Below are 49,659 nucleotides of genomic sequence, written 5' to 3'. Positions count from 1 at the left end.
TGAAGTCGCCAAACTCCACCTCGACCATACACCTCGATGGCCACCTGAGATTACACCGAACGAGCCGGTGAAATTACACCACGTGCTCGGACATTACCCCGCGGGGTGCGCTTCCCGGGATCGACTCCCCCCCCCCCCGCCGGCCATGACGAGGGCGGGCGATCCTGGGCGCGCATCGCATCCCTGATCGCCACCGCAAAGATCAATGGCGTCGAACCCTTCGCCTACATCAGGGCAACCTTGGAAGCGGTGACAGCTGGTCACCCGCAGGCAAAGATCGACGACCTGCTGCCCTGGAACTTCAAGCCGTCAAGCTGAACGCGCGTGGGGCACAGCCGCCGCTTACATTGAAGAGGCGCATTAGCTGTCACTTGTTCGTTGTCATCTGTAATTGTTTGCGTTTCGGGTTCCAAGCCACACCTCAATCCGAGTACAGCGATGCTTGCATGTCTCGGAACGCTCCCCTGATCGCCGGTAGCCCGCCAAGCTTGCCCTTGCCTTCAGTAACGCTGCCGTAGCGTGCCGTTAGAAACGTCCCGAGTTTCTTGGTCGCCAGTTCGCTTTCGCCGCGCGCTTCATAGGCCCCTAGGATCGCTAGAAGCAGGTCTTTCATATCGCCATTCGCGTCAGTCATGCCCATTGAGCGGACATTGTCGGCGCGCTCATGCCGCGTTTTCGGAGGGTTGGTGAACAGTACATAGCTGAGAACATCGAAGAGGTCGCTGGCTGGCGCATCTACAAGTCTTCGGATGTCGTCCAACCTTTCACGGTCGTACCCACGGTCTGAAAGCTGTTCGAGGAACCGCTCACGGTTGTCAGGATCGCTCCACAGGGCGCGTAGCTGGTCTTCATCAGTGACGATCCCTGATAGGTCGCCGAAGAGCCGTTCAAGGAACTCGGCTGCTGAAATCGGCCTTCCTTCAGGGCTCCAGTAGGTCGTTGAGGCGATGTACTTGATCTTTCGTACACTTCCGTCGGACAGCTTCACGACTATCTTTTCGCGAGGCGGCTCTTCGGTGCCGCCGCCCGGTTCTCCCGGCTCGCCAGGTCCTGGTTCTGGTCCGGCCGGGGGTGTGCGAGGTCCTTTCGGCGGTTCCGGTTCAAGCGGCTCGCCATCCCATTCGGGGTCGTTGAAGTTCTCGTGCGCCTTCACGAAATCCCAGATCGTAAAGAAGTCCTTCCCCTCGTAAGTCCGCGTTCCGCGCCCGATAATCTGCTTGAACTCGATCATGGAGCGGATCGGGCGCATCAGCACGATATGACGAACATTGCGGGCATCTACACCCGTCGAGAGCTTCTGAGAGGTTGTCAGGATCGTTGGGACTGTCTTGTCATTATCTTGGAAGTCGCGAAGGTGCTTCTCGCCTATAGCACCATCATCAGCGGTGACGCGGTGGCAGTAGTTTGGGTTGGCGCTGTCCTTCACCTGATTGATTAGGTCGCGCACCAGCGCCGCATGATCCTGTGTGGCACAGAAGACCAACGTCTTCTGGCGCTGATCGATCTGGCTCATGAATTCTTTCACGCGGCTGAGCTCGCGCTCGGGAATGATGATCCGAGTGTTGAAGTCACCTTCTGAAAAGGCTTCCCCCTCTTCAACAGCGCCCGCGATCAGGTCGTCGCTGCCGTCATAGACGTATTCGTCGATGGTGCTGGCCATCTGGCGCACCTTGAACGGCGTGAGGAAGCCGTCTTCGATCCCGTCGCGCAGAGCATAAGTGTAGACCGGTTCGCCGAAATAAGCGTAGGTGTCGGCGTTGTGTTTGCGCTTGGGCGTGGCGGTCAGGCCAAGCTGCGCGGCAGGCTCGAAATACTCCAGCAGTCGCCGCCATTCACTTTCGTCCTTCGCCCCGCCCCTGTGGCATTCGTCGATCACGATGAAGTCGAAGAAGTCAGGCGGGTACTGCGTGTAAACGGGTTCGCCGTCGCCCGTCATGAAGGTCTGGAAAATCGTGAAGAACAGGCTGGCATTCTTCGGCGGCTTGCCATGGTTCTTGCGGATCGTGTCGGGGTCGATACGCGTCACCGCATCATTCGGAAAGGCGGAAAAGGCGTTGTAAGCCTGATCGGCAAGGATGTTGCGGTCGGCGAGGAACAGGATGCGCGGGCGGCGGATGGGCTCGCCTGTCAGGTTCCACTTGGCCTGGAACAGCTTCCACGCAATCTGGAAGGCGATGGATGTCTTGCCCGTGCCCGTGGCGAGCGTCAGCAGGATGCGGCGGTCGCCCTTGGCCACGGCTTCAAGCGCTGCCGTGATTGCCTTGTGCTGGTAGTAGCGCAGCTCCCACTTGCCGCCATCCGTCTCGAAGTCCACGGCTCCGAAACGCTCGCGCCAAACGTTCTGGTCGGCGAAGGTGCGATCCCATAGCTCATCGGGTGTCGGGAAGGGCAAATCCATGTCGCCCTCGGCCCCGTTGGCCATGTCGATCTGATACCAGTTTAAGCCGTTGGAGGCGTAGGCATAGCGGGAGCCAAGACGGGTCGCGTAGTCCTTGGCCTGGCCGACGCCATTGCGATGGCTAACGCCTGCGCGCTTGGCTTCCAGAACGGCGAGCTTCTGGCCTTTGTGGATAAGGACGTAATCGGCAGACAGACCCTTGCCGCGCGTGCCGCCCGACTGGATGCGCCCAGGACAGATGACCTCACGGCGAACCTTGGAACCGTTCTGCCCCCAGCCCGCCGCCGCAAGGACGGGGTCTATGCGCTCGGCGCGGGTATCGGCTTCGGTTTCGTCGTGAATGCTCATATTCTAAACTCGTTACATCATGTTAATTCGCCCGCGAAGGCTTTCTGCAAAAGGGATTGGCGGAGGTCTTCAAGGTCTTGGAGCGCTGCTTCGTAATTTCCTTGCAGCCTTTGCGTCTCTTCGGAGATTGCATGAGCCCTCCGCACAATTTCCGATCTCGTCGCGTCATCTGGGAAAGGAATTGAGATGCGATTCAACTGCTTTTGGTTCAATTTTGGCTGAGCCATCCCACTGACGTATGGCTCCAATGAGATCGAATTCAGGTATAGGCGAACAAATTCTTGGGCGGCGGGGTCGTCAAATCTCAAGACGTGTGCATGGTTATTGACCCACGACTTGCCACTGATAGAAAAAGCAATTGGGTAGGTTCGTGCCAGTAGGTTGGCACCATCTTCTGAGACTAACAGTAGGTCTTCATCGAAAAGGTAGTCGGCAACGTGGTCAACAACGCCCGAAGCACCATAGTATGGAATATCGCCCGCTACGCGTTCTGATTTCGTGATCGGCACGCGCACGCGGTCCAAGTTTTCGGATATCTGGTCAAGCGTCTTCTCTGGCCAATTCCCGTCACCAAAGACATTTCCCAAGTAGCTCTCAAACAACTCCCGCGCGTTTTGGAGGTTGGCTTCGGCGTGGGCGCGAGCGCGGGCCAGAGCCTCGAAGGCCTCGTCCAGAACCGCAACAATCCGCTTTTGTTCTTCGAGCGGCGGGAGGGGGATGCTCAGTTGCTTCAGGTGAGTGGTGGTCACCACTTGCTGCCCGGAAGTGCCGCCGATCCCGGCGTCGATCATGCTCTTTCCAACAGACGACTGAAGAAAGTTCTTTAAGAAATATGGGTTCAACCGCTCTGGGTCGGGTCGAATAAGTCCCAAAGCTCGCGTGAATATGAAGCGAGCGCCATCTCTCACCTCGAACACATTACACTTGTTGATTGATCCTTGACCGACGATGGCGAGCAACACGTCGCCAGAAATCAGCTCAGCTCTTTGATGATTGCAGAAAACGGCCTCGCTTACCGTATCGGCTGCATCATAGTGGATAGTGTTATCGTAAAGGTCCTTTGTCTTGAGTACGCGAAACTCTTGCACCCCAGCTTTGTCATATTTTGGGTTCGGCCCCTGCGTGATCTTGTGGCAAACATCGATCAGCTTTTCGATTTTCCAACCCGTCTTCACAGCATCCCCCGAATGTCTTCAAGGATTTGCGCCGTCTCGGCATCCCGCGCCAGCATGTCGGCAATGATCTCTTCGGGGCTGCGCAGCGCCTCGGCCTCGGGTGCGTTGGGGTTTTTGACCGACAGATCGTAGGTATCCTCGTCCAGATCGGCTCGGTTCACGATCCAGCTTTTCGGCCCGTTCGGGCGGGTACGTTGCAACTCAACGAACTCCGCCAGATCGTCATCGTTCAGCGGGTTGGTCTTGCCCATGCTGCGGCCCGGATCGAGCTGGTAGTACCAGATGTCCCGCGTCGGCGCGCCTTTCTCGAAGAACAGCACCACGGTCTTCACGCCCGCGCCCTGAAACGTGCCTTGCGGGCAATCGAGGATGGTGTGCAGCTCCGCCGCCTCCAACAGTTCCTTGCGCAGTGCGACAGAGGCGTTGTCGGTGTTGCTGAGGAAGGTGTTCTTGATCACCACGGCGGCGCGCCCGCCTGCCTTCAGCTTGCGGATGAAGTGTTGCAGGAACAGATAGGCCGTCTCGCCCGTGCGGATCGGGAAGTTCTGCTGCACCTCGCGCCGCTCGCCGCCGCCGAAGGGGGGATTGGCGAGGATGATGTCGTGGCGGTCCTTCTCCTGAATATCCATCACGTTTTCATTGAGCGTGTTGGAGTGGATCAGGTTCGGAGCCTCGATGCCGTGCAAGACCATGTTCATGATCCCGATGACGTAGGCGAGGCCCTTCTTCTCCTGCCCATAGAAGGTCTTGGTTTGCAGGGTTTCGTATTCGGACGCCGAGAGCTTGTCGGTGCGCATGTAGTCGTAGGCTTCGCAAAGGAAGCCCGCAGAGCCGACCGCCCCGTCATAGATCGTCTCGCCGATCTTGGGGGCAGTGACCTTGATCATCGCGCGGATGAGCGGGCGCGGCGTGTAGTATTCGCCGCCGTTGCGGCCCGCGTTGCCCATGCGGCGGATGCGGGTTTCGTAAAGCTGGGATAGTTCGTGCCGCTCGGCCTGGGTGTTGAAGGACAGGCCGTCCACGGCTTCGAGCACGTCACGCAGGATGTAGCCGGAGCGGAATTTGTTGCGCAGTTCGGTGAAGACCTCGCCGATCTTGTACTGAATCGTCTGCGGGCTCGTCGCGGATTGGCGGAAGGATGCGAGATACGGGAAGAGCTCCTGGTCAACGAACTTGATCAGGTCGTCGCCGATGCGGGCCGCGTTGTGGTCAAATTCGCCGCCTTTTTTCGGCGCGGCCCATTTGTCCCAGCGATATTCGCCGTCAATGATCGGGGTGTAGTCTTCGCCATCGAGCTCGGCGCGATCACTGCGCTCGGTTTCGAGGTCATGCAGGTACTTCAAGAACAAAACCCATGAGGTCTGTTCCACATAGTCCAGTTCGTTGGCGATGCCTTCTTCCGCGCGAAGGTCCCGTTCGATCTTGTTGAATGCGCTTTCGTACAATCTGCTCTCTGCCCCCGACGCCCCCGACGAGTTGTAGCCCCCGACGAGTTGTAGTTTTGGGTGAACTTAGCAGGCACATCTTGTGCGTGCATCCACAAAGCGGACGAGAACGCACTTATCCACCGAGGCAGATCACGCGAAAGGGGCGGCTGGCGACGTTCACCGACGTCTTGGTGGTCGGGTTCAGGGGCGGCCACTAGCCTCATGATCGGGTTCAGCGCTGATGCGCTGGCGGCATCCAATCCGCGCAGGGTTGGTCTGGAATGCAAGGGGCGCGAAGGCTCCTGCTCAATGCACCTGAAGAGGGCGACAGCACCACCGGCACCATCTATGTCCTGCGCAGCAAGTCCGACTATCCTATGGTGGCCGAGAACCGGGAGTTGGTTCACAAGATCGGCGTGACCACCTTGGGTGTCGATAAGTGGATCGCCGGAGCCCAGCTTCAGCCGACCCTCCTCATGGCTGCGGTCGAGGTCGTGGCGACCTATGAGCTTTACAACATCAACCAGACCCGGCTTGAGAACCTAATCCACCGGATTTTCGGCATTGCGCAGCTCGACATCGAAATTCCAGATCGGTTCGGCCGATGCGTGAAGCCTCGCGAATGGTTTCTGGTGCTGCAATTCGTGATTGATGAGGCGGTCCGGAGAATCAAGGACGGGACGATTTCAGGCTATGCTTACGATCCTCACCAGGCTCTGTTGGCGCCACGTCAGCAGGGAACGTTGACGAAGTAAGCGATCGTCGCTTTCCAGCCTGTACCAGCCAGAACCAGCGAGTTCCGGATCGAATTGGGGGAAGATTCGGGGGATCTATATTCGCCGAAGTGGAAATACTAAAATTTTTTCAAATACATAAGGTTTATATGTGGCGGAGAGGGTGGGATTCGAACCCACGGAACCCGCGAGGGCTCAACGGTTTTCGAGACCGCCCCGTTCGACCACTCCGGCACCTCTCCGCGCTTGGTGTGGTGAGGCGGGGCTTTAGAGGGGTGGGGCTTGAAGTGCAAGGGGGTTTCGTCGAAAAATGCGCTTCCCCGTCCCGGGTGAAAGGTATCGGCATGTTCAGAACCCTCTGCCTGGCAATGGCAGTTTTGTGTGCCTCGGTCGCGATGTCGCAGCAAAAGCCAGTCCCGCCCGAGGCCGCGGCCGAAGCGGCCGGACGACAGGAACTGGTCGATCGGATCTGGGAGGTGATGGAGCTGGATCAACTGATGCCGATCCTGCAACACGAGGCCCTCGCCGAAGCCGATGCGCTGGAAGACGGCATGCCGGGCGGTGTCGGCGATGATGGCTGGACCGAGGCCGTGTCCCAGATCCATCAGCCCGCGAGGCTGCGAGCGCTGTTCGAGGCCGGGTTGCGGCAGAAACTGGCCGGGCCGGTTGATCCGCGGCTTGACGCGGCGCTGGAGTTCTATCGATCGGCGCTGGGTCGCCGGCTGATCGGGCTCGAGATGTCGACCCGTCAGGCCATGCTGGAGCCCGAGATCGAGGCGTCTGCGCGCCAAGCGTTTTCGGCGGCTGCCAGCCGCGGGGACCCGCGCGTGGACCAGATCGCAAGGCTGATCGAGCAGGCCGATCTGGTGGGTCCGAACGTCGCCGGCGGAATGAACGCCGCCGTGGCCTTTTCGCAGGGCTTCGCGGATGGCGGCGGTTTCGACATGCCGATGACCCGGGATCAGATTCTGGCGGATGCATGGTCGCAAGAGGCCGAACTCGGCGCCCGGACGCGTGTTTGGATCGAATCCTATCTGCTGCTGGCTTACGCGCCGCTCAGCGATGCCGAGTTGGAAACCTGCATCCGCTTCGCGTCCTCTCCGGCGGGAAAGGCGTTGTCGGCGGCACTGTTCGCCGGCTTTGAAGCGATGTTCATGCAGACCTCTCGGGATATGGGGCTGGCGGCTGCGGCGCAGATGCAGGGACAGCGCCTGTGACCGAGCCCCTTCGAGTTGTCGGGCCGCTGGCCGATCCGGCAATGCTGTCCGCTCTGGGGCTGGTGTCCGAGGGCGCGGGACTGCCGTTGGACGGCATGTTGGTCGGCGGGCGCCGCGCCGGGATCGAGGACCGGGACTGGCCGGCCCTTCGGCCTGGCGCCGGGCACATCGCCACCCTGCAGATCATGCCGTCCCGGGCGCTGTGGCGCTATGCGGAGGTGATGGGCCTGAGGGCCGAGGATCATCCGGGCGGGCCGGTGATGGGCCTTCAAGACGAGGCGTGCGGCCAGGCGGCCTGGTCGCGCGCGGACTGGTTGCCGGAACTGGCCGCCGAGATCGCGCGCCAGGTACTGGCTGCGCCCTGCGACAGGTCACCGGAAAGCGTCGTCGCGCGGCTGCCGATGATCGGGGTCTGGGCGGACAGCCGCCTGCGCGCGGCAGCCGGCACGCGTTCGGGCGGTCATCTGGTTGCCGCACGCGCGCCCGGCGACGTGCGGCGACTTGAGCGCCGCGAACCCTATGCGGGGTTCTTTGCGGTCGAGTTGTGGGATCTGGCGCACCGCACGCATGAGGGCGGCTTCACTCCCGTCGTGACCCGCGAGGGCTTCGTGATGGGTGATGCGGTTGTCGTCTTGCCCTGGGATCCGGCGCGGGATCGCCTGCTTGTGATCGAGCAGTTCCGGTTCGCCCCTGCCTTGCGCCACGACCCGCAACCCTGGCTGCTGGAGCCGATAGCGGGCCGGGTGGACGCCGGCGAAAGCGTGCAGCAGGCCGCAAGGCGCGAGGCCATGGAAGAGGCCGGATTACGCCTTGGCAGGCTGTTTCCAGCCGTTCATCATTATCCCAGTCCCGGCGCGGTGACCGAGTTTCTCTATCTTTATGTGGGTATTGCGGATCTGCCGGACGACAGCGCCGGGGTGCATGGGCTTGACGGCGAGACCGAGGATATCCGCGGCCATCTGATCGATCGCGCCGATCTGGCGCGAATGGTGCATGACGGACAGGTCACCAACGGTCCGCTTGCGATGTTGTCGTTGTGGCTCGACCGGAAAAAAGACGATCTGCTGGCAGAACTGGCCGGATCGTGAGGGCGTCGGCAAGGCGGCTCGGGGTTGCCCATGCCGGCTCGCCATGTGTAGGTATTCGTAACGCCGAAACCATCCCGAGAGAGAGGGTCGATCGCCATGCGAATTTGCTCTGACCTGGCCGATGCGATCGGCAAGACGCCGCTGATCCGCCTCAAACGGGCCAGCGAGGAAACCGGCTGCGAGATCCTGGGCAAGGCCGAGTTCCTCAATCCCGGCCAGTCGGTCAAGGACCGGGCGGCGCTGTATATCATCCGCGATGCGGTGGCGCGCGGCGCATTGAAGCCCGGCGGCACCATCGTCGAGGGAACGGCGGGAAATACCGGGATCGGGCTGGCGCTGGTCGGGGCCTCGATGGGGTTTCGCAGCGTGATCGTCATCCCCGAGACCCAGAGCCAGGAAAAGAAGGACATGCTGCGGTTGGCGGGCGCGGTCCTGGTCGAGGTGCCGGCAGCGCCCTACAGGAACCCGAACAACTATGTCCGCTACTCCGGGCGTCTGGCCGAGGCTTTGGCAAGGACCGAGCCGAATGGGGCGATCTGGGCCAACCAGTTCGACAACACGGCCAACCGGCAGGCGCATCTGGAAACGACCGGTCCCGAAATCTGGGACCAGACCGGCGGCAAGGTGGACGGCTTTGTCTGCGCGGTCGGTTCGGGCGGGACGCTGGCCGGGGTCGGGATGGCGTTGCAGCCGCGCGGCGTCAGGGTCGGCCTGTCCGATCCCGAAGGCGCGGCGCTTTATTCGTTCTACACGACCGGCGCGTTCGACAGCCCCGGCAGTTCGATCACCGAAGGGATCGGGCAGGGGCGCATCACTGCCAATCTCGAGGGTTTCACGCCCGATTTCGCCTGCCGCGTTCCCGATAGCGAGGCCCTGCCGATCGTGTTCGACCTGCTGGAACACGAAGGGCTTTGCCTTGGCGGCTCATCGGGGATCAATGTGGGCGGCGCGATCCGCATGGCCCGCGAGATGGGGCCCGGCCACACGATCGTGACGATCCTGTGCGATTACGGAAACCGCTACCAGACGAAACTGTTCAACCCGGAGTTCCTGCGTGCGAAGGGCCTGCCGGTGCCGGGCTGGATGACGCGCGAGGCGCCGGACCTGCCGGAAGTCTTCGAGGACTAAGGGAACCACATGTTACGTGCATTTGCTGCCGTCCTGCTGACGGCAATGCTTCTTGTTGCCTCGCCTCTGGCGGCCCAGGATAGCAAAGTCGATCTGGATTATCAGGCTTGGGAGCAGGTGGCGAGCCAGGCCGAGGAACTGATATCGGGCGAGGACGCGACAGACTCGCAACTGACGACGACGCGCGCTGCCCTTGTCGAGTGGCGAGAAAAGCTCCAGTCCGCCCAGAACGTCAATGCCAACAGGATCGCGACGATCAAGGAACAGCTTGACGCGCTGGGTCCGGCACCCGCCGAAGGCGAAAGCGAAGACGCGGATATCGCAACGCGAAGGGCCGAACTGCAAAAGCAGCTATCGACCCTTCAGGCGCCGCGTCTGACAGCGGTCGAGGCGTTCAGCCGCGCCGATGCCCTCATCAAGCAGATCGACGACGTGACGGCCAAGCGCCAGGCCGTCGAACTGGCCAAGCTTTCGCCTTCTCCGCTTTTGCCGGGCAGCTGGGCCGAAGCTGCAACTGATGGGCTGCGGCTGGTGCAGGGCGTCGGGGCCGAAGTCGGCCAGCTGGTCGACAGCGAGGTCTGGCCGCAGGTGAAGCCCCGCCTGCCGCAGGTCGCAGCCTATCTTGTTGCCGCCATCATCCTGCTGAGCCTCGGTCGCCGCTGGGTGCAGTCATTGCCGTCGCGGCTGTCCGCGCGCGCGTCCGAGCATTCGCGCGCCGTCGTGGCGTTCATCGTGTCGCTTGGCCAGATCGCGCTGCCGATGATCGGTCTCTATCTGGCGATCCGCGCGGCCAAGGCCACCGGGCTTGCCGGCGACTGGACGCTGCCGTTCCTCGACTCGCTGCCTGTGGCGGGCGTGGTGCTGTTCGGGGGCACATGGCTTGCGCTGCAGTTGTTCCCGCGCCAGGCGATCGCCTACCACTCGCTGGACATGGCCGATGCCCCCCGCAACAAGGCACGGCGCATGGCCACCGCGCTTGCGGCGATCTTTGCGCTGCATCATATCCTGGCGCGCGCCGCGCTGCCGCTGTCGGGGCTGTACGAGCGGCCCGGCGACCCGGTGACGCGCGTGCCGATGGAAATGGGCGAGGGCGCGATCTCGGTCGCAAGTTTCATCCTGCTGCTTCTGGCCGGCGTGGCGCTGTTCCGCCTTGGCAAGGCACTGGAAACGCTGCGGCAAGGCGGCGAGGGACGCAATCTCGTCAATCGCCACATGGTGCTGTCCGTGGCCGGGCTGGTGACGCGGCTGGCGACCGTGCTGGCCGTGCTGGCGGGCGCGATGGGGTTCGTCAACCTTGCCAATTCGGTGATCTGGCCCTGGACCCTGACGCTGGCCCTGATCGGAGTTCTGGTGCTGCTGCAGGACTTCATCGCGGATGTGTTCAACATGATCATGCGCGGCCAGGAGGGCGCCCGCGAGGGGCTTGCGCCGCTGCTGATCGGGTTCTCGCTGATCCTGTTGTCGATTCCGCTGTTCATGGTGATCTGGGGCGCGCGCGGCACTGATCTTGTCGAATACTGGACGACATTCCAGCAGGGCGCCAGCTTCGGCGGCGTCTCCATCTCGCCGGGCGGCGTGCTGAGATTCCTGTTCGTTTTCGTCATCGGCTACCTGATCACGCGCGGGGTTCAGGGTGCATTCCGCAGTTCGATCCTGCCCAAGACCAAGCTTGACCAAGGCGGTCGCAACGCGATCGTGTCGGGCCTTGGCTATCTGGGGATCGTGGTGGCGGTGCTGCTGGCGATCACCTCGGCGGGGATCGACCTCACCTCGCTGGCGGTGGTCGCGGGTGCGCTGTCCGTCGGCATCGGTTTCGGCCTTCAGAACATCGTGTCGAACTTCGTTTCGGGGATCATCCTGCTGATCGAGAGGCCGGTCAGCGTCGGCGACTGGATCAGCGCGGGCGGCCAGCAGGGCATCGTCACGCGCATCTCGGTCCGCTCGACCCAGGTCGAGACCTTCGACAAGACCGAGGTGATCGTTCCCAACAGCGACCTGATCAGCCAACCGGTGACAAACTGGACGCGCCACAACCAGATGGGCCGTATCATCATCCCGGTCGGAGTCGCCTATGGCACCGACACGCGCAAGGTCGAGCGGATCCTGCTCGAGATCATCGAGAATCAGTCGGTCGTCACGATCGACCCGGCGCCCGTCGTGTTGTTCCGCGCCTTTGGCGCCGACAGCCTCGAATTCGAGGTCCGGGCGGTGCTTTCGGATGTAAACGCGGGCCTCGGCGTGACCTCCGAGGTGTGTCACCAGATCGCGGAACGCTTTCAGAAGGAAAAGATCGAGATCCCCTTCGCGCAGCGCGACATCTGGCTTCGCAACCCCGAGACGCTGCGAGCCGGTCGGGACCAGCACTCCGAGGCCGAGCCCGCCCCCGAACCTGCCGCGATCGAAGGGAAACCCGTCTCGGGGCCGCGCAAGGATCCGCGCATCGCCGTTGACGACGGCGATGGCGGCAACGGCGGCGATCGTTGAGCCCGAGAGCCGCGGACAGGCGCCGCCAGGTCGGGGCGCGTGGCTGTCTCTTGCGGTTCGCGCCGCTGCTCAGGCCGCCAGCGAGGGCGGAGATGCCTGTTGGTCGTCATCTCCGCTGCCGTCATCGGGCAGCCCCTCGCGCGACAGCAGCACGGCGACCGGGCGCAGCCACGGAATATGCGCGCACACGATCATCAGGGCGACCATGATCGGAACCGCCAGGAACATCCCCGGTATGCCCCAGACCGCGCCCCAGAACGCCAGGCTGAGAATGATGCCGAAGCTGGACAGCCGCAGCGTCTGGCCCAGCAGCATCGGGTCCAGCACGTTGCCGATGACGAATTGCGTGATCGTGCAGCCGATGGCGACAATCGCCGTCAGCGGCAGGTCGCCGCTGAGCACAAAGGCCAGAAGCGCGGTGATGACCGTTGCGATGATCGAGCCGACCGAGGGAATGAAGTTCAGAACAAAGGTCAGGATCGCCACCGCCGCCGCCAGTTCCAGCCCGGTGGCCTTGAAGATCAGCCAGACGATGAACGCGGTCACGCCGCTGACAGCCGTCTTGACGACGAGGTAACGGTTTACCCTGTGCATGATCGAGGCAATGATGCGGCGCACGCGCTGCGCCTGCACGGCGTCCCCGACAAGCCGTTCGATCTTGGTCGGAAACCAGACCTGCTCGGCGAACATGAAGCCGACGAACAGGATCACCAGCACGCTGCCCGACAGCAGGCCCGAAGCCTGGCCGGCAAGCGAACGGATCCAGCCGGTGATGTTGAAATTCGAGATCGCGATCAGAATGCGCTCCTGCACCTCTGGTCCCAGCCGTTCGGTCAGGCTGGGCAGCGCCGCCTGGGCCTGTTCGGCATAGGCGATCGCGATGACGACAACCTCGTTGATCTGGGTGACGATGGTTGTCGAGACCCACAGAAGCGCCAGCGTGATGCCGATCAGCGCCAGCGTCGTTCCCAGCCACTTGGGCACTTTCAGACGGTACGAGATGGCAAAGATCGCGTCCGTCGTCAGCGAGAACAGGATGATGGCGATTGCCAGCGAGATCAGGATGAAGCGCGCCTGCACCAGCATGAACAGGATCAGGCTGAAGGCGATGATGCCCAGAAAACCTGTCTGAAGCCTTTCACGCAGTACCGCTTCGCCCGATTGCTGATCCAATCCATCCTCGCATATTCCGCCCGAGATCACACCCGACATGGCCGTTCGCCGCCGCGCGTCAGGCCATATTAGCCGTCCGCGCCGCCGCTGTCCTCAATTTCGGCATCGGCCTGCTCGGCAATCCGCGCGACCGAGACCACGACTTCGCCACTGGCGGTATTGAACACCCGCACGCCACCCGCCCCGCGAGAGCGAAAGCTGATGCCCTCGACCGGCACCCGGATCGACTGCCCGGTCGAGGTCGCCAGCATGATCTGGTCGTCCATCTCGACCGGGAAGCTGGCGACCAGCGGGCCGGCGCGCATCGCCCGGTCCATCGCCATGACGCCCTGGCCGCCCCGCCCGCGCACCGGGTAATCGTGGCTGGAGCTGATCTTGCCGGCACCCTTGGCGGTGATGGTCAGGATCAGATCCTCGGCCGCCGACATCTGGACATAGCGTTCCTGCGTGATGCTGCCTTCGGCCACTGCCTCTTCGTCGTCGTCGGCTTCGACACCATCATCCAGCGCGCCCGCGATCGCGCGCCGCATCTTCAGATAGGCGGCACGCTCGGCCGGATCGGCCTCGAAATGCCGGATCACCGACATGCTGACCACGCTGTCCCCGGTGCCCAACCGGATGCCGCGAACGCCGGTCGAATCGCGGCCCTTGAACACCCGGACCGCTGTCGCGGGGAAACGGATCGCGCGGCCCTGCGCGGTCACCAGCATCACATCGTCCTCGCTTGTCGCCATGCGGACCCCGATCAGGCTGACGCTTTCGGGCAGCTTCATGGCGATCTTGCCGTTTGACTTGACATTGGTGAAGTCCGACAGTGCGTTGCGGCGCACATCGCCCTGATCGGTCGCGAAAATGACCTGATAGTCCTGCCATTCCGCCTCGGGCGCGTCCATTGGCAGCAGGGCTGCGATGGAGACGCCGGGCTCGATCGGAAGGATGTTGACGATTGCCTTGCCGCGCGCCGTCCGTCCGCCAAGCGGCAGCCGCCAGGTCTTGAGGCGATAGACCATGCCGTCGGTCGTGAAGAACAACAGCTCGGTATGGGTGTTGGCCACGAAAAGCGTGGTCACCACGTCGTCTTCCTTGGTGGCCATGCCGGACAGTCCCTTGCCGCCACGGCGCTGCGAGCGGAACTCGGCCAGCGCGGTACGCTTGATATAGCCGCCGGAGGTGATCGTGACGACCATGTCCTCGCGCTCGATCAGGTCCTCGTCCATCATGTCGCCGGACCATTCGGCGATCTCGGTGCGGCGCGGCACCGCAAACAGGTCGCGCACCTCGCGCAACTCGTCCGAGATGATGCCCATGATGCGTTCGCGGGATGCGAGGATCGCCAGGAATTCGCGGATCGCCTCTGCCAGGGATTTCAGCTCGTCGGTGACCTCCTTGACGCCGATCTGCGTCAGGCGTTGCAGGCGCAGGTCCAGGATGGCGCGGGCCTGGGTCTCGGACAGGTTGTAGGTGCCGTCCTCGTTGACCGGATGGCGGGGGTCGTCGATCAGCTTCAGGTACTCGACGATGTCGTGAGCCGGCCAGCGCCGTTCCATCAGGCGTTCGCGGGCCTCGGCGGCATCGGCGCTGCTGCGGATCGTCGCCACGACCTCGTCGACATTGCTGACCGCGACGGCAAGGCCGCACAGCACATGGCTGCGCTCGCGCGCCTTGCGAAGTTCATGCGCCGTGCGCCGCGCGACCACTTCCTCGCGGAAGCTCAGGAAATGGGTCAGGAAGTCGCGCAGCCGCAGCTGCTCGGGCTTGCCGCCGTTCAGCGCCAGCATGTTGCAGCCGAAGGTGGTCTGCATCTGGGTAAAGCGGAACAGCTGGTTCAGCACCACCTCGGGCGTGGCGTCGCGTTTCAGCTCGACCACCACCCGCACGCCCTGCCGGTCGGATTCGTCCTGGACGCTGGCGATGCCCTCGATGCGCTTTTCCTTGGCCAGGTCGGCGATCCGCTCGATCATGCTGGATTTGTTCACCTGATACGGGATCTCGTCGATGACGATCGCGTAGCGGTCCTTGCGCGGTTCCTCGATATGGGTCCTGGCACGGATGATGACGCTGCCACGCCCCTCGAGATAGGCCTTGCGCGCGCCCGAGCGGCCAAGGATCAGCGCCCCGGTCGGAAAATCCGGCCCCGGGATGATCTCGAGCAGCCGTTCGGTCGGCAGGTCGGGGTCCTCGATCAGTTCCAGCGTGGCGTCGATCACCTCGCGCAGATTGTGCGGCGGGATGTTGGTGGCCATGCCGACGGCGATGCCGCCCGCGCCGTTGACCAGCATGTTGGGGAAACGCGCCGGCAGCACCGTCGGTTCGCGGTCCTTGCCATCGTAGTTGTCCTGGAAATCGACGGTCTCCTTGTCGATATCCATCAGCAGATAGTTCGCCGGCTTGTCCATGCGGACTTCGGTATAGCGCATGGCCGCAGGCGGATCGCCGTCCATGGACCCGAAATTGCCCTGTCCGTCCAGCAACGGCAGGGACATGGAAAAATCCTGGGCCATCCGGACCAGCGCATCGTAGATCGCGGCGTCGCCATGCGGGTGGTACTTGCCCATCACGTCGCCGACCGGCCGCGCCGATTTGCGATAGGGCTTGTCGGCGGTGTTGCCGGTCTCGTTCATCGCGTAGAGGATGCGGCGATGCACCGGCTTCAGGCCGTCGCGCAGATCCGGAATCGCGCGGCTGACGATGACCGACATCGCATAGTCCAGATAGGACGTCCGCATCTCTGAGCTGATGTCGATCACCGGCCCTTCATGCGCCATCACGACGCGTTCGGTCCCACCGGTCTCATCGCCCGATTCAGGTGTTTCCGGCAGATCGTCTTCAGGGGTGTCGGCCACGGGAATTCCTCAACATCTTGTTGGGTTTCGGTATAGCGGACACGGCAGGTGGGGGCAATCTTGCCTGCCCCTTTTTGGCGATCCGATCGGCCTAGCGACCGCGCCGGGCGGCCAGCCCCCAGATCACGATCAGAACCACCGAACACAGCGCGTTCCACGCCGCCATCGACAGCCCCAGAAAGCGCCACGTCACCTCGTCGCAGCGGACCACCGGCGCGGCCTGCAACCGTGCCATCAGATCCTGCGTCGACATGCGGGCGATGTCGCCGACCCCGCCGGTGCAATGCGACGGCCCCGCCCACCAGCCGAACTCGACGCCGCCGTGATAGACCGCAAGCCCGGCCGCCACCGCCGTGGCCGCCATTCCCAGCACCGCCAGCAGCCGCACAGTGCCGGTCAGCCAGACCAGGCCGGCGATGATCACCGCCGCCAGATGCGGCCAGCGTTGCAGGATGCACAGCTCGCAGGGGGCATAGCCCGCAGCCTGAAAGCCGAGCGCGGCGATCAGCAGCGCGGCCGATCCGGCGCCCGCCAGCAGCGAAAGACGCACGCCGTTCATAGATACCTCAGCGCGATGAAGCCGCCAAGCAGGCAGGCCATGAAAATCGTGAAGACCAGCCCCAGCCGTTCCTCGATGAAGGTCCGGATCGGCGGACCAAAGCGCCACAGCAATCCGGCCACGATGAAGAACCGTCCCGCGCGTCCCAGGATCGAGGTCAGCAGGAACGCCGGCAGCGGCAATCCCACCGCGCCCGAGAAGATCGTGATGACCTTGAAGGGAAATGGCGTCAGTGCCGCGAACAGCACCGCCCAGCCGCCATACTGGGTGAAACGCGCGGCCAGCTGGTCATAGGCGGTTTCCTTGCCATAGGCGGTCAGAACCCACTGCCCGACCGTGTCCATCAGCGCCGCCCCGATCCAGTAGCCCAGCAAGGCCCCCAGGACCGATCCGAGCGTGGCCACCAGCGCGATCACCCACGCCTTCGCACGATCGGCCAGCACCATCGGGATCATCAGCACATCGGGGGGAATCGGAAAGACCGAGCTTTCGATGAAGCTGACCCCGAACAGGGCCGGTCTGGCATGGCGATGGGCGGCCAGCCCCATGGTCCAGTCGTACAGCCTGCGTAGCATCACGGTCCCTTTTTCCTTGCGCCCGATGTGGATGTACCGTGGTCCGGGCGCGGTCAAGCGTCTTGCGCGGCTTTCGCGCCGCTGTGATCCCTGCGCCCAGCCCAGCCGAGACGGGAACCGGCGCGATGCATGGGAAGTTAGGCAACAGGTCAACGGCGTGGGCGCGGCGACCTCCAGCGGGAAAGGCATCCACAGCATGAGGTGGCGAGGCAGACGCGGCAGCGGCAATATCGAGGATCGGCGCGGAATGGGCGCCGCCGGGGCAGGGGGCATCGGTGTGGTCGGCATGCTGGCGGTCCTGGCCGTGGGTTATTTCTTTGGTGTGGACATCAGCCCCATCGTGCGGGAACTGGATCAGGGTCAGCCGCGATCCGTCGCGCCGCTGTCCGAACGGGACCGGCAATACGGCGCGTTCGTGTCCGTCGTGCTGGCCGATGCCGAGGAGGTCTGGCGCATGGTCCTGCCGCAGCAGGCCGGGCGAGACTATGCCGTCCCGACCCTTGTGCTTTACAGCGGCGTCGTGCAGTCGGCCTGTGGCGGTGCCTCGTCCGCGATGGGGCCGTTCTACTGTCCGAACGACCGGAAGATCTATCTGGACACCGATTTCTTCGACATGATGGCGCAGAACATGCGCGCCGGCGGCGATTTCGCCTATGCTTATGTGATCGCGCACGAGGTGGGTCACCACGTGCAGAATCTGGTCGGGACCCTGGGTCAGGTCCATGCCGCGCGCGGGGCCGCCAGCGAGGCCGACGCGAATGACTTGTCGGTGCGGACGGAATTGCAGGCCGATTGCTATGCCGGCATCTGGGCGCGGCAGGCCGACAAGCTCTTCGGTTCGCTGGAAGAGGGCGATCTGCAAGAGGCGATGGGCGCGGCCCATGCTGTCGGCGACGACGTGATCCAGCGGTCCGGGGGCCGCACGCCGATGCCCGACAGTTTCACCCATGGCAGCGCGGCGCAGCGGCAGGAATGGCTGATGCGCGGCTTTCGGTCCGGCGACATGGGACAATGCGACACATTCCGCTAGGTCGGCAGAAAGCCCATCCTGTTCAGGCGGACACAGGAGGATGACATGCTTATCACAACGCTGCTTCTGCTGACGGCCTTGACAGGTCTTGTGGTTGCCCGGTCCCGGGATGCTGCGCCCCAGACCCGGGCGGTCCGCGTGGCCACCGGCCGCCGCTGAGCCTGGCTAGCGCGGCAGTCGCACGCCGCGGCCGTTCTCGACGCGCGCCCAGTCGGGCCACCAGCCAAGTTTTTCCAGCGCGATCAGGGCAATCGCCGCCGCGATGATGGCCAGCACCAGCCTGACCATCTTCGCGCTTGGCGGGTGACGCGCCCATTTCGACGCCCGAAGCAGCCAGATCAGGTTGTTCATCGCCCGTGTGCCCTGCTAATGCCTTGGTGGACAGTGACACCGCGACGCGCCGAAACTCAAGAGCACCCCTTGCCGCACCACCAGGACAGCCGAAATCTTCCCTATACTGCGCGCCAGATGTTCGGCCTCGTGGCCGATGTCGAGCGCTACCCCGAGTTCCTGCCCTGGAACAGCGCGGCGCGCATCCGGTCGCGCCGGACCCGTCAGGATGGCGCGGAGGAAATCGCCGCCGACCTGGTCATCAGCTTCAAGGTCTTCCGTGAGAAATTCGGCAGCCGCGTGGTGCTGTGGCCCGAGGATCCCGAAACCGGCACGCTGCGGATCGACACCGAATATCTGGAAGGTCCGTTCAAGTACATGCGAAGCGGCTGGGCGTTCACCGACCGACCCGAGGGCGGCTGCCATGTCGAGTTCTTCGTCGATTTCGAGTTCCGCAATGCCATACTGCAACGGCTGATCGGCGTCGTCTTCCACGAAGCGATGTCCCGCATCGTCCGCGCCTTCGAACAGCGCGCCCGCCAGCTTTACGGCTAGTCCGCGCGCCGACGAGGCAGGCCCCAACCGAATTCCATGCCGGAGTCCATCATGACCGACCTGCAACATCCCGAAGCCGCCGACCTCACCGCCGCCAAGATCGTCTATGGGCTGTATGCCGTGGGCTATGCGGTGGCGATCACTGCCCTTGTGGGGGTGGTCTATGCCTATTTGTCGCGTGGCACGAACGCGATCCTGGACAGCCACCTGACCTTCCAGATCCGAACCTTCTGGATCAGCCTGCTGATCGCGCTGCTGGCGCTGGTCACGATGGTCATCGGGATCGGCTTCCTGATCTGGGCTTTCCTGGCCGTCTGGGGTCTGCTCAGGGTGATCTCGGGGTTCCTGCTGGCCCATGAGGGCAAGCCCGTCAGCGGCACGAAATATTGGGGCATGATGGCGTTCTAGGCTCCGCAAGGCCCCCGCGCGCCCCGTCAGGTCGCAGGCAGGGCGCGGCGGCGGCGCAAGAGGCGGCCCGCGGCCGCTCTTGCGATTCGCTCAGCCGATGGCGGCTTTCAGCGCGTCGGCGCGGTCGGTCTTTTCCCAGCTGAACGCCGTCGCGCCGGCCAGCGGATAGGGCGCACGGCCGAAATGGCCGTAGCAGGCCGTCGGGCGGTAGATCGGGTGCAGCAGGTCCAGGTCGCGGATGATCGCGAAGGGGCGCAGGTCGAAGACGTCGCGCACGGCGGCCACGATGCGATCATGCGGCACGGTCTCGGTGCCGAAGGTATTCAGGCTGATCGAGGTGGGCTGTGCCTCGCCGATGGCATAGCTGACCTGGATCTCGCAGCGGCTGGCGAGCCCGGCCGCAACGATGTTCTTGGCGACCCAGCGGCCCGCATAGGCGGCCGAGCGGTCCACCTTGGACGGGTCCTTGCCCGAAAAGGCGCCGCCGCCATGCCGCGCCATGCCGCCATAGCTGTCGACGATGATCTTGCGCCCGGTCAGGCCGCAATCGCCGACCGGCCCGCCGATGACGAACTTTCCGGTCGGATTGATGAAGTATTTCGTCCTGTCCGACAGCCATTCCGCCGGCAGGACCGGCTTGATGATTTCCTCGATCACCGCCTCGCGCAGATCGTCCAGCGAGATGTCGGGGTTGTGCTGCGTGGACAGCACGACGGCCTCGATGCCGGTGGGCCGGCCATCCGCCTCGTAGCGCAGCGTCACCTGCGACTTGGCGTCCGGGCGCAGCCAGTCCAGCGTGCCGTCGCGGCGGACCTTCGACTGACGCTCGACCAGCCGGTGGGCGTAGGTGATGGGCGCGGGCATCAGCACATCGGTTTCATCCGACGCGTAGCCGAACATCAGACCCTGATCGCCGGCCCCCTGATCCTCGAGGTTTTCCCGGTCAACACCCTGATTGATCTCGGGGGATTGCTTTCCGATGATGTTGATGACCGAACAGGTCGCGCCGTCGAAGCCGACCTCTGACGAGGTATATCCGATATCGTTGATGACCCCTCGCACGATGGATTCCAGATCCACCCAGGCGCTGGTCGTGATCTCGCCCGAGATGATCGCGACGCCGGTCTTGACCATGGTCTCGCAGGCGACACGGGCGCGCGGGTCCTGCGCCAGGATGGCGTCGAGGATGGCGTCGGAAATCTGGTCGGCGATCTTGTCGGGATGACCTTCGGACACGGATTCCGAAGTGAACAGCGAATATTCGGTCATGGGGCTCAGTACCGGTAATGATCGGATTTGAAGGGGCCTTCCGGCGTCACGCCGATATAGTCGGCCTGCTCGGGGGAAAGCTGCGTCAGCCTGACGCCGATCTTGTCCAGATGCAGACGTGCCACCTTTTCATCCAGCGCCTTGGGCAGGATGTAGACGCCGGGCGGGTAGTCGTCGTTCCTGATCCACAACTCGATCTGGGCCAGAACCTGATTGGTGAAGCTGGCCGACATCACGAAGGACGGGTGTCCGGTCGCGTTGCCCAGATTCAGCAGGCGCCCCTGACTCAGCAGGATGATCCGGTTGCCCGAAGGCATCTCGATCATGTCCACCTGATCCTTGACGTTGGTCCATTTGTGGTTCCGGAGGGCGGCGACCTGAATCTCGTTGTCGAAATGACCGATATTGCCGACGATCGCCATGTCCTTCATGGCCCGCATATGCTCCAGCCGGATGACGTCCTTGTTCCCGGTGGTGGTGATGAAGATGTCGGCGCTGTCGGCCACGTCCTCCAGCGTCACCACCTCGAATCCGTCCATCGCGGCTTGCAAGGCGCAGATCGGATCGACCTCTGTGACCTTCACGCGGGCGCCGGCGCCTTGCAGAGAGGCGGCCGAGCCCTTGCCCACGTCGCCATAGCCGCAAACCACCGCGACCTTGCCGGCCATCATCACGTCGGTGGCCCGGCGGATGCCGTCGACCAGCGATTCCTTGCAACCATATTTGTTGTCGAATTTCGACTTGGTGACGCTGTCGTTGACGTTGATTGCAGGGAAGGGCAGCAGGCCCTTGCGATGCAGGTCGTAAAGCCGATGGACGCCGGTCGTGGTTTCCTCGCTCACGCCGCGGATCGCGTCGCGCTGGCGCGTGAACCAGCCGGGGCTTTCGGCCAGCCGCTGCCTGATCTGCGCGAACAGAGCCTCTTCCTCTTCGCTGGCGGGCGTGTCGATCAGCCCGGTCTCGCCGGCCTCGACCCGCGCGCCAAGCAGGACATACAGCGTCGCATCCCCGCCGTCGTCGAGGATCATGTTGGCCGTGCCCTCGGGGAACCGGAAGATCTGGTCGGTATAGGACCAGTATTCTGCCAGCGTTTCACCCTTGATCGCGAAGACCGGCACGCCCGTTTCCGCGATGGCTGCCGCCGCATGGTCCTGGGTCGAGAAGATGTTGCAGGACGCCCATCGCACATCCGCACCAAGCGCGGTCAGCGTTTCGATCAGCACGGCGGTCTGCACGGTCATGTGCAGGCTGCCCGCGATGCGCGCACCGGCCAGAGGCTTGGCCTCGCCATATTCGGAACGCAGCGCCATCAGGCCCGGCATTTCGGTTTCGGCGATATCCAGCTCCTTGCGGCCGTAAGGGGCAAGGGTGATGTCCCTGATAACGTAATCACTCACGGCGTCCGCTCTTTCTTCGATCTCGGTTCGGGGCGACTGATAGCGGATGTCGGTCGCGACGAAAAGTCCATTCGGGGCGTCGGGCGACAGCGGCCCCGCCATGCGATGGGCCACGCCGCGAGCGGATCGGCTGCGGCGGAACCCCAGATCCGCCGCAGCCCGGAAAGAGACAATGCGCTGCCCCTTTCCAGCCGTTCGGGCGCAAGACGCCGTTCAGCGCATCCGCCTGTAAGACCCCCGCGCGGTGCGGCGGACGAAATCGTTCAGCGCCAGTCTTGCGGCCTCCATTGGCTCCATGTCGGGCCACCATTCCGACATCCTGCGATCGACGAGCATCCGTGCCAGCCCGTAAGCAAAAGTGCGGCTGGACAGCACCATCAGGGGGATGTTCTCCTCGGGCGACAGGTTGCCCGTGTCCCGCGCGCGTTCCAGCATGCGTGTCATCAATTCGGCCAGCGAGTTCAGGTAGCGACGCAGCTGCGGGGTGTTCAGCGTGTCGATCAGCCGGTCATCCGACATCATGCGGAACTGCGTCCTGTAGGTGACGGCCCATTGGACATAGGCTTCGCCCAGAGCGATGAACTGCGCGACGGCATCATCCGGATCGACCTTCACCACGGCCTTGATGCAATCATCCATAAGCCGGACCAGCGCCTGTTCGGCAGCTGCGACGATCAGCGAATGGCTGTCCGGGAAGATCGCCGTGATCTGGTCCAGCCGCTTGTCCATGACCTGAGCGATGTCTTCGAGTTGCGGAATCCGGGACTGGCTCTCTTCAAGCATCTCCAGAGCCGTCGTGATGGCCCTGCCGTGAAGTCCGGTGCCGTCCCCGATGGTCTGATGCTTGCTCATATCTTGCCGCCCTTTGCTGTTCCGGGATCACGGCAGTGAAAAAAATCGGTGCAGTGCGGAACGGTATGGGCGAGCGGTGGCCCGCCTCAGACCGGGGCTGGCGCCGCTGACCGCGCCGTCAACGCCCTCCTGGACCGGCTGCGGCACACCGACCTGGCGATATCCGCAAAGATCCATGCTCTCAGGCGCATCCATCGGCAAGCATCCCGTTGTCATGTTTCCGCATGACGTTAGCACAGCACGCTGCGGCCGCGAACCACGCTAAAAGGTCAAGTTTTCACGAAATGCCGCAAAAGGCTCGATCTTTGTCGGATCGCGCCCGTTCAGCCGTCGCCGCGCGCGTGACGCTTGCGCTCATGCGGGTCCAGATGACGTTTCCGCAGCCGGATATTCTTGGGCGTGACCTCGACCAGTTCGTCATCGTTGATATAGGCGATGGCTTGTTCCAGCGACATGCGGACCGGCGGCGTCAGGCGAACGGCCTCGTCGGTGCCCGAGGCCCGGACGTTGGTCAGCTTCTTGCCCTTCAGCGGGTTCACCTCCAGGTCGTTGTCGCGCGAGTGTTCGCCGATGATCATGCCCTGATAAAGCTGTTCCTGCGCGCCGATGAACATCTTGCCGCGGTCTTCCAGGTTCCACAGCGCATAGGCGACGCTGACGCCATCCTCCATCGAGATCAGCACACCCTGGCGACGCCCCTGGATGGCACCCTTGTAGGGCGCCCAGCCATGAAAGATCCGGTTCAGGACGCCGTTGCCGCGGGTATCGGTCATGAATTCGCCATGATAGCCGATCAGCCCGCGCGAGGGAACATGGGCGACGATCCGCGTCTTGCCGACGCCTGCCGGGCGCATGTCCATCATCTCGCCCTTGCGGTCACCGGTCAGCTTCTCGATCACCGCGCCGGTATAGTCGTCATCGACATCGATGATGACTTCCTCGATCGGCTCCAGCCGTTCACCGCCCTCTTCCTGAAAGATCACGCGCGGCCGGCTGATCGACAGTTCGAACCCCTCGCGGCGCATGTTCTCGATCAGCACGCCCATCTGCAGTTCGCCGCGGCCCGAGACCACGAAGGCCTCGCCGCCCGGCGTGTCCGCGACCTTGATGGCGACATTCGTTTCGGCCTCGCGCATCAGGCGCTCGCGGATGACGCGGGACTGGACCTTCTTGCCGTCCTGGCCGGCCAACGGGCTGTCGTTGATGCCGAAGGTCACGCTGATGGTCGGCGGATCGATCGGCTGCGAGGGCAGGGCCGTGGTCACATCGGGCGCGCACAGCGTATCGGCGACGGTGGCCTTGGCCATGCCGGCGATGGTCACGATGTCGCCGGCCTCGGCCAGGTCTATCGTCGTCTGGGTCAGGCCGCGGAAGGCAAGGATCTTGCTGATCCGGAACTGCTCGATCCGGTCGCCATCGCGCGACAGCGCCTTCAGCGTATCGCCGGCCTTCGCGGTGCCGGCCTCGACGCGCCCGGTCAGCAACCGGCCCAGGAACGGGTCGGCGCCAAGCGTGGTCGCCAGCATCTGGAACGGCTCGCCATTGCGGGTGATCTGCCTCGGCGGCTGGACATGTTTCAGAATCAGGTCGAACAGCGCCGACATGTCCTTGCGCGGGCCGTCCAGCTCGGCATCGGCCCATCCGCCGATGCCCGAGGCATAGACATGCGGAAAATCAAGCTGGTCGTCCGAGGCGCCCAGATTGGCAAACAGGTCGAACACATCGTTCAGCGCATCGTCCGGTTCGGCCGCGGGCTTGTCGACCTTGTTCAGCACCACGATCGGGCGCAGGCCCAGGGCCAGCGCCTTGGAGGTGACGAACTTGGTCTGCGGCATCGGGCCCTCGGCCGCATCGACCAGCAGGCAGACGCCGTCCACCATCGAAAGGATGCGTTCCACCTCGCCGCCGAAATCGGCGTGGCCGGGGGTGTCGACGATGTTGATCCGCGTCCCCTTCCATTCGACCGAGGTGGCCTTGGCCAGGATGGTGATGCCGCGCTCGCGTTCGATGTCGTTGCTGTCCATGGCCCGTTCTGCGACGGACTGGTTCTCGCGGAAGGACCCCGACTGCTTCAGCAGTTGATCGACCAGCGTTGTCTTGCCGTGGTCGACATGGGCGATGATGGCGATGTTGCGGATATCCATGGAAGCCTTCCGTTCAAGTCGCGGCTGCCCTATCGAAACATGGCCGGAAAGGCCAGATGCAATCGCGTCGGGCGCGTCAGGCGAAAACCGACCACCCCATATGCGCGGCCAGCCGCTCGGCGGCGACCGTTCCGGCCTTGGAGTTGCCATAGGCGTTCAGGCCCGGCGACCAGATCGCCACCGATGCCCGCCCCGGCGCGATCAGCAGGATGCCTCCGCCGACTCCGGACTTTCCCGGCAGCCCGACCCGGAACGCGAAGTCGCCCGAGCCGTCATAGTGCCCGCACAGCATCATCAGCGCGTTCAGCCGTCGCGCCTTGACCGCCGAGACGACCGAGGGCGCCCCGGGCAACCCTGCGATCGCCCGGCCCGCCAGGGCCAGCTGCACGCAGGTCATCTCGATTGCGCATTGGTGGAAATAGGTTCCCAATGTCATCTGCGGCGGGTTGTTGAGATTGCCGTAAGACTTGAGGTAATTCGCCAGCGCCACATTGCGGAACCCGGATTCGGCCTCGGACGCGGCCACGGACTTGTCGATATGAATATCGTCATCCTCGGCCGCCGCCCGCAGGAAGCCGACGATCTCGGACAGCGCGTCTCGGGGCGTCCGGCCGGTCAGCAACTCGTCGGTGGTGACGATCGCGCCGGCATTGATGAAGGGATTGCGCGGCCGGCCCTGCTCGCGCTCGAGCAGCAGGATCGAATCGAAGCGCGCGCCGGAAGGTTCTCGCCCGACGCGCGCCCAGATCTGGTCCCCGATCCTGCCCAGCACGCATGCCAGCGAGAAGACCTTGGAAATCGACTGGATCGAAAAACGCCGTTCGGCGTCGCCCGCGGTTGCAATCGCGCCGTCGGCGGTCACCACGGCGATCCCGAATTGCTGCGGGTCCACCTCGGCCAGTTCCGGGATGTAGGTTGCGACCATGCCCCAATCGGCCTCGTCGCGGATCTCTGCGTTCAGGCGGGACAGAAAGCGTTCCAGTTCGGCGGCCATGCGCGCTCCTCGACGTTCCGGGGGAGTATGTCGAGGATCGGCCAGACCGGAACGCGGCGCAAGTCACGCCGTGTCCCGAAGAGGACGCAAGCTGCGATCAGCGCAAGCCCAGAAAGGACAGGATGAACAGCACGACGACGATCAGCCCCACGATATAGATGATGGAATTCATTCTTCAGTCTCCTTGTTGCTGCCGCCCGACCCGAAGGACCGACCGCTCTGGGGAAATAACCAATTGCTCGCGGTCCGGTTCCCTGTGCCGTCACGTCGCGAATTCAGCCGCGCGGCAACCATGCCAGCCCGTCCTCCGTGTGCCGCATGGGATTGTACTCGGCGCTGACCCAGCCGCGATAGCCGGCCTCGTCCAGCGCGGTGAAGAGGGCCGGGTAATCGATCGATCCGCCCTGAGGCTCGTGCCGGCCGGGATAGCCCGCGATCTGCACATGCCGGACCAGCGGCGCGACCTTGCGCCAGGTCGAGATCGCGTCGCCGGTGATCGCCTGGGCATGGTAGGCGTCGAATTGCAGCCCCAGATTGGCGGCGCCCACGCTGGCAATGATATCGGCGGCCTGGTCGAAATCCGACAGGTAGTATCCGGGCACGTCGCCGCGATTGATCGGCTCGATGGTCAGGCTGGCATGGGGCGCACGTTCGGCGGCCCAGCCGAGATTGTCGATGAAGACCCGTCGCGCGTCGCTTCCCTCGGCCAGGCCGGCCATGACATGGATATGCCGCGCCCGCAGCGCCTCGGCAAAGCGCAGCGCGCGGTCGAAGTCGTGGCGGAACCTGTCCTCGCGCCCGGGTTCGGCGGCAAAGCCGCGCGGCCCGCCGGCCCAGTTCGGTGGCGGGGTGTTGATCAGCACCATCTGCACGCCCGCCGACATCGCCGCGCGCGACAGGTCGCGGGCGGCGATGTCATAGGGAAACAGGATCTCGACGCCCTCGAAGCCGGCATCGGCGGCCGCCGCAAAGCGATCCAGGATCGGCAGTTCGGTGAACAGCATTGTCAGGTTGGCGGCAAAGCGCGGCATCCGGGGATCAGACCTCGAGCGGGAAGAACTGGCCTGCCGACCGGACGCCCGCGCGCCCCCCGGGACCCTCCTCGGCCGCCGCCGCCAGCCGGTAGAAGGTCTTGCGGTCGATCAGCGCCTCCAGCCCGGCGCGCACATGCACATAGGGCCGGGGCTCGTCGCGGTTTCCCCGGATGATGATCGGGTGGTCGGCGTCGGCCGTGACATGATCGCCCACATTGGTCGAGAAGGTGATGCGGTCGGCGTCGATCTGCGCGTCGGTGGCCAGGAACGGCGCGTCCTCGACCCGGATCCCCACCTTCTCGACGGGGGTGACCAGGAAGAACCGGTCGCCTTCGCGCTTCAGCACGGTCGAGAACAGCCGCACCATCGCGGGCCGCCCGATCGGCGTGCCCTCGTAGAACCACGTGCCGTCGGCGCGGATCTCCATGTCCAGATCGCCGCAGAAGGGTGGGTCCCACAGGTGAACGGGCGGAAGCCCGCCCTTTTTCGCCGCCTTGCTGGCGGCCTCGGCGATGCCTTCCGCACTCACGCTTTTGTCACTCTGATCCGCCATTCGATATGGTCGCCCCGTCATCAGTTCCCTATGCTCTGGTCTAAAGCAGCGGAAGGGCATTGTCATGGGTTCGGATGATATTCTGGTGCAGGAGGTCCAGGAACTGGCGCGTCGGCTGGGCGACGCCCGTCTCAGCATCGAGCGACGTTTCGTGGGCCAGCACGCGGTCGTGGAACAGGTGCTGGCCGCGATCCTGTCGGGCGGGCATGCGCTGCTGGTCGGCCAGCCCGGTCTGGGCAAGACCCTGCTGGTCGAAGTGCTGGCCACCGTGATGGGGCTGGGCAGCCAGCGCATCCAGTTCACGCCCGATCTGATGCCCGCGGACATCCTCGGCTCCGAGGTTCTGGACGTGCTGCCCGACGGCACTCGCGCCTTTCGGTTCATCGAGGGTCCGGTCTTCACGCAGCTTCTGATGGCGGACGAGATCAACCGGGCCAGTCCGCGGACGCAATCGGCGCTGTTGCAGGCGATGCAGGAACGCGAGGTCACGATCAGCGGCAAGCACCGGCCGCTGGGGCGGCCCTTCCATGTGCTGGCCACGCAGAACCCGATCGAGCAGGAGGGCACCTATCCGCTGCCCGAGGCGCAGTTGGACCGGTTCCTGCTGCAGATTGATGTCGGCTATCCCGACCGCGATACCGAACGCGACATCCTGCTGGCCACCACCGGTATCGAGGAAGGCGCCGTCCACGCCGCCTTCGATCCCCAAAGGCTGATCGCGGCGCAACGTCTGATCCGGCAGATGCCGGTGGGCGAGCGCGTGGTCGAGGAGATCCTCGACCTGGTGCGCGCCTTCCGTCCCGGCGCCGACGAGGCGGCGGGATTCGTGGCCGACACGCTGGTCTGGGGGCCGGGCCCGCGCGCCGCGCAGGCGCTGATGCTGGTGACGCGCGCCCGGGCCGTGCTGAATGGCCGCTTCGCGCCGACGCTTGAGGATGTCGAGGCGATGGCGGCGCCGGTTCTGCGCCATCGCATGGCGTTGTCTTTCGCCGCGCGCGCTCGCGGCGAGACCGTGGATGGCGTGATCGACCGGCTGGTCGCGGACCGCCTTGACGGTCGGCAGGCGGCATGAGGCGATCTTGACGTCCAGCCCCGCCGACAGCCCCGTCGAACTTCGCGCACGCTCCGAGGCGGCCAGCGCCCATCTGCCCGGCCTGGTCCTGTCGGCCGAGCGTCTGGCGGCGTTGGTCGCGCCGGGTGCTCACGGCCTGCGCCGGGCCGGGCCGGGCGAGGATTTCTGGCAATACCGCCCCGCAAGCCATGGCGACACCGCGCGCAGCATCGACTGGCGCCGTTCGGCCCGGTCCGACGCGCAGTTCGTCCGCGATCGCGAGGCGCAGACCGCGCAGGCGGCCGGGCTGTGGGTGTCCGCCGGACAGGGCATGGATTACAGCGGCGCGCCGGACCGCCCGACGAAGGGTGCGCGCGCGCGACTGCTGGCGCTGGCGCTTGGCATGGTGCTGCTGCGCGGCGGTGAGAAGGTTGGCCTGCTGGGCCAGCCGGCCCGCGCAGGCCGGGCCCAGGCCGATCGGCTTGCCCAGGGGCTGATCGCCGCGCCCCGGGCGCAGGATGACAGCGACGCGCCCTCGGCCGCGACGCTGCGCCCCAACATGCGGCTGGTGATCCTGTCGGATTTCCTGTCCGATCCGGGCTGGGTGCAGGCGCTGCTGGCCCGGGCGGGCACGCTTGGCGTCAGGGGCGTGCTGATGCAGGTGCTGGACCCCGACGAGGAGAATTTTCCCTTTGCCGGCGCGGTCGTGTTCCGGTCACTGACCGGCCGTCTTCGCCATGACAGCCGCGATGCGGCCGGGCTGCGCGAGGCCTATCTGACGCGCCTGGCCGAACGCCGCGACTGGCTGCGCGCGCAGGCCTCGGGTGCCGGCTGGCATTTCGGACATCACGCCACCGACCACGCCCCGGCCGTAGCGCTGAGCTGGCTCTATCAGGTTCTGGAGGGCTGATGCTGGTCCTGGGCCCGCTTGGATTTGCCGCGCCCTGGGTGCTGTCCGCGCTGATCGCGCTGCCGGTGCTGTGGCTGATCCTGCGGGCGATGCCGCCCGCGCCGCGTCTGGTGGCCTTTCCCGGCGTGGCGCTGCTGCGGGGTCTGATCGACAGGACGCCGGTCGCGCGGCGCACGCCTTGGTGGTTGCTGCTGCTGAGGATGATGGCGGTGGCGGCGCTGATCCTTGCCTTTTCCGGGCCTGTCTGGAAACCGGTTCTCCAGCCGCCGGACAGCGGCCCGCTGCTGGTGGTGATGGATGCGGGATGGGCCGCCGCGCCCGACTGGGCCGCCCGCCAGACCCGCGCCGAGCGCGTGCTGTCCGGCGCCGCCGCGCAGGGCCGCCCGACGGCGCTGTTGCTGGGCGATGGGTTGACCGATCCCGGCCCGTTGCGCTTTGCGTCCGCCGATACGCTGCTGGCGGGGTTGCGCGCGGCGCAGCCGGTATCGTGGCAGACCACGCTGCCCGACGATCCGCAAGCCGCGCTGGCGGATGCGCCCGACGGCGCGCTGTCCACGCTGTGGATCGCGGACGGGCTGGACCACCCGAACCGCGCCGGCTGGCTGGCCGCGCTGTCGGATCGGGGTCCGGTCACCGTTGTTCCGCCCGCCCGTGCCTTGCGCGCGCTTAGCCTGCATGGCGGCGACACGCCCTCGCTGACGCTTGTCGCGACCGACGACGCCGCACCGGCGATCCTGGCCATCGGGCCTGATCCGCAGGGAGTCGAACGCGATCTGGCCCGTCTGGTGCCGGGGCAGGGCAGCCTCGACAACGGCATCGCGACCCGCCCGGTCGCGATCGACCTTCCGCCGGAACTTCGCAACCGCGTCACCCGCTTCCAGATCGAGGGCGAGACCCATGCCGGGGCCGTGGTGTTGGCCGATGACCGGGTCAAGCGGCGCAAGGTCGGGCTTGTGGGCGATCCCGACCGGCAGGCCGAGGGGCAGCAGCTTCTGTCGCCGCTTTACTATCTGCGCCGCGCGCTGGCGCCGACGACCGATCTGGTCGAGGGCGGTCTGGGCGATGTTCTGAATGCCGCGCCCGATGTCATCATCGTCGCCGATCAGGTCGAGATGGCCGAGATCGGCGAACTGGCCGAATGGGTCGACGAAGGCGGTCTGCTGATCCGCTTTGCCGGGCCGCGCATGGCCGCCTATGACCGGCTGATCGACGAGCCGCTGCTGCCGGTGATGCTGCGCCAGGGCGGGCGCGACATCGGCGGCGCTCTGAGCTGGGGCGACCCGCGCGGCCTTGCGCCGTTTGCCGGCGACGGCATCTTCGCCGGGCTGACCGCGTCCGCGGATGTTCTGGTGCGCGCGCAGCTGATGGCCCAGCCCGCGCCGGACCTGTCGGACAGGACCATCGCCGCGCTGTCGGACAAGACCCCTCTGGTGACCCGCGAACGTCTGGGGCAGGGGCAGGTGGTGCTGTTCCATGTCACCGCCAACGCCGAATGGTCCAACCTGCCGATCTCGGGACTGTTCGTGGAGATGCTGGACCGGCTGATCGCCACCGCGCGTGCCTCGCCATCGGACGAGGCTTCCGATGACCGCGACCAGCCGTTCTGGACGCCCCGGATCGTGCTTGACGGGTTCGGCCGCGCCAGCCCGGCCGAGGATGTCGCGCCGGTTCCCGCCAGCGATCTGGCGCTCGGTCCCGGCCCGGACCGTCCGGCCGGCATCTATGCGGCCGGCGACCGGCGGGTGGCGCTGAACGCCGGGGGCGCACTGACCCCGGCCGCATGGCCCGGTGCGATCGTCGAAAGCCGCGCGCTGGCGTCGGGGCGCGACCTCCAGGGCCTGCTGCTGGCCGCCGCCGCGCTGATCCTTGCGCTGGACGCGCTCGGCTCGGCGGCGCTGGCGCGGGGTGGGCGGCTGGCGGCGATGCTGATGATCGCCCTGGCGGGGCTGCCCTCGCCCCGCGTCGCCGCGCAGGAGCTGGACCCCGAACTGATCCGGGCCGCGGACGAGGTCGCGCTGGCCTATGTCGTGACCGGCGACGACGAGGTGGACCAGACCTCTTACGAGGGGCTGCGCGGCCTGTCGCTGGCCCTGCGGCAGCGTACCTCGGTCGAGCCTGGCGCGCCGGTCGCCATCGACCTGGACAGCGCGGATCTGTCGGTCCTGACCTTTCTCTACTGGCCTGTCACCGCCGACCAGCCCTCGCCCTCGCCGCAGGCCTATATGCGGCTGAACCATTTCCTGCGGTCGGGCGGGATGATCCTGTTCGATACCCGTGACGGCGACGTCGCCGGGGTGGGCGGGCCCGACATGTCGGATGCGTTGCGACGCCTTGCCGCGCCGCTGGAAGTGCCGCCGCTTGCGCCCGTGCCCGATGACCATGTGATGACGCGCAGCTTCTATCTGCTTGGCGACCTTCCGGGGCGCTGGCGCGGCAACCCGGTCTGGGTCGAGGCCCCGCCCGCAGGCGCCGAGGCTGCCGAGGGCGTGCCGTTCCGCCAGCTGAACGACGGCGTCAGCCCGGTGGTCATCGGCGCGAACAGCTGGGCCGAGGCCTGGGCCATCGATGACAATGGCTACCCCAGCTTTCCCATCGGCCGGGGATGGGAGGGAGAGCGCCAGCGCGAACTGGCGTTCCGCTTTGGCATCAACCTGATGATGTATGTCCTGACCGGCAACTACAAATCCGACCAGGTCCACGTGCCCGCCCTGCTGGACCGGCTGCGCGTGGAAGAGGAGCTGGGACCATGATCGGCCCGGCGACCGCGCTGCGGTTCGACCCGCTGATGCCCTGGTGGGTGATCGGCGCGTTGGCCGGTCTTGCGCTGCTGGTCGCGGGCTTCGCGTTCTGGCGGGGTCTGCGGGGATGGGCATGGCGCGGGCTGGCCGGGCTGGCCGCCGCGCTGGCACTGGCAGGACCCGCGCTTGAGGTCGGCAGCCGCGCGGGGCTGAGCGACATCGTGATCCTGCTGGACGACCGTTCGGCCAGCCAGACCCTGCCGGAACGCAGCGCGCAGACCGATGCCGCCATCGACGTGCTGTCCCGGCAGATCGCCGCGCTGCCCGATACCGAACTGCGCCGGGTGACCGTGGGCGACGACGAGGACGGCACCTTGCTGGCCACCGCCCTGACCCGCGCGATCGCGGCCGAACCCGGCAGCCGGCTGGCCGGGGTCATCACCGTGACCGACGGCCAGATCCACGACCCGGCGATGCTGCCCGCCGGTCTCTCCGCGCCGTTCCACGCCTTGCTGACAGGCCGCCCGCAGGATTGGGACCGGCGGCTGGTGATCGAGGAGGCGCCAGCCTTCGGCCTGATCGACCAGGAGGTGAGGATCAGGCTGCGGATCGAGGATCAGGGGGCGGTGCCTCGGGCGGTGCAGGGACGATCGGCCAATCTGCGGATCAGCATCGACGGCGAAGAGGAACAGTACTTCGCCGTTCCGGTCGGTCAGCCCCTGGAATTGCCGCTGACGCTGGGTCATGCCGGGCAGAATATCGTCCAGCTGGGGTTCGATGCGCCCGATGCCGGGGCGCAGGCGCCCGAACTGACCGATCGCAACAATGCGGCCGCGATCAGCATCAACGGTGTGCGCGACCGGCTTCGCGTGCTTCTGGTTTCGGGCGAGCCGCATGCCGGCGAACGGACCTGGCGCAACCTGCTGAAATCCGATGCGGCGGTGGACCTGATCCACTTCACCATCCTGCGCCCGCCCGACAAGTCCGATGGCGTGCCGGTCGATGAATTGTCGCTGATCGCCTTTCCGACGCGCGAACTGTTCCTGCAGCGCATCGAGGATTTCGATCTGATCATCTTTGACCGCTATCGTGTGCGCGGCATCCTGCCGCCCGACTATTTCCAGAACATCGTCCGCTACGTGCAGAACGGCGGCGCGATCCTGGTTGCCGCCGGCCCCGAGATGGGCAGCGTGGAAAGCCTGAACCTGTCGCCCCTGGGCCAGCTTCTGCCCGCCCGGCCGACCGGTCGCGTGATCGACCAGCCCTTCACCCCGCAACTGACCGAAGACGGCCGTCGGCACCCGGTGACCGCCGGCCTGCCTGATGCGCCTTCGGCCGATGGCGAGGACGGCTGGGGGCGCTGGCTGCGCATGTCCGAGGTCGAGGCCGATCCCGACGCGCAGATCGCCATGACCGGTGCCGAGGACAAGCCGCTGCTGGTGCTGAAACGCGCGGGCGAGGGGCGGGTGGCGCTGCTGACCTCGGACCAGGTGTGGCTGTGGGGGCGCGGCTTCGAGGGCGGCGGCCCGCAGCTGGAACTGCTGCGCCGGATCGCCCACTGGTCGATGAAGGAACCCGAGCTTGAGGAAGAGGCCTTGCTGGCCGATGTCTCGGACGGGCTGGATGTGCGCTTTACCCGGCGCAGCATGCAGGACAGCGCCGGTCCGTTGTCGATCACCCGGCCCGACGGCGAGACCGAGGACCTGCCGCTGAACGAGGTCGGGCCGGGCCGCTTTGCGGCCGACTGGACCGCGCCCGAGCCCGGGCTCTACCGCTTGCGGGATGGCGAGCTTCGCCGGGTGCTGGCGCTGGGTCCCGCCGCCCCGCGCGAGTTCGAGCAGACCGTCGCCAGCGCCGAAACCCTGTCGCCGCTGGCCGAGGCGACGGGCGGGGCCATCCTGCGCCTGTCCGACGGGGTGCCCGATCTGCGGACCGTCGCGCCGGGACGGAACGCCCACGGCCGCGGCGTCGCGCGCGACTGGATCGCCATCACCCCGCGCGAGGCCGCCACCGTCACCGGATTGCAGCGCCGTCCGGTCCTTCCGGGCTGGGCCTGGCTGCTGATCATCGCTGGTTTCATGCTGGTCGGCTGGCTGGCCGAGGGACGCGCCGGCGCGCGGCGTCCGGATGGCGGCTCCGCGCCGATCGGGGCCTGAGCGTGGCGCGCCGCACGCAGGCAAGCTTGCCAAGCGGGGGCCGCGTTGCTAACCCGACAAAAATCGCCGGAAGGAATCCACATGGCTGACGCACAGCGCAACCCCGCCCCCCATACCGAGGCAGATCTGTCGTTGATCAAGCGGATCATCCCGCATCGCTACCCGTTCCTGTTCATCGACAAGGTCCGCGACATCGTGGCGTTCGAGCGCGCCGTCGGGATCAAGAACGTGACCTGCAACGAACCCCATTTCGAAGGCCATTTCCCGACCCAGCCGATCATGCCCGGCGTCACCATCGTCGAGGCCATGGCGCAGACCTCGGCGGTGGTGGTCGGCATCAGCCTGAATGTGATCGACAAGCCGCTGCTGACCTATTTCATGGGCATCGACAACTGCAAGTTCCGCCGCATGGTGGTGCCGGGCGACGTGCTGGAACTGCACTGTACGGTCACCCGCGCGGGCGGCAAGATCTGGAAGTTCCACGGCCAGGCGAAGGTCGATGGCCAGTTGGCCGCCGAGGCCGATTTCACGGCGATGATGGATCTCAAGGGCGATGGCTGATCCGGTCATCCACCCCACGGCCGTTGTCGAGCCCGGGGCGGAGCTGGGCGCGGGGGTCGAGATCGGGCCGTTCTGCGTGGTCGGATCAGGGGCCCGGCTGGACGCGGGCGTGGTGCTGAAATCGCATGTCGTCGTGGCGGGCGACACCACGATTGGCGCCGAGACCACGATCTTTCCCTTCGCCTGCATCGGCGAGGTCCCGCAGGACCTCAAGTTCCGCGGCGAGCAGGTGCGCCTGGAAATCGGCGCCCGCAACCGGATCCGCGAATATGTGACCATGAATCCCGGCACCGAAGGCGGCGGCGGCGTGACCCGGATCGGCGATGACGGGCTGTTCATGGCGGGCAGCCATGTCGCCCATGACTGCCGGATCGGCAACAATGTCATCCTCGTCAACAACGCCTCGGTGGCCGGGCATTGCGTGCTTGAGGACGAGGTGATCGTGGGCGGGCTGTCGGGTGTCCACCAATGGGTGCGGATCGGCCGTGGCGCGATGATCGGGGCGGTGACCATGGTGACCGCGGACGTGATCCCCTACGGCCTTGTGCAGGGGCCGCGCGGGCACCTGGACGGGCTGAACCTGGTCGGGCTGAAACGCCGCGGCGCCAGCCGGGCCGATATCATCGCGCTGCGCGATCTGCTGGGCGCGCTGGGGCAGGGCTCGTTCCGCGATACGGCCCGTGCCCGCGCGGGCACCGAGAGGACGGGCATGGAACGCGATGTCCTGGATTTCATCCTCGGGCCTTCCGACCGGTCCTTTCTTGCGCCGAAACCGGCATGACCCGGACCGCCGTGATCGCGGGGCAGGGTGCGCTGGCCCCGGCCGTCGTCGCCGCGCTGGACGATCCGCTGGTCTATGCGCTGGAGGGTTTCGATCCGGATCTGCCCGCAACGCGCTTTCGGCTGGAACGGCTGGTCCCGTTTCTGGACGGGCTGATCGAGGCCGGCGTGAGCCGGGTGGTCTTCGCCGGGGCGATCCGGCGTCCAAGCCTTGACCCCGAAGCCTTCGATCCGCGCACCGCGCAACTTGTGCCGCGGATCCTGACCGCGATGCAGACGGGTGACGACGCGGCGCTGCGCGTCGTTCTGGACATCTTCGAGGAACATGACCTGGCGATCTGCGGTGTGGACCAGATCCTGCCGGAACTCGTCCCTGCCGAAGGCCTGCTGGTCGGAACACCGTCGGACGCCGACCGTCGAGACGCCGCCCGCGCGGCCGAGATCCTGACCGGCCTGGGGCCATTCGACATCGGCCAGGGCGCGGTTGTCGTGCAGGGGCTGTGCCTCGCCATCGAAACCCTTCCGGGCACGGCGTCGATGCTGGAATTCGCGGCCGCCCATGCCGGGCTGCGGCCCGATCCGCGCGGCGCACGCGGCGTCTTCTACAAGGCGCCGAAGCCTGGCCAGGACCGGCGCGTCGATCTGCCCGCGATCGGACCGGATTCGGTCCTGCAGGCTGCGGCGGCGGGACTTGCCGGGATCGCGTGGCAGGCCGGCGGGGTGCTGGTGCTGGATCGGGCCGAAACCGTGCGCCGGGCCGAAGCGGCCGGGCTGTTTCTGTGGGCGCGGGCCTGAAAGGGTCGTCGTCCGGCCAAGAAATGCTGGCCTCTTGCTCGTGGCTCCCCTACCCATGAAGCAACGCAGCAACCGGAAGGCGGGGGATGAAGTTCTTCCTGATCGCGGGCGAAGTCTCGGGCGACCAGCTGGGCGCGTCGCTGATGGCGGGGCTTAAATCGCTGGTGCCTGACGCCGAGTTCGTCGGCGTCGGTGGCCCGCTGATGCAGGCCCGGGGGCTGGACAGCCTGTTCCCGATGGATGAACTCAGCCTGATGGGTATCTGGGAGGTGCTGCCCAGATACCGCCACCTGAAGCGCCGCATCGCCCAGACGGCCGCGGCCGTGGCCGATGCCGCGCCCGATGCCTTGATCACCATCGACAGCCCGGATTTCTGCCTGCGTGTCGCGCGTGCCGCGCGCGCGCTCGCTCCCGACCTGCGGACGATCCATTACGTCGCGCCGTCGGTCTGGGCGTGGCGGCCGGGGCGAGCGCTGAAGATGGCGCAGGTGATCGACCACGTGATGGCGATCCTGCCGTTCGAGCCGCCCTACATGCAGGCGGCCGGGATGAGTTGCGATTTCGTCGGCCACCCGGTCGCAACGGCCGAGGTGGGCGGCCCGGACGACGCCGGATTGTTCCGCGCCGCGCATGGCATCGCCGCAGACGCCCCGGTGGTGCTGTGCCTGCCCGGTTCGCGCAAGTCCGAGGTCAGCCGCCTGGCGCGCCGTTTTGACGAGGCGCTGATGCGGCTGCGCGACCGGGTGCCCGAGATCCGCGTGGTGCTGCCCACCGTGCCGGGCGTGGCGCCTATGGTGCGCGACATGGCACGTCGCTGGCCCTGCGCGCCGATCGTCGTCGAGGAACCCGACGAAAAGCGTGCGGCCTTCGCGGCGGCCGATCTGGCGCTTGCGGCATCCGGGACGGTCAGTCTGGAGCTGGCGGCGAACCGCGTCCCGATGGTGATCGGCTACGACATGGCGCCGCTCAGCCGGCTGCTGGTCGGCTTGCTGCTGAGGACCGATACCGTGACGCTGGTCAACCTGGTCAGCGACACCCGCGCGGTGCCGGAATTCCTGGGCAGCGCCTGCCAGCCGGGCGCGATGGCCGAGGCGTTGCAGCAGGCGCTGGAGGACATGGAAAAGCGCAAGGCCCAGCTGGACGCGATGGACCTGACCATGGACCTGCTGGGCAAGGGCGGCGAGGCGCCCGGATTGCGCGCCGCGCGCTCCGTCCTGAAGGCGCTTAAAGCACCGCGGTCACGATGATCTCGACCTTGTAGTCCGGTGTGGCCAGCCTGGCCTCGCCGGTGGCGCGAGCCGGGGCGCTGCCCTGAGGCACCCAGGTATCCCAGACGCTGTTCATCGCCGCGAAATCCGCCGCCATGTCGGCCACCCAGATCTGCGCCGAGACGATCCTCGTCTTGTCGGTGCCGGCCTTTTTCAGCAACGTGTCGATCTGCGCCAGGATTGCGCGCGTCTGGTCCGCCGCGGGCTTGCCCGGTGCGCCGACCTGGCCGGCCAGCCAGACCATGCCATTCGCCACCACGGCCTGGCTCATGCGTTGTCCGCTTTCGATTCGCTTGATCTCGGTCATGCTCTCATACTCCGTTCAGAAGACGCCAGAAAAAGACTGCGGTCATGCCGAAGCCGACCGCCGCGATCAACAGCCGCAGCGCATGGCGCGGGATGCGCCGCGCCACCGGTGCGCCGGCATAGCCGCCGATGATGGTGCCGGCCGACATGATTGCGGCCGGTCCCCAGACGATCTTGCCACCGATGGCGAAAACCGCAAAGGCGATCATCGCCAGCGCGAAGGACAGCCAGCTCTTGAGCCCGTTCATCTGGTGCAGGTCGGTCATTCCCCACATGGCGAACACGGCCAGCATGATGATCCCCAGCCCGCCGTTGAAATAGCCGCCATAGATCGACATCGGCAACAGCGTGCCCAGCCCGAACGGCGTGACCACCGACCGCCAGCGCGATGCGGCGCGTCGGATCGGCTCGGACCAGTAGAAGACGACGGTCGCGGCCAGCAGCAGGAACGGCACCAGCACCGAGAAGGCTGCATTCGAACTGACCAGCAGCAGGAGGCAGCCCACCGCGCCTCCGGCCATCGTCCACAATGTCAGTTTCAGCATCGGCGCGGCGTCCATCGCGGCGATGTCGCGGCGAAATCCAAGCGTCGCGGCCAGGTAGCCCGGCAGGGCCGCGACCGTCGAGGTCGCGTTCGCGGCGACCGGAGGCACGCCGGTGAAGACCAGCGCCGGAAACGTGATGAAGGTGCCGCCGCCCGCGACGGCGTTCAGCACTCCGCCCAGCACCCCGGCGATGAACAGCAGGGCAAGTTCGAGCATCAAGGCATTCCGCTGGGGGACAGGATTGGAGCGGGTGAAGGGAATCGAACCCTCGTCGTAAGCTTGGGAAGCTTCTGCTCTGCCATTGAGCTACACCCGCGTGATTTTCCGCGTATCCGATGCCGGGTGAGGGGTCAAGCCTGCGGTTGACCCCAACGGGCAACATCGTGCGCGCCGGCCTCGCCACGGGAAGAACCAGCCCCGCTCCGGCATGGGCAGCCGCGCGGCGCGGCCGCTTGATGAGGGTCGGGTCGCGGCCGCTTTCGCATCACATGCGTGTGAGGGCTTGCACTGCGCTGCGCCCTGGCTGCGTAGTTGTCGGCACAAGCACAGGAGAGCATCATGGATCGCAGGGCCTTTCTCGCATCCGCGGCATCCACTGCAAGCCTGGCGCTGCTGCCTGGCGTCGCGCGGGCCGGGCCGACCGGACCGATCCGCTTTGACCAGGGCTGGCGGCCGCTGAATTTTCCCCGCCTGACACCAACGCGATACGGGCTGGGTGGCCGGACGCTGACGATCGAGGGCGATGCCAGCTCGTCGCTGATCTACCGGCCCGCGCCGCCACAGGCGCGTGGCGCGGGGTCGGCAAGCTGGTCCTGGGCGGTCAGCAGCAGCGTGCCGGCCACGGATCTGTCCCGGAAAGGGGGCGATGACCGCAACATCTCGGTCTATTTCGTCTTCATGGACGCTGCCGCGGCATCACGCCTGTCGCCAGACACCTCGCCTCGGGCGCTGTTGTCGAACCGGTCGGGGCGCGTGCTGATCTATGTCTGGGGCGGCGGTCATCGGCCTGGCACTCTGCTGGCCAGCCCCTATCTTCGCGGTCGTGGCGTGACCGTCGTGCTGCGCCCGGCGGGCACCGGACGGGCCGATGCGCGGGTCGATCTTGCCGCCGATCATGCCCGCGCCTTCGGCGGCCCGCCAGGCACGCTGGTCGGGCTGGCGGTCTCGGCCGACAGCGACGATACTGGCAGCCGGTTGCGGGCCAGGCTTTCGGACCTGACGCTGGAATAGCTGCGGCGCGGACCCCGCGCGCGCGCGGGTGGCGATCCGGACCGGTCGGTCCCGAGCACCGCCGGGCGGGTCAGCCGAAGGCACGCCAGCCCTGATGCCAGCGCAGCACCGTCGTCACCAGGCAGGCGGCGGAAAAGATCAAGGCCAGCATGGGGAAGGCGGTCGGGACCAGACACATGGCCAAGAACAGCACGATCGTCTCGAACCCCTCGGTCAGGCCGCCCAGATAGTGGATGCCCTTTGCGGGGAACGCGGTCGGTGGACTGCCGCGTTTCGCGGCAATGGCCGCGAACGCCAGGAAAGACGATCCGGTCCCGACAAAGGATGCGATCAGCACCGCCGCCGGCAGCGCGTTGACGCCGGGATCATGCATCGCGAACCCCAGGGGAACCAGCGCGTAGAACACGAAATCCAGCGCAATGTCCAGGAACGCGCCCCGATCCGTCGGTCCATTGATGCGCGCCACCGCCCCGTCCAGCCCGTCCATGATGCGGTTCGCCGCGATCAGCAGCAATGCCGGCAGCCACCAGCCCGCCGCCAGCGCCGGCACGGCCAGCACGCCGATCACGAAGCCGGCCATGGTGATCGCATCCGCGCCGATGCCCCGATCCGCCAGCAGTCGCGCGGGCGGCCGCATCGCGGCGCGCTGGACGGGTTGCAAAAGAGCGTCGATCATCCGCGCCTCCACCGATGGATCCGTTCCACAAGCGCCAGCAGGCGCGGATTCACGTGCTGGCGCCGCCAGGTGCCGGCGACGGACTTGTTCGCTTCGGCCCAGGTCGGGTAGATATGGATCGTGCCGAGGATCTTGTTCAACCCCAGGCCATGTTTCATCGCCAGAACGAATTCCGCCATCAGCTCTCCGGCGCGGTCGCCCACGATGGTCACGCCCAGGATGCGGTCGCGGCCCGGAGGCGTCAGCACCTTGACAAAGCCGCGCGCGGCGCCGTCGGTGATGGCCCGGTCCAGCTCGGCCAGATCGTATCGGGTGATCTCGTGGGCGACACCCTGTTCGAGCGCCTCGGCCTCGGACAGCCCGACGCGGGCCAGTTCGGGATCGGTGAAGATGGCCCAGGGGATCACCCGGTAATCGGCCTTGACGCGCCAGGCCCAACCGAACAGCGCGTTCACCGACGCGAACCATGCCTGATGCGCGGCGACATGGGTGAACTGATAGGGCCCGGCGACGTCGCCGGCGGCCAGAATATGCGGAAACTTCGTTTGCAGAAAGGCGTTGGTCGAGATCGCGCGCTGGGTCGGGACACCCAATGTCTCCAGCCCGAGGCCGGTCAGGCGGGGGCTTCGTCCGACGGCCACGATGATCTGGTCGAAGGCAATGCGGCGTGTCCGGTCGCCGGTCTCGATCTCGATCCATTTGTCGCCATCCAGGCCGAAACGCACCGCCTTGTGCCCGGTCAGCACCTCGACACCGTCGGCCCGCAGCGACGCCCGCACCAGCGCCGCCGCCTCGGGGTCCTCGCGCATCAGGATCTGCGGCGCCATCTCGATCTGGGTCACCTGCGATCCCAGCCGCGCGAAGGCCTGCGCCATCTCGCAGCCGATCGGACCGCCGCCCAGCACGACCAGCCGCCCGGGCGCCTTGTCGAGACCGCCCAGACGGTGCCACAGAATGTCCGATGTCAGCGGGTCGACCAGATCCAGCCCCGGCAGCGGCGGCATCAGGGGCTGCGCGCCTGTGGCGATGATGATGGCGCGCGTCGTCAGCCGTTGCGTGACCCCTTGGGCGGCGGTGATCTCGACCGTCCAGGGATCGACCAGCCTTGCATGGCCCTTCAGGACCTCGACACCCAGCGAGCGGTAGCGTTCGACGCTGTCATGGGGGGCGATCTCGGCGATGATGCGATGCACGCGCGCCATCACCCGGTCAAAGGGGATCGCGGGCGTCGCGTCGATCAGGCCGAAATCCGCGGCGTGACGCATCTGATGAGCCAGCGTCGCCGTGCGGATCAGTGCCTTCGAGGGCACGCAGCCGTGATTGAGGCAGTCGCCGCCCATCTCTCCCGCCTCGACCAGCGTGACGCGCGCCCTGGTCGCCGCCGCGATATAGGCCGACACCAGCCCGGCAGAGCCCGCGCCGATCACGATCAGGTTGCGGTCGAACCGCCGCGGGCGGGTCCATCCGGACAGGACCTTGCGGCGGCGCACGAACCGCAGCGCCGCCCGGGCGATCCACGGAAAGGCGGCCAGCGCCGCAAACGAGGCCAGGATGGCGGGCGAGACGATGTCCGAGAGTCTGTCGAGCCGCGCGAGCTGGGTTCCCGCGTTCACATAGACGGCCGTGCCGGCCAGCATGCCGATCTGGCTGACCCAGTAGAAGGTCCAGGCCGGCATGGGCGTCAGCCCCATCAGCAGGTTGACGGCAAAGAACGGCACCACCGGGATCAGCCGCAGCGAGAACAGATAGAAGGCCCCGTCGCGCGCCAGCCCGGCCTCGATGGTCCTTGCGCGCGCGCCCATTCGCGCCCGCACCCAGTCCCGCAACAGATAGCGCGCCGCCAGGAAGGCCAGCGTGGCGCCGATCGCCGAGGCGAAGGACACGATGACCAGTCCCTGCCAGAAACCGAAAAGCGCCCCGGCCGCCAGCGTCAGCCAGACCGCGATCGGCAGCGACAGCGCGACGATCGCGACATAGATCAGCAGGAACAGCCCGGCGACCAGCAGCGGCCGCGCCGCCTGAAAATCCGCAAGGCCGGCCAGAGCGTTGCGCAGACTGTCCGGCGTGACCTCGTGTTCCCGGATCAGCAGGAACAGGGTCGCGGAAAGCGCCAGAAAGACGCTCAGCAGCAAGGTCTTCTTCAAGTCGTGATCCTTTGCGGTGGCCGACATGGCCCGGATTCGCGGCGACCCTTCATGGGCACGGGCCGCGCGGCGCCCGGCCCTGTCCGGCGCGACGCGACAGACGCCGCGGGCACGGCCCGACACAGGCCTGCCCCCAGCCACCATGTCGGGGTCGGAGATGCTCGCCAGCCGGAACGGACCGTCGGCCGCGGGCCGCTGTCGCTCAACCGGGCCATGCGACGGCGATCTGCCGGGCGAGGGCCGACAGATCCGGCGCGATCAGATCGGGTTGCGGGATGCCCGAGGCTGGCAGGGCCGCGTTCATGCCATGCGTGACCAGCGCGCCCCGGCCGCCCATCGCCTGCAATCCGATCGTGTCCCAGACATGGCAGGCCACGAGGCACAAATCCCGCGGTGCCACGGCAAGCGCATCCGCGACCAGAATGTAGGTCTGCGGGGCTGGCTTGAAGCAACCCGATCGCTGCACGCTGAAGGCATGCTCGAAGAACCGGGCCAGGCCCGATCGCTCCAGCGCCGAAGGCCCGGCCGAGGGCGGCGAATTCGTCAGCGTGACCATGCGAAAGCCCTGGTCCTGCAGGTAGGCCAGCGCGTCGGCGGCGTCGGGATGGGCGGGCATCGTGCCAAGCGCCTCGCGCAGGCGCGCCACATCGGTTTCGGTGATCGTCACGCCCCGGATCGTGCCGATCATGTGCAGGACGGCGCCGGCCAGGCTGGCGAAGTCGCTGCGCAGCCCGGCCAGCGTGATCGTCTGGGAATACAGGATCAATTGTGCGAACCAGTCGCGCATCACCGCCACGTCACCGAACCGTTCGTGGAAAAACGGGCACAGATGGTCCAGATCCAGCAGCGTTTCGTTCACGTCGAAGACGAGGATCGGTCGGTTGGTCATGGCGGCCCCTTCAAGGCAGTCGGTCAGGACGAAGCATGCCCGCAAATCCGCATCCCTGCCAAGCCGTTCCCACCGCGCCGCGCTGCCAGCCGCGATGCGCGCCCGGCCCGCTCGCCGCAAGCCCTATGGCGGGCGGGCCGGGCGTGGTCGGCGTCCCGTGCATCAGGTGACACTTGCTTCCGTCGCGGACCGGGTCCGGGTTCCGTCCAGCCCCAGCACCCGGTCCAGCGACCATGCCCCAGGCCCCCGTGCGGCCAGCGCCAGAAGGGCGGCCGCCCACAGCCCGTGCGTGACCCAGGCCCCCGGATAGACGAAGATCTGGATCACGGCCGTCATCCCCACAAGTCCCAGCGCCGAAAGCCGCGTCGCAAGCCCCAGGATCAGCAGCGCGGGCAGCACATGTTCGGCGAGGGTCGCCATCACGGCAGCCAGTTCTGACGGGATGACGGGCAGCGCATATTCATGCTCGAACAGGAACCAGGTCGAGTCCTTGATGGTAAAGATGCCGTCGACCTTCGTGCGTCCCGACAGCAGGAACACCATGGCGGGAAAGATCCGCAGTGCCAGCGCCACGGCGTCATGCGGGATATGGTCCAGAAGACCGTTCATGCGGCGGATCAGCTGTTTCATCGTCCATTCCTCTTTCAGATCGGTCATCGCGCAGTCATGCCTGCATGTCGGAGGAGGACGGAGTCTGTTACGCCGATCACGGTGTCGTGTTGACCCTGCGTCGCAAGCCGGGGTGCTTTCAGCACGGCAGGGCTCGGCTGCCGAGGCTTGTCGAGGCGGCTTCCGCGATGCGTCAGCCCGCGATGATCTCGAACCTCTCGACATCGACCATGCCGCGATCGGTGATCTTCAGCGCCGGGATGACCGGCAGCGCCAGAAAGGCCAGTTGCAGGAACGGCTCTTCCAGCGTCACGCCCAGCCCGGCCGCGGCTTCGCGCAGCTCCGCCAGCCGGGCGCGGACATGCTCGAACGATTCGAGGCTCATCAGACCGGCCACCGGCAGCGGCAGTTCCGCGAGGATCCGGCCGCCCGACGCGACGACGAAGCCGCCTTCCAGCTGCGACAGGCGGTTCGCGGCCAGCGCCATGTCCGCGTAATCCGCGCCGACCACGGCGATGTTGTGATGATCATGGCATACGGTCGAGGCGATCGCGCCGCGCCTGATGCCGAAGCCCTGCACAAAGCCGGTCGCGATGTTTCCGTTCCGGCCGTGGCGTTCGATCACGGCGATCCGCATCAGGTCGCGGGCGGGATCGGGGCGTTTGTCGCCATCCTCGGGCGCGATGTCGCGGTGCAGATGTTGCGTGATGATCTTGCCTTCCATGATGCCGATCACGTCCGTCTGCGCCCGGTTGCCGGTGCAGCGGAAATCCCGCGCCGTCACCTGCGGGGCCCTGACCGAAGCCCGCCCGACGGGCGCCACCGCGCCGCGCGTGGCGAAGGCCGCGTCGTCCACGATCCGCCCGCCGCACAGCACAAGCCGGGCGTGGCAACCCTCCAGACTGTCCAGCGCGACGATGTCGGCGCGCAGCCCCGGCGCGATCAGCCCGCGATCCTTCAGCCCGAACGCCTCGGCCGCCGACAGGGACGCGGCGCGATAGGCCGCCAGCGGCGATGTGCCCCGTTCGATCAGCCGCCGGATCATGAAGTCCAGATGGCCATGCTCGGCGATATCCAGGGGATTCCGGTCGTCGGTGCACAGGCACATATAGGGCGCCGTCCGTTCGGTCAGGACCGGTTGCAGGGCGTCCAGATCCTTGCTGACCGAACCTTCGCGGATCAAGACGCGCATCCCCTTGCGCAGCTTTTCCCGCGCCTCCTCGGCGGTGGTCGCCTCGTGTTCGGTGCGGATGCCGGCGGCGATATAGGCATTCAGGTCATGGCCCGACAATTGCGGGCAATGCCCGTCGACATGACCGCCCCGGAACAGCCGCAGCTTGGCCATCGCGGCCGGATCGCGATGGATCACGCCGGGATAATTCATGAATTCCGCCAGACCGATCGCGGACGGATGCCCCATCACCTTGCGCAGATCATCCGCCTCGATCCGCGCGCCCGACGTCTCCATCTCGGTCGAGGGCACGCAGGAAGACAGCTGCACGCGCAGGTCCATCAGCAGATGCTGCGACGCGCTCTGGAAATAGCGGATGCCGTCGAGGCCGGTCACGTTGGCGATCTCGTGCGGATCGCAGATCGCCGTGGTGATGCCGCGTGGGGTCACGCAGCGGTCGAATTCGAACGGCGTGACAAGACTGCTTTCGACATGCAGATGCGTGTCGATGAAGCCCGGCACCAGCACCCGGCCGGTCACGTCGATGACCTCGCGCCCCTCATAGTCGCCGATCCCCGCGATCCGGTCGCCGCAGATCGCCACGTCGGCTTCGATCATGTCTCCGGTGATCAGGTCGAACACGCGACCGCCGCGCAGCACCATGTCAGCCGGCGCGTCGCCGCGCGCCTGCGCGATGCGGGTTTCGAGATCGTCCATCGGGTCCTCCGTCGTCGTGGTGACGGCCAAGGAACCCGATCGGCGCGGCGGCGTCCAGTGCCGTCGAGGACCGGCCGGGGCAGCGGGTGCCGCTCAGCCGCGCAGCCCCGCGCCCTCGATCCGGGTGGCGTCGGTCAACTGCCCGCCCTCGGCCATGATCTCGCGCGGGGTCGGGTGGCTGATGAAGTTGACCGGGCTGGATGTCGGCCCATAGGCCCCGCTGGCATGGATCGCGATCAGGTCGCCGTCCTCGACGCGCGGCAGCACGACATTCGTGCCCAGCTTGTCGATCGAGGTGCAGAGCGGACCCGAGACGTCGATCTTTTCCTCGCTGGCGCCGTCGTTCTCGCCCACGCGGTGCATGACATAGTTGCGGCGCAGGACCATGCCGAAATGGCCCGACGCCGCCAGATGACCGTTCATGCCGCCGTCGCAGATCGCGATGCGCGCGCCGCGAGAGTCCTTGGTCGAGATCACGCGGGTCACGAAATAGCCCGCCGGGCCGACCAGATAGCGCCCCAGCTCCAGCACCAGTTCCGTGGCCGAGAAGCGGGGATCTGCCTTCAGCGCGTCCAGTTCGGGCGCGGCGCCTGCTGCCACCTCGTCCGGATCCAGCGCAGCGTCGCCCGGATGATAGGGGATGCCGAGGCCCGATCCGAAGATCAGCCGGTCCGGTCGCAGGTCATGGGTTTCGCACAATGCGCGAAAGATGCCGATGAAGATGCCCCAGTTCTCGACGATCGCCGCGGATTTCAGGCATTGCGTGCCGGAATAGATGTGCAGCCCGGCGACGCGCAGATGCGGCAGGGCCAGGATTTCGGTCAGCGCGGCCGGTGCCTCCTCGATGTCGATGCCGAAGGGGCTGGGCCGGCCGGCCATCTGGTCGCCGAACCCCTTGGGAACACGGTCCGGGGCGATGCGGATCACCACGTCCTGGCGGCGGTCCAGATCGCCTGCGATGCGGTCGGCCAGTCGTGCCTCGCGCAGCGATTCGATGACCAGTTCGCCCAGCCCGGCCCGGATGACGGTCTGCAACTCGACCTCGCGCTTGGCGGGGCCGGTAAAGCTGGCCCGGGCCGGCGACCAGCCGGCATCCGTGGCCAGCACGAATTCGCCGCCCGACGACACGTCGATATAGGGCACGCGATCGGCGAGCCATGACAGCAGCGCCGGGTTCGGATTGCATTTCATCGCATAGGACAGCCGGAACCAGCGGCCGAAGGCGGATTCCAGCGCCGCAAGGCGCGCCTCGATGACGTCGGTCAGATACACATAGGCGGGCGTGCCGAACCGGTCGGCCGCCGCGGCGAGGATCCGGTCGGTGTCCGCTTCAGGCCTGTTCACGCGCGTAGTCCACGATCCGCTGCACCGTATCGAAGTTGTCCAGCGTGACATCGGCGGGACGGACTTCGACGGCGGCCTTCTCCTCGACAAAGCCGATGATGTTCATCATCGCGACGGAATCGAGGATACCGGTCGAGAACAGCTCTGTCCCGGCGTCGATCTGGTCCTCGACATTCAACTCGTCGCGGAGGTAGCGGATCAGGTCCTCGGCTGTCAGGCTCATGCAATGTCCTTCTGGTGAGCCGCCTTGGCAGCGGCGATGATGTTGGGTCGGTCCAGCTTGCCGCTGGCGGTGCGCGGCATGGCACCCTGCCATGCATGGACGTGACGCGGAACCATGTAATGCGCCATGTTGCGGCGACAATGCGCCATCAGGGCGAGGCTGTCCGCATCGCCGATCAGGCAGGCCGCGACATGGACGACCTGTCCGGCATCGTCGTCCTCGACCCCGAAGGCCACGACATCGGTGACGATCCCGGACTGGGAAACGATATCCTCGACCTCGGTCGGCGACAGGCGGAACCCCTGCGTCTTGATCATGTCGTCCATGCGGCTCACGAACCACAGGTCGCCGTCCTCGTCCAGGCGGACAAGATCGCCCGAGCAGACCACCGGCGCGTCGCCCAGATGGTCGCGCAGTTCCGGCAGCACGCGGATCTTTTCGGCGGTCAGTTCGGGCCGTTCCCAGTAGCCCAGGCTCACCAGCGGTCCACCATGGACCAGTTCCCCCTGTTCCCCGGGGCCGGCAATTCCCTCGCCATGCTTAACGACGAAGATCCGGGCGTTGGGTATTGCGCGTCCGATCGAGCCCATCTTGCGGGCGAATTTCGCGGGCGGCAGATAGGTCGAGCGGAAGGCCTCGGTCAGGCCATACATCAGATAGATGTCCGCGCCGGGAAAGACCTGCGGCATCAATTCCAGGATGTTCGGGGGGATCTTGCCGCCGGTATTGGTGACGCGGCGCAGGGCGGGCAGCGCGATTCCCGCATCGGCCAGATAGCGGACCACCTGGTTCCACAGCGGCGGGACGCCGGCGATGGTCGTGGCTTCGTGCAGGACGGCCATCCGCACGACCTCGGACGGCATGGACACCGGTTGGTGGATGACCGTCGCGCCCAGCAGGAAGGCGTCGGTCAGCTGGTTCAGCCCGGCGTCGAAGCTGTAGGGAAGCACCGACAAGAGCCGGTCATCGTCCTTGAGGCCGAGATAGTCGCTGACCGAGATCGCACCCACGCGGATGTTGCGATGGCTCAGCATCACCCCCTTGGGCCTGCCGGTCGAGCCGGACGTATAGATGATCGCGGCCAGATCGCCGGGATCGGGGAAGAATTCGGGCGACTCGCCGGCAACCAGATCGTCCCACAAGGTCGCGTTCGCGGGCAGCGACGCCGCGCGTCCCTGGACCAGCAGATGTTCGATCGATCCGGGCAGCGGGTCGGCGCCAAGGGCCTTCAGCACCGGCGCCGCAAGGATCGCCGCGCGGGCCCGGCAATCCTGAGCGACATAGGCCAGCTGCGCGGCTGTCCACTGATGGTTCACATTGACGACGACCGCTCCGATCTTCCAGGCACCGAACATCGCCGCCACCTCGTCGATGCCCTTGCGAAGATGCACGATCACCCGGTCGCCCGGCGCGATGCCCTGCGAAGTCAGCCAGCCGGCGACGCGGTCAGCCTCGGCCAGCACCTCGCCATAGCTGGCCTGCCGCGAGGCGTCGATCAGCGCGGTCTTTTCGGCGCGACGCGGCAGGTTGTCGGCCAGCAGCCGCCAGATCGAGGCCTCTGCGCCGGGGATCATGCGCCGCCATCCTTCTTCTTTTTCTGCGCGAAGATCGGCAGGTTCGGAAAGATGCGCGCGGGCGAGCCGATCACGATGCTGTCGTCGGGGACATTGGTGCTGACCGCGGTATTGGCCCCGATCCGGACCCGGTCGCCGATCCGGATGCGCCCCAGCACGGTCGCGTTGACGCCGATGAACACGTCATCGCCGATCCTGGGCGCGCCCGGTCCCATATTGGTGCCGATCGTCACGTTATGCATGACCCCGCAGCGATC

At 66.1% G+C, this 49,659-nt stretch carries 43 protein-coding genes, 2 tRNA genes and 1 pseudogene (1 of these 46 cut by a window edge); 18 read left to right on the top strand and 28 right to left on the bottom strand.

Going from position 1 to position 49,659, the window contains the following annotated elements:
- Positions 1 to 138: 138 nt before the first annotated feature.
- Positions 139 to 318: pseudogene (locus L1965_RS14775) on the top strand (transposase domain-containing protein); the annotation flags it as partial.
- A 103-nt stretch (positions 319 to 421) separates the two neighbouring features.
- On the opposite strand, the gene hsdR reads toward L1965_RS14775, so the two are convergent.
- Genes hsdR through L1965_RS14760 form a run of 3 tightly spaced genes read right to left on the bottom strand, consistent with a single transcriptional unit; the run spans position 422 to position 5,366 of the window.
- Positions 422 to 2,746: an EcoAI/FtnUII family type I restriction enzme subunit R gene (gene hsdR / locus L1965_RS14770; RefSeq protein ID WP_235757212.1), complete on the bottom strand. Its 2,325-nt coding sequence runs from the start codon at positions 2,744 to 2,746 to the stop codon at positions 422 to 424.
- A 17-nt stretch (positions 2,747 to 2,763) separates the two neighbouring features.
- The gene (locus tag L1965_RS16130; RefSeq protein ID WP_235757211.1) at positions 2,764 to 3,921 is read right to left on the bottom strand and encodes a restriction endonuclease subunit S; all 1,158 of its coding nucleotides are present in this window, start codon (positions 3,919 to 3,921) and stop codon (positions 2,764 to 2,766) included.
- Positions 3,918 to 5,366: a class I SAM-dependent DNA methyltransferase gene (locus L1965_RS14760; protein ID WP_235757210.1), complete on the bottom strand. Its 1,449-nt coding sequence runs from the start codon at positions 5,364 to 5,366 to the stop codon at positions 3,918 to 3,920. Before L1965_RS14760 ends, L1965_RS16130 begins: the two co-directional genes overlap by 4 nt.
- A 263-nt stretch (positions 5,367 to 5,629) precedes the next feature.
- On the opposite strand from L1965_RS14760, the gene L1965_RS14755 reads away from it, so the two are divergent.
- Entirely contained in the window at positions 5,630 to 6,103 is a 474-nt protein-coding gene (locus L1965_RS14755; protein WP_235757209.1) for a GIY-YIG nuclease family protein, read from the top strand.
- A 131-nt stretch (positions 6,104 to 6,234) separates the two neighbouring features.
- Here L1965_RS14755 and L1965_RS14750 read toward each other — a convergent pair.
- Positions 6,235 to 6,324, bottom strand: a tRNA-Ser gene (locus L1965_RS14750).
- A 102-nt stretch (positions 6,325 to 6,426) separates the two neighbouring features.
- On the opposite strand from L1965_RS14750, the gene L1965_RS14745 reads away from it, so the two are divergent.
- The 4 genes from L1965_RS14745 to L1965_RS14730 all read left to right on the top strand — a co-directional run bounded on the left by L1965_RS14745 (position 6,427) and on the right by L1965_RS14730 (position 11,999).
- Positions 6,427 to 7,299 (top strand): DUF2059 domain-containing protein, encoded by an 873-nt coding sequence (locus L1965_RS14745; RefSeq protein ID WP_235757208.1) that lies wholly within the window; start codon positions 6,427 to 6,429, stop codon positions 7,297 to 7,299.
- Positions 7,296 to 8,387, top strand: coding sequence for an NUDIX domain-containing protein (locus tag L1965_RS16125; RefSeq protein ID WP_235757207.1), 1,092 nt, complete (start codon positions 7,296 to 7,298; stop codon positions 8,385 to 8,387). The genes L1965_RS14745 and L1965_RS16125 overlap by 4 nt, the downstream gene beginning before the upstream one ends.
- 96 nt (positions 8,388 to 8,483) lie before the next feature.
- Positions 8,484 to 9,515, top strand: a complete 1,032-nt coding sequence (locus L1965_RS14735) for a cysteine synthase A (protein ID WP_235757206.1) — start codon at positions 8,484 to 8,486, stop codon at positions 9,513 to 9,515.
- A 9-nt stretch (positions 9,516 to 9,524) separates the two neighbouring features.
- Positions 9,525 to 11,999 carry a DUF3772 domain-containing protein gene (locus L1965_RS14730; RefSeq protein ID WP_235757205.1) on the top strand — a complete coding sequence of 825 codons (2,475 nt, stop codon included), beginning with the start codon at positions 9,525 to 9,527 and terminating at the stop codon, positions 11,997 to 11,999.
- A 69-nt stretch (positions 12,000 to 12,068) separates the two neighbouring features.
- Here the strand turns inward: L1965_RS14730 and L1965_RS14725 are convergent, their stop codons facing one another.
- The 4 genes from L1965_RS14725 to L1965_RS14710 all read right to left on the bottom strand — a co-directional run bounded on the left by L1965_RS14725 (position 12,069) and on the right by L1965_RS14710 (position 17,149).
- Positions 12,069 to 13,085, bottom strand: coding sequence for an AI-2E family transporter (locus tag L1965_RS14725; protein ID WP_439332097.1), 1,017 nt, complete (start codon positions 13,083 to 13,085; stop codon positions 12,069 to 12,071).
- A 155-nt stretch (positions 13,086 to 13,240) separates the two neighbouring features.
- Positions 13,241 to 15,937 (bottom strand): DNA gyrase subunit A, encoded by a 2,697-nt coding sequence (gyrA, locus tag L1965_RS14720; RefSeq protein WP_235757216.1) that lies wholly within the window; start codon positions 15,935 to 15,937, stop codon positions 13,241 to 13,243.
- Between the two features lie 169 nt (positions 15,938 to 16,106).
- Positions 16,107 to 16,574 carry a disulfide bond formation protein B gene (locus L1965_RS14715; protein WP_235757203.1) on the bottom strand — a complete coding sequence of 156 codons (468 nt, stop codon included), beginning with the start codon at positions 16,572 to 16,574 and terminating at the stop codon, positions 16,107 to 16,109.
- Positions 16,571 to 17,149: a YqaA family protein gene (locus L1965_RS14710; protein ID WP_235757202.1), complete on the bottom strand. Its 579-nt coding sequence runs from the start codon at positions 17,147 to 17,149 to the stop codon at positions 16,571 to 16,573. The genes L1965_RS14715 and L1965_RS14710 overlap by 4 nt, the downstream gene beginning before the upstream one ends.
- 196 nt (positions 17,150 to 17,345) lie before the next feature.
- Between L1965_RS14710 and ypfJ the strand changes: the two genes are divergently transcribed.
- Complete coding sequence (ypfJ, locus tag L1965_RS14705; protein WP_235757201.1) at positions 17,346 to 18,179, top strand: KPN_02809 family neutral zinc metallopeptidase; 834 nt, start codon at positions 17,346 to 17,348, stop codon at positions 18,177 to 18,179.
- Positions 18,180 to 18,344: 165 nt separating this feature from the next.
- Here ypfJ and L1965_RS14700 read toward each other — a convergent pair whose 3' ends face one another.
- On the bottom strand, positions 18,345 to 18,530 hold the full coding sequence (locus L1965_RS14700) for a hypothetical protein (protein ID WP_235757200.1): 186 nt from the start codon (positions 18,528 to 18,530) through the stop codon (positions 18,345 to 18,347).
- A 69-nt stretch (positions 18,531 to 18,599) separates the two neighbouring features.
- Between L1965_RS14700 and L1965_RS14695 the strand changes: the two genes are divergently transcribed.
- Both L1965_RS14695 and L1965_RS14690 read left to right on the top strand, forming a co-directional pair.
- Positions 18,600 to 19,064: a type II toxin-antitoxin system RatA family toxin gene (locus tag L1965_RS14695; RefSeq protein WP_235757199.1), complete on the top strand. Its 465-nt coding sequence runs from the start codon at positions 18,600 to 18,602 to the stop codon at positions 19,062 to 19,064.
- Positions 19,065 to 19,115: 51 nt separating this feature from the next.
- Entirely contained in the window at positions 19,116 to 19,472 is a 357-nt protein-coding gene (locus tag L1965_RS14690; protein ID WP_235757198.1) for a DUF4870 family protein, read from the top strand.
- A 90-nt stretch (positions 19,473 to 19,562) separates the two neighbouring features.
- On the opposite strand, the gene metK is transcribed toward L1965_RS14690, so the two are convergent.
- From metK to L1965_RS14655, 7 genes are all read right to left on the bottom strand, one after another.
- Complete coding sequence (gene metK / locus L1965_RS14685) at positions 19,563 to 20,741, bottom strand: methionine adenosyltransferase (RefSeq protein WP_235757197.1); 1,179 nt, start codon at positions 20,739 to 20,741, stop codon at positions 19,563 to 19,565.
- Positions 20,742 to 20,746: 5 nt separating this feature from the next.
- Positions 20,747 to 22,138 (bottom strand): adenosylhomocysteinase, encoded by a 1,392-nt coding sequence (gene ahcY, locus L1965_RS14680; RefSeq protein ID WP_235757196.1) that lies wholly within the window; start codon positions 22,136 to 22,138, stop codon positions 20,747 to 20,749.
- A gap of 213 nt (positions 22,139 to 22,351) precedes the next feature.
- The gene (locus L1965_RS14675) at positions 22,352 to 22,990 is read right to left on the bottom strand and encodes a TetR-like C-terminal domain-containing protein (protein ID WP_235757195.1); all 639 of its coding nucleotides are present in this window, start codon (positions 22,988 to 22,990) and stop codon (positions 22,352 to 22,354) included.
- A gap of 323 nt (positions 22,991 to 23,313) precedes the next feature.
- A complete protein-coding gene (gene typA / locus L1965_RS14670; RefSeq protein ID WP_235757194.1) occupies positions 23,314 to 25,134 on the bottom strand; it encodes a translational GTPase TypA in 1,821 nt (606 codons plus the stop codon).
- Between the two features lie 76 nt (positions 25,135 to 25,210).
- Complete coding sequence (locus tag L1965_RS14665) at positions 25,211 to 26,128, bottom strand: glutaminase (RefSeq protein WP_235757193.1); 918 nt, start codon at positions 26,126 to 26,128, stop codon at positions 25,211 to 25,213.
- 275 nt (positions 26,129 to 26,403) lie between these two features.
- On the bottom strand, positions 26,404 to 27,159 hold the full coding sequence (locus L1965_RS14660) for a hydroxypyruvate isomerase family protein (protein WP_235757192.1): 756 nt from the start codon (positions 27,157 to 27,159) through the stop codon (positions 26,404 to 26,406).
- Positions 27,160 to 27,166: 7 nt separating this feature from the next.
- Complete coding sequence (locus L1965_RS14655) at positions 27,167 to 27,715, bottom strand: DUF1285 domain-containing protein (RefSeq protein ID WP_235757191.1); 549 nt, start codon at positions 27,713 to 27,715, stop codon at positions 27,167 to 27,169.
- A gap of 64 nt (positions 27,716 to 27,779) precedes the next feature.
- On the opposite strand from L1965_RS14655, the gene L1965_RS14650 reads away from it, so the two are divergent.
- From L1965_RS14650 to lpxB, 8 genes are all read left to right on the top strand, one after another.
- Positions 27,780 to 28,787 (top strand): AAA family ATPase, encoded by a 1,008-nt coding sequence (locus L1965_RS14650; protein WP_235757190.1) that lies wholly within the window; start codon positions 27,780 to 27,782, stop codon positions 28,785 to 28,787.
- Positions 28,788 to 28,794: 7 nt separating this feature from the next.
- Positions 28,795 to 29,676, top strand: coding sequence for a DUF58 domain-containing protein (locus L1965_RS14645; protein ID WP_235757189.1), 882 nt, complete (start codon positions 28,795 to 28,797; stop codon positions 29,674 to 29,676).
- Positions 29,676 to 32,426, top strand: coding sequence for a DUF4159 domain-containing protein (locus tag L1965_RS14640; protein WP_235757188.1), 2,751 nt, complete (start codon positions 29,676 to 29,678; stop codon positions 32,424 to 32,426). The genes L1965_RS14645 and L1965_RS14640 overlap by 1 nt, the downstream gene beginning before the upstream one ends.
- Entirely contained in the window at positions 32,423 to 34,570 is a 2,148-nt protein-coding gene (locus L1965_RS14635; RefSeq protein ID WP_235757187.1) for a hypothetical protein, read from the top strand. Before L1965_RS14640 ends, L1965_RS14635 begins: the two co-directional genes overlap by 4 nt.
- A gap of 81 nt (positions 34,571 to 34,651) precedes the next feature.
- On the top strand, positions 34,652 to 35,131 hold the full coding sequence (fabZ, locus tag L1965_RS14630; protein ID WP_235757186.1) for a 3-hydroxyacyl-ACP dehydratase FabZ: 480 nt from the start codon (positions 34,652 to 34,654) through the stop codon (positions 35,129 to 35,131).
- A complete protein-coding gene (gene lpxA, locus L1965_RS14625; protein WP_235757185.1) occupies positions 35,124 to 35,912 on the top strand; it encodes an acyl-ACP--UDP-N-acetylglucosamine O-acyltransferase in 789 nt (262 codons plus the stop codon). Before fabZ ends, lpxA begins: the two co-directional genes overlap by 8 nt.
- On the top strand, positions 35,909 to 36,706 hold the full coding sequence (locus tag L1965_RS14620; RefSeq protein WP_235757184.1) for an LpxI family protein: 798 nt from the start codon (positions 35,909 to 35,911) through the stop codon (positions 36,704 to 36,706). The genes lpxA and L1965_RS14620 overlap by 4 nt, the downstream gene beginning before the upstream one ends.
- 86 nt (positions 36,707 to 36,792) lie before the next feature.
- Positions 36,793 to 37,953, top strand: a complete 1,161-nt coding sequence (gene lpxB, locus L1965_RS14615) for a lipid-A-disaccharide synthase (RefSeq protein WP_235757183.1) — start codon at positions 36,793 to 36,795, stop codon at positions 37,951 to 37,953.
- On the opposite strand, the gene L1965_RS14610 is transcribed toward lpxB, so the two are convergent.
- The 3 genes from L1965_RS14610 to L1965_RS14600 all read right to left on the bottom strand — a co-directional run bounded on the left by L1965_RS14610 (position 37,931) and on the right by L1965_RS14600 (position 39,141).
- Positions 37,931 to 38,281, bottom strand: coding sequence for a RidA family protein (locus L1965_RS14610; RefSeq protein ID WP_235757182.1), 351 nt, complete (start codon positions 38,279 to 38,281; stop codon positions 37,931 to 37,933). The genes lpxB and L1965_RS14610 overlap by 23 nt on opposite strands.
- 4 nt (positions 38,282 to 38,285) lie before the next feature.
- Positions 38,286 to 39,041 (bottom strand): sulfite exporter TauE/SafE family protein, encoded by a 756-nt coding sequence (locus tag L1965_RS14605; protein WP_235757181.1) that lies wholly within the window; start codon positions 39,039 to 39,041, stop codon positions 38,286 to 38,288.
- 26 nt (positions 39,042 to 39,067) lie between these two features.
- A tRNA-Gly gene (locus L1965_RS14600) sits at positions 39,068 to 39,141 on the bottom strand.
- 242 nt (positions 39,142 to 39,383) lie between these two features.
- Here L1965_RS14600 and L1965_RS14595 point away from each other — a divergent pair.
- Positions 39,384 to 40,055, top strand: a complete 672-nt coding sequence (locus L1965_RS14595; protein WP_235757180.1) for a DUF3047 domain-containing protein — start codon at positions 39,384 to 39,386, stop codon at positions 40,053 to 40,055.
- A 70-nt stretch (positions 40,056 to 40,125) separates the two neighbouring features.
- On the opposite strand, the gene L1965_RS14590 is transcribed toward L1965_RS14595, so the two are convergent.
- The 9 genes from L1965_RS14590 to L1965_RS14550 all read right to left on the bottom strand — a co-directional run.
- Positions 40,126 to 40,731 (bottom strand): CDP-alcohol phosphatidyltransferase family protein, encoded by a 606-nt coding sequence (locus L1965_RS14590; protein WP_235757179.1) that lies wholly within the window; start codon positions 40,729 to 40,731, stop codon positions 40,126 to 40,128.
- A complete protein-coding gene (locus L1965_RS14585) occupies positions 40,728 to 42,875 on the bottom strand; it encodes a dihydrolipoyl dehydrogenase family protein (protein ID WP_235757178.1) in 2,148 nt (715 codons plus the stop codon). Before L1965_RS14585 ends, L1965_RS14590 begins: the two co-directional genes overlap by 4 nt.
- Before the next feature lie 202 nt (positions 42,876 to 43,077).
- A complete protein-coding gene (locus L1965_RS14580; RefSeq protein WP_235757177.1) occupies positions 43,078 to 43,764 on the bottom strand; it encodes a haloacid dehalogenase type II in 687 nt (228 codons plus the stop codon).
- A gap of 162 nt (positions 43,765 to 43,926) precedes the next feature.
- Complete coding sequence (locus L1965_RS14575; RefSeq protein ID WP_235757176.1) at positions 43,927 to 44,421, bottom strand: DoxX family protein; 495 nt, start codon at positions 44,419 to 44,421, stop codon at positions 43,927 to 43,929.
- 145 nt (positions 44,422 to 44,566) lie between these two features.
- Positions 44,567 to 46,261: an adenine deaminase gene (gene ade / locus L1965_RS14570; RefSeq protein WP_235757175.1), complete on the bottom strand. Its 1,695-nt coding sequence runs from the start codon at positions 46,259 to 46,261 to the stop codon at positions 44,567 to 44,569.
- A 93-nt stretch (positions 46,262 to 46,354) separates the two neighbouring features.
- Positions 46,355 to 47,605 carry a type III PLP-dependent enzyme gene (locus L1965_RS14565; protein WP_235757174.1) on the bottom strand — a complete coding sequence of 417 codons (1,251 nt, stop codon included), beginning with the start codon at positions 47,603 to 47,605 and terminating at the stop codon, positions 46,355 to 46,357.
- Complete coding sequence (locus L1965_RS14560; protein ID WP_235757173.1) at positions 47,592 to 47,828, bottom strand: acyl carrier protein; 237 nt, start codon at positions 47,826 to 47,828, stop codon at positions 47,592 to 47,594. Before L1965_RS14560 ends, L1965_RS14565 begins: the two co-directional genes overlap by 14 nt.
- Positions 47,825 to 49,402 (bottom strand): AMP-binding protein, encoded by a 1,578-nt coding sequence (locus tag L1965_RS14555; RefSeq protein ID WP_235757172.1) that lies wholly within the window; start codon positions 49,400 to 49,402, stop codon positions 47,825 to 47,827. Before L1965_RS14555 ends, L1965_RS14560 begins: the two co-directional genes overlap by 4 nt.
- A protein-coding gene (locus L1965_RS14550) for a serine O-acetyltransferase (RefSeq protein ID WP_235757171.1) crosses the window boundary here: on the bottom strand, positions 49,399 to 49,659 show its 3' portion. Its footprint extends 177 nt past the window's final position; 261 of the gene's 438 nt are visible here — the last part of the coding sequence; its start codon lies off the right edge, out of view — the gene reads right to left on this strand; it ends in the stop codon at positions 49,399 to 49,401. Before L1965_RS14550 ends, L1965_RS14555 begins: the two co-directional genes overlap by 4 nt.

It is taken from the genome of Paracoccus salsus (genome assembly GCF_021556615.1).
Taxonomy (GTDB): Bacteria; Pseudomonadota; Alphaproteobacteria; order Rhodobacterales; family Rhodobacteraceae; genus Paracoccus; species Paracoccus salsus.
This window is presented reverse-complemented; position numbering and strand designations above follow the sequence as displayed.

Bases quoted from the DNA above. Each gene is read 5' to 3' on its own strand.
- hsdR (WP_235757212.1), bottom strand. From the start codon at position 2,746: ATGAGCATTCACGACGAAACCGAAGCCGATACCCGCGCCGAGCGCATA.
- L1965_RS14755 (WP_235757209.1), top strand. From the start codon at position 5,630: ATGCAAGGGGCGCGAAGGCTCCTGCTCAATGCACCTGAAGAGGGCGAC.
- L1965_RS14745 (WP_235757208.1), top strand. From the start codon at position 6,427: ATGTTCAGAACCCTCTGCCTGGCAATGGCAGTTTTGTGTGCCTCGGTC.
- L1965_RS14735 (WP_235757206.1), top strand. From the start codon at position 8,484: ATGCGAATTTGCTCTGACCTGGCCGATGCGATCGGCAAGACGCCGCTG.
- L1965_RS14730 (WP_235757205.1), top strand. From the start codon at position 9,525: ATGTTACGTGCATTTGCTGCCGTCCTGCTGACGGCAATGCTTCTTGTT.
- L1965_RS14725 (WP_439332097.1), bottom strand. From the start codon at position 13,085: ATGCTGGTGCAGGCGCGCTTCATCCTGATCTCGCTGGCAATCGCCATC.
- gyrA (WP_235757216.1), bottom strand. From the start codon at position 15,937: ATGGCGCATGAAGGGCCGGTGATCGACATCAGCTCAGAGATGCGGACG.
- L1965_RS14715 (WP_235757203.1), bottom strand. From the start codon at position 16,574: ATGAACGGCGTGCGTCTTTCGCTGCTGGCGGGCGCCGGATCGGCCGCG.
- L1965_RS14710 (WP_235757202.1), bottom strand. From the start codon at position 17,149: ATGCTACGCAGGCTGTACGACTGGACCATGGGGCTGGCCGCCCATCGC.
- ypfJ (WP_235757201.1), top strand. From the start codon at position 17,346: ATGAGGTGGCGAGGCAGACGCGGCAGCGGCAATATCGAGGATCGGCGC.
- L1965_RS14700 (WP_235757200.1), bottom strand. From the start codon at position 18,530: ATGAACAACCTGATCTGGCTGCTTCGGGCGTCGAAATGGGCGCGTCAC.
- L1965_RS14690 (WP_235757198.1), top strand. From the start codon at position 19,116: ATGACCGACCTGCAACATCCCGAAGCCGCCGACCTCACCGCCGCCAAG.
- metK (WP_235757197.1), bottom strand. From the start codon at position 20,741: ATGACCGAATATTCGCTGTTCACTTCGGAATCCGTGTCCGAAGGTCAT.
- L1965_RS14675 (WP_235757195.1), bottom strand. From the start codon at position 22,990: ATGAGCAAGCATCAGACCATCGGGGACGGCACCGGACTTCACGGCAGG.
- typA (WP_235757194.1), bottom strand. From the start codon at position 25,134: ATGGATATCCGCAACATCGCCATCATCGCCCATGTCGACCACGGCAAG.
- L1965_RS14665 (WP_235757193.1), bottom strand. From the start codon at position 26,128: ATGGCCGCCGAACTGGAACGCTTTCTGTCCCGCCTGAACGCAGAGATC.
- L1965_RS14660 (WP_235757192.1), bottom strand. From the start codon at position 27,159: ATGCCGCGCTTTGCCGCCAACCTGACAATGCTGTTCACCGAACTGCCG.
- L1965_RS14655 (WP_235757191.1), bottom strand. From the start codon at position 27,715: ATGGCGGATCAGAGTGACAAAAGCGTGAGTGCGGAAGGCATCGCCGAG.
- L1965_RS14650 (WP_235757190.1), top strand. From the start codon at position 27,780: ATGGGTTCGGATGATATTCTGGTGCAGGAGGTCCAGGAACTGGCGCGT.
- L1965_RS14640 (WP_235757188.1), top strand. From the start codon at position 29,676: ATGCTGGTCCTGGGCCCGCTTGGATTTGCCGCGCCCTGGGTGCTGTCC.
- L1965_RS14635 (WP_235757187.1), top strand. From the start codon at position 32,423: ATGATCGGCCCGGCGACCGCGCTGCGGTTCGACCCGCTGATGCCCTGG.
- fabZ (WP_235757186.1), top strand. From the start codon at position 34,652: ATGGCTGACGCACAGCGCAACCCCGCCCCCCATACCGAGGCAGATCTG.
- lpxA (WP_235757185.1), top strand. From the start codon at position 35,124: ATGGCTGATCCGGTCATCCACCCCACGGCCGTTGTCGAGCCCGGGGCG.
- L1965_RS14620 (WP_235757184.1), top strand. From the start codon at position 35,909: ATGACCCGGACCGCCGTGATCGCGGGGCAGGGTGCGCTGGCCCCGGCC.
- lpxB (WP_235757183.1), top strand. From the start codon at position 36,793: ATGAAGTTCTTCCTGATCGCGGGCGAAGTCTCGGGCGACCAGCTGGGC.
- L1965_RS14610 (WP_235757182.1), bottom strand. From the start codon at position 38,281: ATGACCGAGATCAAGCGAATCGAAAGCGGACAACGCATGAGCCAGGCC.
- L1965_RS14605 (WP_235757181.1), bottom strand. From the start codon at position 39,041: ATGCTCGAACTTGCCCTGCTGTTCATCGCCGGGGTGCTGGGCGGAGTG.
- L1965_RS14595 (WP_235757180.1), top strand. From the start codon at position 39,384: ATGGATCGCAGGGCCTTTCTCGCATCCGCGGCATCCACTGCAAGCCTG.
- L1965_RS14590 (WP_235757179.1), bottom strand. From the start codon at position 40,731: ATGATCGACGCTCTTTTGCAACCCGTCCAGCGCGCCGCGATGCGGCCG.
- L1965_RS14580 (WP_235757177.1), bottom strand. From the start codon at position 43,764: ATGACCAACCGACCGATCCTCGTCTTCGACGTGAACGAAACGCTGCTG.
- L1965_RS14575 (WP_235757176.1), bottom strand. From the start codon at position 44,421: ATGACCGATCTGAAAGAGGAATGGACGATGAAACAGCTGATCCGCCGC.
- ade (WP_235757175.1), bottom strand. From the start codon at position 46,261: ATGGACGATCTCGAAACCCGCATCGCGCAGGCGCGCGGCGACGCGCCG.
- L1965_RS14560 (WP_235757173.1), bottom strand. From the start codon at position 47,828: ATGAGCCTGACAGCCGAGGACCTGATCCGCTACCTCCGCGACGAGTTG.
- L1965_RS14555 (WP_235757172.1), bottom strand. From the start codon at position 49,402: ATGATCCCCGGCGCAGAGGCCTCGATCTGGCGGCTGCTGGCCGACAAC.